The sequence below is a fragment of the Aeromonas sp. 600724 genome, from assembly GCF_049175135.1.
GTDB classification, from domain to species: domain Bacteria; phylum Pseudomonadota; class Gammaproteobacteria; order Enterobacterales; family Aeromonadaceae; genus Aeromonas; species Aeromonas veronii_A.
Genome location: NZ_JAAKUM010000007.1, coordinates 1 through 56,496 on the forward strand (window position 1 = coordinate 1; position 56,496 = coordinate 56,496).

General features: G+C 58.9%; 52 protein-coding genes, 1 tRNA gene and 1 pseudogene (1 of these 54 only partly in view). 23 read left to right on the plus strand and 31 right to left on the minus strand.

The genetic code is table 11. The annotated features are described in order from the left end of the window. A partial coding sequence (locus G5168_RS08025; RefSeq protein ID WP_421252064.1) for a hypothetical protein occupies nt 1-211 on the plus strand: 211 nt, incomplete at its 5' end. Nucleotides 212-347: 136 nt separating this feature from the next. Here G5168_RS08025 and G5168_RS08030 read toward each other — a convergent pair. From G5168_RS08030 to G5168_RS08045, 4 genes are all read right to left on the minus strand, one after another. Next, entirely contained in the window at nt 348-2,279 is a 1,932-nt protein-coding gene (locus G5168_RS08030) for a putative bifunctional diguanylate cyclase/phosphodiesterase (RefSeq protein ID WP_227341942.1), read from the minus strand. Between the two features lie 23 nt (nt 2,280-2,302). Continuing rightward, nucleotides 2,303-2,803, minus strand: a complete 501-nt coding sequence (locus G5168_RS08035) for a molybdopterin-binding oxidoreductase (RefSeq protein WP_216952894.1) — start codon at nt 2,801-2,803, stop codon at nt 2,303-2,305. Between the two features lie 104 nt (nt 2,804-2,907). Continuing rightward, nucleotides 2,908-4,542: a chaperonin GroEL gene (groL, locus tag G5168_RS08040; protein ID WP_005341224.1), complete on the minus strand. Its 1,635-nt coding sequence runs from the start codon at nt 4,540-4,542 to the stop codon at nt 2,908-2,910. A 43-nt stretch (nt 4,543-4,585) separates the two neighbouring features. Further along, nucleotides 4,586-4,879: a co-chaperone GroES gene (locus G5168_RS08045; protein ID WP_005340573.1), complete on the minus strand. Its 294-nt coding sequence runs from the start codon at nt 4,877-4,879 to the stop codon at nt 4,586-4,588. Nucleotides 4,880-5,139: 260 nt separating this feature from the next. Between G5168_RS08045 and G5168_RS08050 the strand changes: the two genes are divergently transcribed. Continuing rightward, nucleotides 5,140-6,474: an MATE family efflux transporter gene (locus G5168_RS08050; RefSeq protein ID WP_227342984.1), complete on the plus strand. Its 1,335-nt coding sequence runs from the start codon at nt 5,140-5,142 to the stop codon at nt 6,472-6,474. A 47-nt stretch (nt 6,475-6,521) separates the two neighbouring features. On the opposite strand, the gene G5168_RS08055 is transcribed toward G5168_RS08050, so the two are convergent. Then, on the minus strand, nt 6,522-6,998 hold the full coding sequence (locus G5168_RS08055; protein ID WP_005340570.1) for an FxsA family protein: 477 nt from the start codon (nt 6,996-6,998) through the stop codon (nt 6,522-6,524). Between the two features lie 442 nt (nt 6,999-7,440). On the opposite strand from G5168_RS08055, the gene aspA reads away from it, so the two are divergent. Both aspA and G5168_RS08065 read left to right on the plus strand, forming a co-directional pair. Beyond that, entirely contained in the window at nt 7,441-8,883 is a 1,443-nt protein-coding gene (gene aspA / locus G5168_RS08060; RefSeq protein ID WP_005341227.1) for an aspartate ammonia-lyase, read from the plus strand. Nucleotides 8,884-9,008: 125 nt separating this feature from the next. Further along, complete coding sequence (locus G5168_RS08065; protein WP_021229055.1) at nt 9,009-10,328, plus strand: anaerobic C4-dicarboxylate transporter; 1,320 nt, start codon at nt 9,009-9,011, stop codon at nt 10,326-10,328. A gap of 241 nt (nt 10,329-10,569) precedes the next feature. On the opposite strand, the gene tsaD is transcribed toward G5168_RS08065, so the two are convergent. After that, a complete protein-coding gene (gene tsaD, locus G5168_RS08070; RefSeq protein ID WP_042052807.1) occupies nt 10,570-11,583 on the minus strand; it encodes a tRNA (adenosine(37)-N6)-threonylcarbamoyltransferase complex transferase subunit TsaD in 1,014 nt (337 codons plus the stop codon). 180 nt (nt 11,584-11,763) lie between these two features. Between tsaD and rpsU the strand changes: the two genes are divergently transcribed. The 5 genes from rpsU to G5168_RS08095 all read left to right on the plus strand — a co-directional run bounded on the left by rpsU (nt 11,764) and on the right by G5168_RS08095 (nt 16,657). Beyond that, a complete protein-coding gene (gene rpsU, locus G5168_RS08075; protein WP_005309452.1) occupies nt 11,764-11,979 on the plus strand; it encodes a 30S ribosomal protein S21 in 216 nt (71 codons plus the stop codon). 15 nt (nt 11,980-11,994) lie between these two features. Beyond that, nucleotides 11,995-12,438 (plus strand): GatB/YqeY domain-containing protein, encoded by a 444-nt coding sequence (locus G5168_RS08080; RefSeq protein WP_227341941.1) that lies wholly within the window; start codon nt 11,995-11,997, stop codon nt 12,436-12,438. Between the two features lie 88 nt (nt 12,439-12,526). Beyond that, nucleotides 12,527-14,314 carry a DNA primase gene (gene dnaG / locus G5168_RS08085; RefSeq protein ID WP_216952892.1) on the plus strand — a complete coding sequence of 596 codons (1,788 nt, stop codon included), beginning with the start codon at nt 12,527-12,529 and terminating at the stop codon, nt 14,312-14,314. A 183-nt stretch (nt 14,315-14,497) separates the two neighbouring features. Continuing rightward, nucleotides 14,498-16,393 (plus strand): RNA polymerase sigma factor RpoD, encoded by a 1,896-nt coding sequence (rpoD, locus tag G5168_RS08090; RefSeq protein WP_263718854.1) that lies wholly within the window; start codon nt 14,498-14,500, stop codon nt 16,391-16,393. Nucleotides 16,394-16,580: 187 nt separating this feature from the next. Next, a tRNA-Ile gene (locus tag G5168_RS08095) sits at nt 16,581-16,657 on the plus strand. Between the two features lie 164 nt (nt 16,658-16,821). Here the strand turns inward: G5168_RS08095 and G5168_RS08100 are convergent. The 4 genes from G5168_RS08100 to purH form a co-directional block, all read right to left on the minus strand. Continuing rightward, entirely contained in the window at nt 16,822-17,379 is a 558-nt protein-coding gene (locus G5168_RS08100) for a cytochrome b/b6 domain-containing protein (protein ID WP_101531414.1), read from the minus strand. Next, nucleotides 17,360-17,734 carry a cytochrome b562 gene (locus G5168_RS08105; protein WP_005349056.1) on the minus strand — a complete coding sequence of 125 codons (375 nt, stop codon included), beginning with the start codon at nt 17,732-17,734 and terminating at the stop codon, nt 17,360-17,362. The genes G5168_RS08100 and G5168_RS08105 overlap by 20 nt, the downstream gene beginning before the upstream one ends. A 277-nt stretch (nt 17,735-18,011) precedes the next feature. Further along, nucleotides 18,012-19,298, minus strand: a complete 1,287-nt coding sequence (gene purD, locus G5168_RS08110) for a phosphoribosylamine--glycine ligase (protein ID WP_227341940.1) — start codon at nt 19,296-19,298, stop codon at nt 18,012-18,014. Between the two features lie 114 nt (nt 19,299-19,412). Continuing rightward, complete coding sequence (purH, locus tag G5168_RS08115; RefSeq protein WP_421252065.1) at nt 19,413-21,005, minus strand: bifunctional phosphoribosylaminoimidazolecarboxamide formyltransferase/IMP cyclohydrolase; 1,593 nt, start codon at nt 21,003-21,005, stop codon at nt 19,413-19,415. 415 nt (nt 21,006-21,420) lie between these two features. Between purH and zntR the strand changes: the two genes are divergently transcribed. Both zntR and G5168_RS08125 read left to right on the plus strand, forming a co-directional pair. After that, on the plus strand, nt 21,421-21,876 hold the full coding sequence (gene zntR / locus G5168_RS08120) for a Zn(2+)-responsive transcriptional regulator (protein WP_042053396.1): 456 nt from the start codon (nt 21,421-21,423) through the stop codon (nt 21,874-21,876). Between the two features lie 214 nt (nt 21,877-22,090). Beyond that, nucleotides 22,091-22,330 carry an alternative ribosome-rescue factor A gene (locus G5168_RS08125; protein ID WP_071913645.1) on the plus strand — a complete coding sequence of 80 codons (240 nt, stop codon included), beginning with the start codon at nt 22,091-22,093 and terminating at the stop codon, nt 22,328-22,330. 103 nt (nt 22,331-22,433) lie between these two features. On the opposite strand, the gene hemW is transcribed toward G5168_RS08125, so the two are convergent. Then, nucleotides 22,434-23,579 carry a radical SAM family heme chaperone HemW gene (gene hemW / locus G5168_RS08130; RefSeq protein ID WP_421252066.1) on the minus strand — a complete coding sequence of 382 codons (1,146 nt, stop codon included), beginning with the start codon at nt 23,577-23,579 and terminating at the stop codon, nt 22,434-22,436. A gap of 90 nt (nt 23,580-23,669) precedes the next feature. Beyond that, the gene (gene rdgB, locus G5168_RS08135; protein WP_362786350.1) at nt 23,670-24,266 is read right to left on the minus strand and encodes an RdgB/HAM1 family non-canonical purine NTP pyrophosphatase; all 597 of its coding nucleotides are present in this window, start codon (nt 24,264-24,266) and stop codon (nt 23,670-23,672) included. A gap of 238 nt (nt 24,267-24,504) precedes the next feature. On the opposite strand from rdgB, the gene G5168_RS08140 reads away from it, so the two are divergent. The 3 genes from G5168_RS08140 (at nt 24,505) to G5168_RS08150 (ending at nt 27,411) form a co-directional block, all read left to right on the plus strand. Then, a complete protein-coding gene (locus G5168_RS08140) occupies nt 24,505-25,668 on the plus strand; it encodes a multidrug effflux MFS transporter (RefSeq protein ID WP_185900075.1) in 1,164 nt (387 codons plus the stop codon). Between the two features lie 135 nt (nt 25,669-25,803). Then, nucleotides 25,804-26,853: an oxidoreductase gene (locus G5168_RS08145; RefSeq protein ID WP_421252067.1), complete on the plus strand. Its 1,050-nt coding sequence runs from the start codon at nt 25,804-25,806 to the stop codon at nt 26,851-26,853. A gap of 309 nt (nt 26,854-27,162) precedes the next feature. Continuing rightward, entirely contained in the window at nt 27,163-27,411 is a 249-nt protein-coding gene (locus G5168_RS08150; RefSeq protein WP_005340533.1) for a hypothetical protein, read from the plus strand. A gap of 62 nt (nt 27,412-27,473) precedes the next feature. On the opposite strand, the gene rimJ is transcribed toward G5168_RS08150, so the two are convergent. Continuing rightward, entirely contained in the window at nt 27,474-28,025 is a 552-nt protein-coding gene (rimJ, locus tag G5168_RS08155) for a ribosomal protein S5-alanine N-acetyltransferase (protein WP_139436559.1), read from the minus strand. Next, entirely contained in the window at nt 28,025-28,579 is a 555-nt protein-coding gene (locus G5168_RS08160; protein WP_421252068.1) for a GNAT family N-acetyltransferase, read from the minus strand. Before G5168_RS08160 ends, rimJ begins: the two co-directional genes overlap by 1 nt. Before the next feature lie 345 nt (nt 28,580-28,924). Here G5168_RS08160 and G5168_RS08165 point away from each other — a divergent pair, with 345 nt between their 5' ends. After that, nucleotides 28,925-30,700, plus strand: coding sequence for a M4 family metallopeptidase (locus G5168_RS08165; RefSeq protein WP_204384234.1), 1,776 nt, complete (start codon nt 28,925-28,927; stop codon nt 30,698-30,700). A 32-nt stretch (nt 30,701-30,732) separates the two neighbouring features. Here G5168_RS08165 and G5168_RS08170 read toward each other — a convergent pair whose 3' ends face one another. After that, a complete protein-coding gene (locus G5168_RS08170) occupies nt 30,733-31,626 on the minus strand; it encodes a LysR family transcriptional regulator (RefSeq protein WP_005340524.1) in 894 nt (297 codons plus the stop codon). A gap of 92 nt (nt 31,627-31,718) precedes the next feature. Here G5168_RS08170 and mdtH point away from each other — a divergent pair, with 92 nt between their 5' ends. Then, the gene (gene mdtH / locus G5168_RS08175; protein WP_421172242.1) at nt 31,719-32,915 is read left to right on the plus strand and encodes a multidrug efflux MFS transporter MdtH; all 1,197 of its coding nucleotides are present in this window, start codon (nt 31,719-31,721) and stop codon (nt 32,913-32,915) included. Nucleotides 32,916-33,055: 140 nt separating this feature from the next. Beyond that, nucleotides 33,056-33,970, plus strand: coding sequence for a bifunctional helix-turn-helix transcriptional regulator/GNAT family N-acetyltransferase (locus tag G5168_RS08180; RefSeq protein ID WP_081042924.1), 915 nt, complete (start codon nt 33,056-33,058; stop codon nt 33,968-33,970). 43 nt (nt 33,971-34,013) lie between these two features. Here G5168_RS08180 and G5168_RS08185 read toward each other — a convergent pair whose 3' ends face one another. From G5168_RS08185 to G5168_RS08205, 5 genes are all read right to left on the minus strand, one after another. Beyond that, nucleotides 34,014-34,490, minus strand: coding sequence for an ASCH domain-containing protein (locus tag G5168_RS08185; RefSeq protein WP_266134772.1), 477 nt, complete (start codon nt 34,488-34,490; stop codon nt 34,014-34,016). A gap of 57 nt (nt 34,491-34,547) precedes the next feature. Continuing rightward, entirely contained in the window at nt 34,548-36,134 is a 1,587-nt protein-coding gene (prfC, locus tag G5168_RS08190; protein ID WP_005349018.1) for a peptide chain release factor 3, read from the minus strand. A 219-nt stretch (nt 36,135-36,353) separates the two neighbouring features. After that, nucleotides 36,354-38,201: a diguanylate cyclase gene (locus G5168_RS08195; protein ID WP_151286234.1), complete on the minus strand. Its 1,848-nt coding sequence runs from the start codon at nt 38,199-38,201 to the stop codon at nt 36,354-36,356. A 195-nt stretch (nt 38,202-38,396) separates the two neighbouring features. Beyond that, a complete protein-coding gene (gene viaA, locus G5168_RS08200) occupies nt 38,397-39,851 on the minus strand; it encodes an ATPase RavA stimulator ViaA (protein ID WP_421172245.1) in 1,455 nt (484 codons plus the stop codon). Between the two features lie 9 nt (nt 39,852-39,860). Further along, on the minus strand, nt 39,861-41,474 hold the full coding sequence (locus G5168_RS08205; protein ID WP_421252069.1) for an ATPase RavA domain-containing protein: 1,614 nt from the start codon (nt 41,472-41,474) through the stop codon (nt 39,861-39,863). Between the two features lie 313 nt (nt 41,475-41,787). Here G5168_RS08205 and G5168_RS08210 point away from each other — a divergent pair, with 313 nt between their 5' ends. Beyond that, a complete protein-coding gene (locus G5168_RS08210; RefSeq protein WP_227341928.1) occupies nt 41,788-42,222 on the plus strand; it encodes a DNA polymerase III subunit psi in 435 nt (144 codons plus the stop codon). Between the two features lie 109 nt (nt 42,223-42,331). After that, complete coding sequence (gene rimI, locus G5168_RS08215) at nt 42,332-42,781, plus strand: ribosomal protein S18-alanine N-acetyltransferase (RefSeq protein ID WP_216952883.1); 450 nt, start codon at nt 42,332-42,334, stop codon at nt 42,779-42,781. Nucleotides 42,782-42,788: 7 nt separating this feature from the next. Here rimI and G5168_RS08220 read toward each other — a convergent pair whose 3' ends face one another. Next, on the minus strand, nt 42,789-43,289 hold the full coding sequence (locus G5168_RS08220) for a hypothetical protein (protein WP_406596058.1): 501 nt from the start codon (nt 43,287-43,289) through the stop codon (nt 42,789-42,791). Nucleotides 43,290-43,516: 227 nt separating this feature from the next. Between G5168_RS08220 and G5168_RS08225 the strand changes: the two genes are divergently transcribed. Then, nucleotides 43,517-45,307, plus strand: coding sequence for an AMP-dependent synthetase/ligase (locus G5168_RS08225; RefSeq protein ID WP_216952881.1), 1,791 nt, complete (start codon nt 43,517-43,519; stop codon nt 45,305-45,307). A 66-nt stretch (nt 45,308-45,373) separates the two neighbouring features. On the opposite strand, the pseudogene G5168_RS08230 reads toward G5168_RS08225, so the two are convergent. The 5 genes and pseudogenes from G5168_RS08230 to G5168_RS08250 all read right to left on the minus strand — a co-directional run bounded on the left by G5168_RS08230 (nt 45,374) and on the right by G5168_RS08250 (nt 52,626). After that, nucleotides 45,374-46,593: pseudogene (locus G5168_RS08230) on the minus strand (IS3 family transposase). A gap of 120 nt (nt 46,594-46,713) precedes the next feature. Further along, a complete protein-coding gene (gene gshA / locus G5168_RS08235; protein ID WP_227341926.1) occupies nt 46,714-48,312 on the minus strand; it encodes a glutamate--cysteine ligase in 1,599 nt (532 codons plus the stop codon). A 61-nt stretch (nt 48,313-48,373) separates the two neighbouring features. Next, nucleotides 48,374-51,187: a M16 family metallopeptidase gene (locus G5168_RS08240; RefSeq protein WP_107683770.1), complete on the minus strand. Its 2,814-nt coding sequence runs from the start codon at nt 51,185-51,187 to the stop codon at nt 48,374-48,376. Nucleotides 51,188-51,214: 27 nt separating this feature from the next. Then, nucleotides 51,215-51,652, minus strand: a complete 438-nt coding sequence (locus tag G5168_RS08245; RefSeq protein ID WP_005348990.1) for a YqaA family protein — start codon at nt 51,650-51,652, stop codon at nt 51,215-51,217. Continuing rightward, nucleotides 51,649-52,626 carry an NADP-dependent oxidoreductase gene (locus G5168_RS08250; protein WP_421231211.1) on the minus strand — a complete coding sequence of 326 codons (978 nt, stop codon included), beginning with the start codon at nt 52,624-52,626 and terminating at the stop codon, nt 51,649-51,651. The genes G5168_RS08245 and G5168_RS08250 overlap by 4 nt, the downstream gene beginning before the upstream one ends. 56 nt (nt 52,627-52,682) lie before the next feature. Here G5168_RS08250 and G5168_RS08255 point away from each other — a divergent pair, with 56 nt between their 5' ends. Then, the gene (locus tag G5168_RS08255; RefSeq protein ID WP_162484561.1) at nt 52,683-52,850 is read left to right on the plus strand and encodes a hypothetical protein; all 168 of its coding nucleotides are present in this window, start codon (nt 52,683-52,685) and stop codon (nt 52,848-52,850) included. A 54-nt stretch (nt 52,851-52,904) separates the two neighbouring features. Here G5168_RS08255 and G5168_RS08260 read toward each other — a convergent pair whose 3' ends face one another. Beyond that, nucleotides 52,905-53,915, minus strand: a complete 1,011-nt coding sequence (locus G5168_RS08260) for a Preprotein translocase subunit SecY (protein WP_227341923.1) — start codon at nt 53,913-53,915, stop codon at nt 52,905-52,907. A gap of 255 nt (nt 53,916-54,170) precedes the next feature. Between G5168_RS08260 and G5168_RS08265 the strand changes: the two genes are divergently transcribed. Continuing rightward, on the plus strand, nt 54,171-54,467 hold the full coding sequence (locus G5168_RS08265; protein ID WP_040067567.1) for a hypothetical protein: 297 nt from the start codon (nt 54,171-54,173) through the stop codon (nt 54,465-54,467). A 19-nt stretch (nt 54,468-54,486) separates the two neighbouring features. Next, nucleotides 54,487-54,837 (plus strand): hypothetical protein, encoded by a 351-nt coding sequence (locus G5168_RS08270; protein ID WP_227341922.1) that lies wholly within the window; start codon nt 54,487-54,489, stop codon nt 54,835-54,837. Between the two features lie 50 nt (nt 54,838-54,887). Here the strand turns inward: G5168_RS08270 and G5168_RS08275 are convergent, their stop codons facing one another. From G5168_RS08275 to rpsF, 4 genes are all read right to left on the minus strand, one after another. Beyond that, nucleotides 54,888-55,628 carry a ferredoxin--NADP reductase gene (locus G5168_RS08275; protein WP_421252070.1) on the minus strand — a complete coding sequence of 247 codons (741 nt, stop codon included), beginning with the start codon at nt 55,626-55,628 and terminating at the stop codon, nt 54,888-54,890. Nucleotides 55,629-55,729: 101 nt separating this feature from the next. Continuing rightward, nucleotides 55,730-56,176, minus strand: a complete 447-nt coding sequence (gene rplI / locus G5168_RS08280) for a 50S ribosomal protein L9 (protein ID WP_005340490.1) — start codon at nt 56,174-56,176, stop codon at nt 55,730-55,732. A gap of 52 nt (nt 56,177-56,228) precedes the next feature. Continuing rightward, nucleotides 56,229-56,459, minus strand: coding sequence for a 30S ribosomal protein S18 (gene rpsR, locus G5168_RS08285; protein WP_005308890.1), 231 nt, complete (start codon nt 56,457-56,459; stop codon nt 56,229-56,231). Nucleotides 56,460-56,489: 30 nt separating this feature from the next. Beyond that, nucleotides 56,490-56,496 carry the 3' portion of a 30S ribosomal protein S6 gene (gene rpsF / locus G5168_RS08290; RefSeq protein ID WP_005308887.1) on the minus strand. It continues 380 nt past the right edge of the window, so 7 of the gene's 387 nt are visible here — the last part of the coding sequence; its start codon lies beyond the right edge, outside the window; its stop codon occupies nt 56,490-56,492.

Sequence of the window (56,496 nt, forward strand, 5' to 3'; positions counted from 1 at the left end):
TCAAAAATTGTTTTTGATGTTCGATGCTGTGAGTGCCCACACAGATTGCTTGATTCAAATTGTTAAAGAGCGACGCAACAGTGTGTTGCTGCGGGAGTGGAATTCTACTCAACCGCCCTCTCGAGTCAAGCCTTATTTTCAAAGGCTTTTCGAGGTTATCGACGAGGTTGTTTGCGTTGCCGCTTGCCCTGTCGATGGAGGCGCATTATAGGGAGCCGATTCTTTCTGGCAAGGGTAATTTGCATATTTTTTTGATAAGACCGCACAACCGTTCAAACAACAAACAACAAGAAGAAAATTCGAGCTAAATCACACATTATGGAGGCAGATGACAGGCAAGCCTCTTCTTAACTCATATAAGCCATTTCCGATTGTTGACGCGCCAGCCAAAGCTCCTCCATCTCCAGCAAAGTTTGATAGATTTTCTCCGCCTGTTCTGGCCGGCTGAACAGATAGCCCTGTCCATACAAGTGGATATCGGTCAGGGATCGCAGTACATCAAGCTGGGCCTGAGTCTCAATCCCTTCACAAACCAGACTCTTGCCCAACATGGATCCCATCCGGCAAATATTGGCGACCAGCTCGGATGCCTCCATGGAAGTATCAATGCCCTGTATGAAGGAGCGGTCAATCTTCACCTTGCTCACAGGTAGCTTTTGCAGATAACTCAAAGATGAATAACCAGTCCCAAAATCGTCTAATGCCAGCAACACACCCTGTTGATTGAGATCCTGCATCAGTTGCAGCGAATTCTTCACTTCGCGCATGGTGGTATCTTCAGTGACCTCCAAAACCAGACTGCTGGCTGGCAGGTGGTGCTCCATCAATGCCTTGGCCACCAATTTGAGCAAATTGCGCTGGTACATGCCCGGCGAGACATTCACGCACATCTGCAGGTCGACCATACCCAACTGATGCCACTGATAAAGCTGCTCGCAAGCGGTGTTCAACACCCAGCCACCCAGACGCTCTGCAAGCTGGAACTCCTCAGCCACCATGATCACTTCGTTTGGCGGAATAAAGCCCAGCTCCGGATGCCGCCAGCGCAGCAGTGCCTCGACAGCTTCACAACGACCACTCTCGAGATTGACGATGGGTTGGTAATAGAGTTCCAACGCATTGTGTTCCAGCGCCATGATCATGTCCGAGGCCAAATGCTTGCGCCGCGCCGTCTCGTTGAGCAAGGAGTTATCGTAAATCACATAGGGGACATGGGTCTTGCGGCTATGGAACAGAGCCTGTTCCGCACGACTCAATAACTCCTGTGTTTTATCGCTGTCCATCGGATAGAAGGCAATCCCGATCCCCACCTCGAGCCGGAAGGGATAGTTATCATAGACGATATCTTGCTTCAGAACGTGCAGCAGTCGCGCTACCAGCTCCCTGACCTGACGCAGATCGCTGCTACCACGCTGGATAATGGCAAATTGATCGCCACCCAACCGACCACTCCACTCCCCTTCTTCACAGAGCAATCTGATCCGTCTGGCCAATTCACTGAGCAAAAAATCGCCCGCGTCATAACCAAACTTGCTGTTGATATCTCTGAAGTCGTTGATATCGACCAATACCAATCCGAAAGGCACCTCCTGAGTGGCACAGAGCTCCATCCGTTCCAGCAATGCCACCCGATTGGAGAGACCCGTCAACGGGTCACGCCTTGCTGCCCTAAAGTGACGTCGAGCTTCATATACAAGAAGCGAGCTAAGGAGTAAAACCGAGATAACCAACCCAGACACCATCAACAGCAGAGCATTACGCAATTGACCAAAATGGCGATCATTCTCTGAGTAGATGTTGATGTTCTTCTGCATAACGGAAGCTAGTGCATAGGATAAAGGCTCCTGCAAGGGGGCTAGGCGCATCATTATTTGCTGGTAGACAGAGTCTCCGCTCTGCAGCTTGGTAATGACAGGCTCTATATCGCGAATGTTGTTTTCAATCAGTTGCACCAAGCGCAAGGTTTTCTGCTTATCCTGCATGCTTTTACGCAACTGACCGCTCAACAGGATGGGGGTTCTGCTCCAAAGAATGTCATAGCGCAACATCAGGTCATTGTGCTCTATTCCACCATAATGGTAGACCTCTACAGCACTGAGGAAACGCCCCAACTCGAGCTGCAGCTGCATCAGCGCCCAGGAGACATCATAGGTATATTTCTCCATCGCTCTGGTCGCATTCTGGAGCTGAACCAGACAATAAAGGGTGCTCCCGGTAAACGACAGGATGGATACATACAGAATGACGAGCAGTGGCCACGCCCTAGTCTTTCCTTTCACCCCGTGCTCCCGTGACTCTTTTATCAGTGTTGAATATCTATCAGATCCAGCTGCCAAATCATCATGTCGGTATATTCAGAGCGCTTCAGCTCCGGATATTGATCAAGAGGCAACATAAACCAGAGCGGCCCCTTGTCACGGACCCTCATGGCTACCCCGTCATCTTCCCAAGCAAGAATAGGGTTATACTTGGCAACTTTGTCCCAATTGATGCGGATCTGGAAACTGTTCAATGCTGTCAGGGTTATGCTCTTGCCATTAGCCCCCACTGCGGCCAGCACATCCGCCACCTTGGGCCCTCTGTACTTGTGAGGTTTATCAACCCAAGGGTTGCTGGTGACTATCTCATATTGCGGCAACGCCTGCAGCGTGGCCAAGTCAAAAAGCACTTTGCCGTCCACCTCATCTGGGGAGCTGATATTGCCGCTTACTTTCAAGATCACAGGCCCCTTGAGGGCCTCGGCAGCCACAAGCGGCATGGCAATCAATGCAAACAGCAGAGTTATCCATCCAAGCACCTTCATCTTTCCCCCTTACACTTTTCTGCTATCAACAGACTCAGTTTAGTCAGATATAAAAAAACGGCCCGCCAAGGCGAGCCGTTTCTCAAACAGAGCCGGGATGATGATTACATCATGCCCATGCCACCCATGCCACCCATATCAGGCATGGCTGGAGCATCTTTCTTCGGCAGCTCGGTCACCATGCACTCGGTGGTGATCATAAGGCCGGCGATAGAAGAGGCGAACTGCAGGGCAGAGCGGGTGACCTTGGTCGGATCCAGGATACCCATGGTCAGCATGTCGCCATACTGCTCGGTGTAAGCGTTGTAACCGAAGTTGCCTTCACCATTCTTCACCGCGTTGGCGATGACGGAGGCTTCTTCACCGGCGTTGATGACGATTTGACGCAGCGGGGCTTCCATGGCTCGCAGGGCAACCTTGATACCGACGTTCTGGTCTTCGTTGTCACCGCGCAGACCCGCCAGTTTGGCAGCAACGCGAACCAGCGCAACACCACCACCGGCAACCACGCCTTCTTCAACAGCGGCGCGGGTAGCGTGCAGGGCATCTTCAACGCGTGCTTTCTTCTCTTTCATCTCGACTTCGGTGGCTGCGCCAACCTTGATCACGGCAACACCGCCAGCCAGCTTGGCTACGCGCTCTTGCAGCTTCTCACGATCGTAGTCGGAAGAGGTCTCTTCGATCTGCTGACGGATCTGGGCAACACGGCCTTCGATCACACCGGCATCACCCACGCCATCGATGATGGTGGTGTTCTCTTTGGTGATGACGATGCGCTTGGCACGACCCAGATCTTCCAGAGTCGCTTTTTCCAACTCCATGCCAACTTCTTCGGAGATGACGGTACCGCCAGTCAGTACAGCGATATCCTGCAGCATGGCCTTGCGACGGTCACCGAAGCCAGGCGCCTTGACGGCAGCCACTTTGACGATACCGCGCATGGTGTTAACCACCAGAGTCGCCAGGGCTTCGCCTTCTACGTCTTCAGCAACAATCAGCAGCGGCTTGCCAGCTTTGGCAACGCCTTCCAGCACCGGCAGCATTTCGCGGATGTTGGAGACTTTCTTGTCAACCAGCAGGATGAACGGGTCGTCCAGTTCAACAGAACCGGTCTCTTGCTTGTTGATGAAGTAGGGGGACAGGTAGCCGCGGTCGAACTGCATACCTTCAACAACTGCCAGCTCATCTTCCAGACCCTGACCATCTTCAACGGTGATGACGCCATCGCGACCCACTTTGTCCATGGCTTCGGCAATCAGCTTGCCCACTTTCTCGTCGGAGTTGGCGGAGATGGTGCCCACCTGAGCAATGGCATTGCTGTCAGCGCACGGCTGGGACAGCGCTTGCAGCTCGGCAACAGCAGCCACAACGGCCTTGTCGATACCGCGCTTCAGATCCATCGGGTTCATACCGGCGGCAACGGCTTTCAGACCTTCGTTGACGATAGCCTGAGCCAGAACGGTTGCAGTAGTGGTACCGTCACCGGCGGCATCGTTCGCCTTGGAAGCCACTTCCTTGACCATCTGGGCGCCCATGTTCTGGAACTTGTCTTCCAGCTCAATTTCGCGCGCAACAGAAACACCATCTTTAGTGATGGTCGGGGCGCCGAAGGACTTGTCCAGCACCACGTTGCGGCCTTTCGGGCCCAGAGTCACCTTGACGGCATCAGCCAGGATGTTTACGCCTTCCAGCATCTTGATGCGGGCTTCGTTACCAAACTTAACGTCTTTAGCTGCCATTTTTCTTCAATCCTTAAATCAATTCGGGGAAAAGGAGGATGGATTACTCTTCGACAATCGCCAGGATGTCGGTTTCGGAAAGGATCAGGACGTCCTGACCATCCAGCTTCTCGGTTTTCACACCGTAGCCTTCGTTGAAGATAACCTTGTCACCAACCTTCACGGCCAGCGCTTTGACTTCGCCATTATCCAGAATGCGACCAGTCCCCACGGCAAGCACTTCACCACGGGTGGACTTCTGGGCCGCAGTACCAGTCAAGACGATACCGCCGGCAGATTTGGCTTCAGCTTCGATGCGCTTGATGATGACGCGGTCGTGCAGTGGACGAATTTTCATCGATAACTCTCCCAAAATGAGTCTCATTGTTGCTTTGAGGAATGGCCGTTCCAGGCCAAATTAGATATGTCCCTGATGTGGGGCAGAGTTGCTAACCCTTCAAGGGCAAATACAAAAAAAATTTTTTCACGTACTATAAACATCTTCGATGGTTCAGCCATGTCCGCACTCTGGAGCAAGGTCGGTTCAAGCCGCCCGGTTTCCATGCCAGAACCTTCAAAGCCAGCTGTAGAGACGAGCCCTTGACCCGCACCAACCCCATGCTGACAGCCCCTATTCCGGTCGTACTGCGCCAGATGACGGGCCCCATGATCTTCGGCATCATCGCCATTCTGGCCTTCAATCTGGTCGATACCTTTTTTATCGGTATGCTGGGCACCGAAGCTCTGGCCGCCATCAGTTTTACCTTTCCTGTCACTTTTGTGGTTACCTCGCTGGCGATGGGATTGGGCGCCGGATTGTCAGCGGTGATCGGTCATACCCTGGGGCAGGGCAAACACGATGAGGCGGCCCATCTCGCCACCGACAGCCTGTTTCTGGCGGTGATCATGGTAGCCCTGCTCTCCGCGGGGGGGGCTCTCACCATCAAACCCCTGTTTACTCTGCTGGGGGCCAGTGCCGAGCTTATCTCCCTCATCCATGACTACATGCTGACCTGGTATCTCACCGTCCCCATGCTGGTGCTGCCCATGGTGGGCAATGCCGCTATCCGGGCGACCGGCGATACCAAAACCCCCAGTCTGGTGATGGCCATAGCCGGGCTGGTCAACGGGGTACTGGATCCTCTGTTGATCTTCGGTATCGGCCCCTTTCCCGAATGGGGGATCCGCGGGGCAGCCATCGCCACCTCTATCTCCTGGTTGATGGCGATGCTGGTCAGCCTCTATATCCTGCGTCATCGGGAGGGCTTGCTGCTGTGGCGCCTCTCGCCGCGGGCCCGGTTGCTAACCCACTGGCGGGCGCTGCTCCATGTCGCCGTCCCCGCCTCTTTTACCAATATGCTCAACCCCCTGGCCAATGCAGTGCTGATGACGATCTTTGCAGGACTGGGTACCGAGGTGGTGGCCGCTTACGGCGCCGCATCGCGGGTCGAGGCGCTGCTGCTGATTGTGATGATGGCCCTCGCCTCCGTACTGGCCCCCTTCATCTCGCAAAACTGTGGCGCCGGCAATCCGGCCCGCGCCAAAGCTGCACTGCAGAGCTGCATGAGTTTTGCGTTGCTTTTCCAGCTCGCCATCTATGGCCTGACCTGGCTACTGGCGCCACTCATCGCCAATCTGTTCAGCGATCATCCACAGGTCATCCGCCTGATTATTCTCTATCTGCATCTAGTGCCGATCGGTTACGGATTTCAGGGCATGGTGATGCTGCTGGCCTCGGCACTCAATGGCGTGCGGGCATCCAGTATTTCGTTCTTGTTCAACGGATTGCGACTGTTTGGTTTTCTGTTGCCAGGATCCTGGCTGGGGGCAAAGCTGGGGGGAGAACAGGGGATATATCTGGGGATCTTGCTGGCCAATCTGGCGGCGGGCACCCTCGCATGGTGGTATGCCCGACACCGCTTCGAGGCGTTGTGCCATCAGGGTAAACCCTGATTCAGTCACTCACCTCGGGTTTTCGTTTCGTCGATTACTCTTTACGCTCACTCTTTGCGCTCAAATTCGCCTTCGATGGTGGTGCCGCCCTGCTTGGCGTTCCCCAGATGATCATCGGACGGTGCGTTGCCAAACGGCGATTGAGTACGCTGGAAACCGCCCATCTGCATCCGGAACTGGCTGCTGCCGATCAGCTTGTCAGCCAGTTTGTTGCGCAGCCAGGGTTGCAGCAACAGCACACCGAAAATGTCGGTCACGAAACCCGGGATAATCAGCAGCAGGCCCGCCAACGCCAGCATCATGCCCCCCATCACCTCGCGGCCCGGCATCTCGCCCATCTGCATCTTTTGCTGGGCGCTGAACAGGGTCTTGATCCCTTCACTGCGCACCAGCGAGGAGCCCAATACCGCAGTCAGTATGAGCAAGCCGACAGTCGGCAGCGCCCCGATTACCGAGCCGACCTCGATCATCACGGTGAGCTCCAGCACAACCAGACCCACCAACAACAAAAACAACTTGCCCATATCCACTCCAGCACCGGTAAATTGAGAAAAAGTGGCGCCCATCCAACGATGGTCAGAGGCGATTTTGCCGCCCCGTCATCACCACTTTCTGCCCTGAATAAATGGGGGCCGTCCCCCCTTTTTCAAGTTGGTCAACTGACTCCTACGTCATCAGCAATCTAAAAAACCAGCAAAAAGTCACAAAAATATATAAAAATCATCACGATAAAAACTTCATAACATATGTGTACTTTCCTCAAAGTAATTTGAAAATGTCGCAAATTTAGTGATCCACCTCTAATAACCGATACCTCAATTGGAGTAGTATATTGATTAGTTTTTCGGGAGGTCACTCTCCCTACCGCCCCACTCGATGTGTGGTGCTTCAGGATGAGCTGTGCGCAAGGAACTCGCGACCACTCGGTGAGGATTTTTCCATTTATCTGATTTCTGAGGCATTACAATGAGCGACATCAAGAACGTCCGCATTGAAGAAGACCTGCTGGGCACCAAAGAAGTTTCCAATGATCTCTACTACGGTGTGCACACCCTGCGCGCTGTCGAGAACTTCAAGATCAGCTCTCAGAAGATTTCTGACGTTCCGGAATTTGTCCGCGGTATGGTGCTGACCAAGAAAGCTGCTGCACTGGCAAACGGCGAGCTCGGTACCATCCGTCCTGAAATTGCTGACAAGATCGTAGAAGCCTGCGACCTGATGCTGAACACCGGCAAATGCTTCGACCAGTTCCCGGTCGACGTTTACCAGGGAGGTGCCGGCACCTCCGTCAACATGAACACTAACGAAGTACTGGCCAACATCGCCTTGGAAATCATGGGTCTGGAGAAAGGCCGTTACGACGTCATCAACCCGAACGACCACGTCAACAAGTGCCAGTCCACCAACGATGCCTACCCGACCGGTTTCCGCGTTGCTGTGGTCAACAGCACTGACGTGACTCTGCATGCTCTGGAAGCACTGATTGCCGCTTTTGATGCCAAAGCAGAAGAATTCAAGAAGATCCTGAAGATGGGCCGTACCCAACTGCAAGATGCGGTTCCGATGACCCTGGGTCAGGAGTTCCACGCATTCGCCGTGACCCTGCGTGAAGAGATCAAGTCCATCAAGCGTTGCCAGGAGCTGCTGCTGGAAGTGAACCTGGGCGCGACCGCCATCGGTACCGGTCTGAACACTCCGCCCGAGTACTCTGCACTGGCCATCAAGCGTCTGGCCGAGATCACCGGTCGTGCCTATGTACCGGCAGAAGATCTGATCGAAGCGACCTCCGACTGTGGCGCCTACGTCATGCTGCACGGCGCCATCAAGCGTCTGGCCATGAAGCTGTCCAAGATCTGTAATGACCTGCGTCTGCTCTCCTCCGGCCCGCGCACCGCACTGAAAGAGATCAACCTGCCGGAAATGCAGGCGGGCTCCTCCATCATGCCGGCCAAGGTCAACCCGGTTATCCCGGAAGTGGTCAACCAATCCTGCTTCAAGGTATTCGGTAACGACATCACCATCACCTTCGCCGCCGAAGCCGGTCAGCTGCAGCTGAACGTCATGGAGCCGGTGATTGGTCAGGCGATGTTCGAATCACTGAGCCTGATGGAAAAAGCCTGTATTTCCCTGCGCGAGAAGTGCGTGGAAGGTATCACCGCCAACCCGGAAATCTGCATGAATCACGTGCTGAACTCCATCGGTATCGTGACCTACCTGAACCCCTTCATCGGCCACCACGAAGGGGATATCGTCGGCAAGATCTGTGCCCAGACCGGCAAGAACGTCCGCGAAGTCGTTCTTGAGCGCGGCCTGCTGAGCGCCGAGCAGCTGGACGAGATCCTCTCCATCGAGAACCTGATGAACCCGCAATACAAAGCCAAGCGTTTCACCCGCGAAGCTGCCGTATAAGCGAGTGTGGGCCGGGATCTTCCCGGCCCATAAAGTCAGTTCCCGATTGGTCTTTATCCCCAGCCCGATCGGGAATTGGCTTTTTGCCAAATAAAAACCAAAAACTAAAAAATGGAGTTATCGCTATGATTGGAATCGAGTTACTTGTCGTGCTCGCCGCTATCTATCTGGGGGCCCGGATAGGCAGCATCGGCATCGGCTTTGCCGGTGGTTTGGGGGTACTGGTATTGACGTGGGGTCTGGGCATGCCCATCCCGAGCGATCAACTGGTCAGCTACATCCCCTGGGATGTGATCATGATCATCGCGTCCGTCATCTGCGCCATCGCCTGTATGCAACTGGCTGGCGGGATGGACTATCTGGTCTTCCTAGCAGAAAAAGCGCTGCGCAAGAACCCCAAATACATCACCTTCGCCGCCCCGGTGGTCACCTACCTGATGACCATGCTGGCCGGTACCGGTCATACCGCCTTCTCCACCCTGCCGGTGATCGCTGAAGTGGCCAAAGAGCAAGGGATCCGCCCATCCCGTCCGCTCTCCATCGCGGTTGTCGCCTCCCAGATCGCCATCACAGCTTCCCCGATCTCTGCCGCTGTGGTTGCCTTCTCCGGCATGCTCGAGCCGTTTGGTGTTGATTATCTGACCCTGCTGGCCATCTGCATCCCCTCTACCTTCCTGGCCTGTATCCTGGGCGCCTTCATTGCCAACATGATGGGCAAGCCGCTGGAGCAGGACGAAGTCTATCTGGAGCGTAAAGCCAAGGGGCTGATCAAACTGCGTGGTACTACCAAGCTCGAGATCAAACCGTACGCCAAGCTGTCGGTCTGGATCTTCATCGCCGCCATCGTTGCTGTCATGGCTTATGCCACTGCCATCTCCGGTAAAGTGGGCCTGATCACCAACCCGCCGATCCCCCGTGACGGCGCCATCATGGGCATCATGCTGGCCGCGGCCACCATCATGACCCTGGTGTGCAAACTGGACGCCACCCAGGTCACCAACATGCCGACCTTCAAGTCCGGTATGTCCGCCTGTATCTGCGTACTGGGTGTGGCCTGGCTGGGTAACGTCTTCGTTAAAGGCAACATGGACACCATCCAGCTGATCGCTGGCGACCTGCTGAACCAGTACTCCTGGCTGCTGGCTGTGGTGCTGTTCTTCGCTGCCATGCTGCTCTATTCACAAGGCGCCACCACCAAAGCGTTGATGCCTGCCGCACTGGCACTGGGTGTCAGCCCGCTGACTGCGATTGCCTCTTTCGCAGCCGTGAGCGCCCTGTTCGTACTGCCGACCTACCCGACTCTGCTGGCCGCGGTAGAGATGGACGACACCGGCTCCACCCGTATCGGTAAGGCGGTCTTCAACCATCCCTTCTTCGTACCGGGCACCGCCACCATCGCCATCGCCGTGGCACTGGGCTTCTTCTTCGGCGGCATCCTGCTGTAATCCATCGCCTGCCGATCACCAAACAAAAATCCCCGCCAGTTGGCGGGGATTTTTTATCTCTTTACTCTGTGCTTGGCTGTCTGCCAGCACGAGAGCTGACCTCTTATCCGGATGGCTCAACCACGGCGACAGCAGACACCACCACGGCGTGCCAGCGGCGCTATAACCACCGCTGCCGGATTGCAGGAGCAGTAGGCCACCATGGTACTCAGCACCATGCCAGAAGGCGGGATCCTTTGGATCAGACCGGATCCAGGGTATCCAGCGGCCAACGCGGCACGGCTTTGACCGCCAGCGGTTCGAACACGCCCGCTTTCAGGCGCTGCATACCGGCGTAAGCGATCATGGCGCCGTTATCGGTGCAATATTCAGTGCGCGGATAGAACACCTCGCCCTTGAGGCTCTCCATCAGCTCGGCCAGCTGGGCACGCAGATGACGGTTGGCACTGACGCCACCGGCGACCACCAGACGCGTGAGACCTGTCTCTTTCAAGGCACGACGGCACTTGATGGCCAAGGTATCGACCACCGCATCTTCAAACGCTCGAGCGATATCGGCGCGGGTCTGCTCATCATCACCATTGGCGGCGATGGTGTTGGCGGTGAAGGTCTTGAGGCCGGAGAAGCTCATGTCGAGCCCGGGACGGTCAGTCATGGGACGGGGGAAATGGAAACGTCCGGTGGTGCCCTTCTCGGCCAGACGGGAGAGCAACGGGCCACCCGGATAGTCCAGCCCCATCAGCTTGGCGGTCTTGTCGAACGCTTCGCCAGCGGCATCATCGATGGATTCCCCCAGCAGCTGGTAGCTGCCGATGCCGTCAACCCGCACCAGCATGGAGTGACCACCGGAGACCAGCAGCGCCACGAAGGGGAACTCGGGGGCCTTTTCTTCCAGCATGGGAGCCAGCAGGTGGCCTTCCATATGGTGGACGGCGATAGCAGGCTTGTTCCATGCCATCGCCAGTGAACGACCAATAGTGGCGCCCACCAGAATGGCGCCAACCAGACCCGGACCCGCGGTATACGCGATGCCGTCGATGTCATCTTTGCCCAGTCCCGCCTCTTGCAATGCGGCCTGGATCAACGGGATCGTCTTGCGAACATGATCCCGGCTGGCGAGTTCGGGGACGACGCCACCGTAGTCCGCATGCAGCTTGACCTGGCTGTATAACTGATGGGAAAGGATCCCTTTTTGATCGTCGAAGATCGCGATCCCGGTTTCGTCACAGGATGTCTCTATGCCCAATACACGCATTGCTAAAAAATTTCACTGCTAAAATGAGACGGCTATGGTAACCTTCGCGGGTTTTTTAAACCAGAGCGATCTCTGCGGGTTTACTTTCATTCCCTGTCCAGAGTATAATTTCGCACCATTTTAAGTCATGCTGATCGATTGAAGGTCAGCTAACAATTTTATCACTGAGGTGAAAGGCACATGCCAGTAATCAAAGTCCGTGAAAATGAGCCGTTTGACGTTGCTCTGCGTCGCTTCAAGCGTTCTTGCGAAAAAGCCGGTATCCTGTCCGAAGTTCGTAGCCGTGAGTTCTACGAGAAGCCGACTACCATTCGTAAGCGCGCCAAAGCGTCTGCTGTCAAGCGTCACGCCAAGAAGCTGTCTCGCGAAAACGCACGTCGTATCCGCCTGTACTAATCGGGAGATATTGCCGTGTCTCTGAAGGATCAACTCAAGGATCAGCAAAAACTCGCCATGCTTGCCAAAGATAAGGCACGTCTGGGAGCGATCCGCTTGTTGATGGCAGAAATCAAGCAACGTGAAGTCGATACCCGTATCGAGCTGAATGATGAGGATATCCTCGCTGTCGTGACCAAAATGGTCAAACAGCGCCGCGATTCCATCAGCCAATTTGAAGCTGCCGGTCGCCAGGATCTCGCCAACAAAGAGTCCGCCGAGATCGTTGTGTTGCAGGAATTCCTGCCGCAACAGCTGACCGCAGATGAAATTGCCGCCCTGATCGAGCAAGCCATCACTGAAAGTGGTGCTGCCGTTATGGCTGATATGGGCAAGGTCATGGCTGTTTTGAAGCCGAAAATTCAGGGGCGTGCCGATGTCGGCGCCGTCAGTGCTCAGGTGAAAACCCGCTTGGCGTAACAGGCAATTCTCTTGTTTGGTCGAAGAAGCCGTGCTTCCCTTGGAATGCGCGGCTTTTTTATTTTCTCCGCAATGAAACAGGACGGTTATGGCAGGCAGGATCCCCCAATCCTTTATCGACGATCTGCTCGTACGCACAGACATAGTCGAGCTGATCGACTCGCGAGTGCGGCTGAAAAAAGCCGGTAAGAACTACCAGGCTTGCTGCCCTTTTCATAACGAAAAAAGCCCCTCTTTTACCGTCAGCCAGGAGAAGCAGTTCTACCACTGTTTCGGTTGTGGCGCCCACGGCAACGCCATCGGCTTTGTCATGGAGTACGACGGTCTCGAATTTCCCGATGCCATCGAAGAGCTCGCCAGCATGCAGGGCATGCCGGTACCTCGCGAGCAGAGCATCGGCGGCTCGGCCAATAGCCAGCCCGCTGTCAGCAAGGATCTGTTCGAGCTGATGAACCAGATTGCCCGCTTCTACGAGAGCAACCTCAAGAGCGCTCCCCATGCGGTGGAGTACCTCAAAGGCCGCGGCCTGACCGGTGAAGTAGTCAAACGCTTCAATATTGGCTATGCACCCGGCGATTGGGATCAGGTGCGTCGCCGCTTCGGCGCCAGCCGGGATCACGAGCAGTTGCTTATCTCGGGCGGCATGCTGATCACCCGTGACAATGGCCCGGGCAGTTATGATCGTTTCCGCGATCGCATCATGTTCCCGATCCGTGACAAGCGTGGCCGGGTCATCGGTTTCGGTGGCCGGGTGCTGGGTGATGGCACCCCCAAATACCTGAACTCGCCGGAGACCCCCATCTTCCATAAAGGGCGGGAGCTGTTCGGTCTCTACGAAGTAAAGCAGGCACACAAGGATCCACGCCGGATCCTGGTGGTGGAAGGCTACATGGATGTGGTGGCACTCGGTCAGTACGACATCGACTATGCGGTGGCGGCGCTGGGTACTGCAACGACCAGCGACCATATCCACACCCTGTTTCGCACCACCGCCGAGGTAGTCTGCTGCTACGACGGTGACAACGCCGGTCGTGAAGCCGCCTGGCGCGCGCTGGATAATGCCCTCCCTCATCTGCAGGATGGCCGCGAGCTGAAGTTCGTGTTCCTGCCCGATGGCGAGGATCCCGACTCGCTGGTACGCCAGATCGGCAAGGAGGGTTTTGAAGCCCTGCTCGATGAAGCCCAACCGTTCGCCGACTTCATGTTCGAGCGTCTCGGCCGGGATGCCGCACTTTCGGGTGAGGCAGGCAAGTTCGAAGTGGCCAACAAGGCCGCCGAGCTTATTCGTCGCGTTCCGGAAGGGTTTACCCGCGAAGGGCTGATCACTCGTCTCTCCAGCATGATGCGTTGGGGCGAGAACAAGCAGCGCATCGCCGAGCTCTTTGCTCGCAACAGTCAGCCCAAGGCCGAGGTCAACAAACCCAAGGCAGCCAAGCTGACACCACTGCGGCGTGCACTGGCACTGATGGTGCAATATCCGGCAGTAACGGCTGAGCTTCCCCCCATGCCGGAATTGGCCGGACTACGCGTACAGGGCATCAAGTTCCTGCTGCAACTGCACCAGCAAATCCAGGCACAGCCTGGTATCACAACCGGTATCCTGCTGGAACACTGGCGTGGTACCAAGGAAGGAGAGATCCTTGCTCAGCTGGCCATGCACGACCTGTTCGAGGAGATCAAACTCGATCAGGAGCCGGATATTCTGGGAGAATTGCAGGACACCTTCGTCGGCTTCATCAACCAGTTTCTGAAGCAGCGGATCGAAGAATTGCAGGCCAAAGTGGCTCAGGAAGGACTAAGCTCCGAAGAAACCCAAGAGCTGATGATGCTGATAAGAGAGGTGCAAATTGAGAAAAGAAATGAGAGTGGGGCTTGATATTTGAGTGATTAGTCCCAATATGGATAGCGTTGCCCGAATCGACGGGATGAAAAGCAAAATTTTTATAACCGCCTGGCCCCGACAATACTGCGGGCAGGGGTTTCTCATGACCGACGCCGCAACCAGACATAGCATGTCTGGCGGTTTTCTATTAGAATTGGCTATTTGCGCAGCAGCGCACTGTACGCGCAACCTAGCAACACCAACCGGATGAGTTCTATGGAGCAAACCCCGCAGTCTCAGCTTAAACTCCTCGTTGCCAAAGGTAAAGAACAGGGCTACCTGACCTATGCCGAGGTGAACGATCACCTCCCGCAAGACATTGTCGATTCAGACCAGATCGAAGACATCATTCAGATGATCAACGATATGGGCATTCAAGTGGTTGAAAACGCTCCGGATGCCGATGACCTTATCATGGCTGAAGGTGGTACCGCCGATGAGGACGCTGCCGAAGCAGCGGCCCAGGCTCTGGCATCTGTTGAATCTGAGATTGGTCGCACGACCGATCCCGTCCGCATGTACATGCGGGAAATGGGTACCGTCGAACTGCTGACCCGTGAAGGCGAAATCGACATCGCCAAGCGGATCGAAGACGGTATCAACCAGGTACAAAGCTCCGTAGCCGAGTACCCTGAAGCAATTACTTACCTGCTCGAACAGTACGACAAGTACGAAGCCGAGCAGCTGCGTCTCTCTGACATCATCTCTGGCTTTATTGACCCGAACGAAACTGAAGATATGGCGCCTACCGCCACGCATATCGGTTCCGAACTCGGCGAAGACGATCTGGCCGACGAAGATGAAGAAGACGAAGAAGACGAAGACGAAGATGGCGACAGCTCTGACGACGACGGTGACGGTGGTCCGGATCCGGAAGTCGCTCGCGAGAAGTTTGGCGAACTGCGTGCCCAGTATGAAGTGACCCGTCTCTCCATTCAGAAGAATGGTCGCGCGCACGAAGATACCCAGGCCGCCATCGCCCAGCTGGCCGATGTATTCCGCCAATTCCGCCTGATGCCCAAGCAGTTCGATCGCCTGGTCAACAACATGCGTGAAATGATGGAGCGCGTCCGCGTGCAGGAACGCATCATCATGAAGCTCTGCGTTGAGCAGGCCAAGATGCCGAAGAAAACCTTCGTCGCGGCCTTCACCAACAACGAGTGTGAAACTGCCTGGTTCGAATACCAGAAGCAGGCTGGCAAAGCCTGGTCTCCCCGTCTGGTTGAAATGGACGAAGATATTCAGCGCGCCATCGGCAAGCTGCAGCAGATTGAAGAAGAGACCGGCCTGTCGATTGCCCAGATCAAGGATATCAACCGTCGCATGAGCATCGGTGAGGCCAAGGCCCGCCGCGCGAAGAAAGAGATGGTTGAGGCCAACTTGCGTCTGGTTATCTCTATCGCCAAGAAGTACACCAACCGCGGTCTGCAGTTCCTGGACCTGATCCAGGAGGGCAACATCGGTCTGATGAAGGCGGTAGACAAGTTTGAATACCGTCGTGGCTATAAGTTCTCGACCTATGCAACCTGGTGGATCCGTCAGGCCATTACCCGCTCCATCGCGGATCAAGCCCGTACCATCCGTATCCCGGTACACATGATCGAGACCATCAACAAGCTCAACCGAATCTCCCGTCAGATGCTGCAGGAGATGGGTCGTGAACCGAACCCGGAAGAGCTGGCCATGCGCATGGGCATGCCGGAAGACAAGATCCGCAAGGTACTGAAAATCGCCAAAGAGCCTATCTCCATGGAGACGCCCATCGGTGATGATGAAGATTCCCACTTGGGCGACTTTATCGAAGATACCACCCTGGCTCTGCCAGCGGATGCGGCGACCAGCGAAAGCCTGCGCAACGCCACCCGCGAAGTGCTGGCTGGCCTGACCGCCCGCGAAGCCAAGGTACTGCGGATGCGTTTCGGTATCGACATGAACACTGACCACACCCTCGAGGAAGTGGGCAAACAGTTCGACGTTACCCGTGAGCGTATTCGTCAGATCGAAGCCAAGGCACTGCGTAAACTGCGCCACCCGAGCCGCTCGGAAGTGCTGCGCAGCTTCCTGGACGAATAGTCCTGACCCTGTGTCAAACTGCTCTGCCAAAGCCCCGCCATGCGGGGCTTTGTTTTGTCTGGCATTTACCCTTGCAACCCTCTTTTCGCCCTCAATCAAGCTGGACAATTAGTCGCCAAGTGGTTGATATGCCTATAGACTGCCCTTTCCTCTTCCCCTATAATCCACGCCGCTAAACGCACAATTTGGCCCCTTAGCTCAGTTGGTCAGAGCAGTCGACTCATAATCGATTGGTCGTGGGTTCAAGTCCCCCAGGGGCCACCAAATTAGAAAAGGCCGCTCATCATGAGCGGCCTTTTTGCATCTACGTATCGGGCAATGTCCAGTGATAAGCTCGATGAGGTCATAGAAAAGACCCGCCATGGGCGGGTCTGGGCAGGGTCCGGATCAGGCGCCTCACTCAGAGACAAGGAGCCTAATGCTGAGCCTCAGGTTTGCTCGTTGCTGCCGCTCTGGATGGATGAGCGACGCCCGATGGCAGGCAGCATCCGGGTAACCAGATTGCTGCGCTGGCGCCAGGAGGTGAAGACGATGGCCAGCAGGTGCAGACCAATCAGCCCCTGCAGCGCCACCACGCACCACTCATGCCACTCGTCAGCCCCCAGTTCAAATCCCGTCTCGGTATTTTGAAACCAGCCGCTGCCAGCGGTGGCCAGCACGACCAGCCAGAGCGCCCACACGGCCAGTTTGCCGCTGCCGTGATGACCCGGTGCCGGAGGCTGCCGCTCACGCATCTCGCGCGCTTGCTGGCGAAAATCCTCACCGCTGGGGATGAGGGCACCAAGGCGAGCGTAGCCACGGGCAAAAGTAAGCCCCCAGAGCAGACGCAAGGAGACCAGCCCAATGGCGCCGTAACCCAGCCACTCGTGCCACTCCTCGCCCGCTTCGTTAACCCAGAGGTTGCCGATGCAGACCGCCACCAAGCCCCAGTGGGTCAGGCGAACCAGCGGATCCCAGCGAAAGGGCTCACCCTTTTTGCTTGGCATATTTGTGGTACTCCTTCTTCAGGTCGTTGACCTTGGCCAGATGTTCGCGCGCCTTGGCCTCATCACCCGCCTTGAGTGCGGCCAGGCTGGCGTCCAGCTCGGTCTGTACCTCGTTCATCCCTTCAAGAAATTTCTCTTTCTTGGCGGCCGGCATGTTCTTCTGCTTGGCCACGTCCAGCTGGGCCTTCATCTCGTTGATGTGCTTCTCCATGGTGGCTGCATCATCAGCCTTGACGGCCTGCTTGTAGTTGAAGCCAATCTTCTTCATCGGCTGTTCCAGATCACCCGCCACGGCAGGCAGGGTCATCAGGCCAAACATCAGGGGCAGCAGCAGGGGGCGGACGGTTTTCAACATGGGATTTCCTTATATAACGACATGCTCGAATTGTTAGGGGTACTTATGAATCCAAACAAGAATTCATCACCAGCATGATGCCATGACTCATGGTGAAACGTTTGTGAAAAATGCTGTTTTTTGTGGCAAATAGTGACAGATATGCCGCGCTTGTTTGCGCTTGGTAACTGATTGAACGCAGGTGACACGCACCATGGGGATGGTTGAAAGCGGTAAACAGGGACAAAAAACCCCGCCGTAGCGGGGTCTGAATCAGCTGGCCATTTGCTGGCGTCAGTTACTCCTGTTCGCGAACAATGGCGCGCCAGCCGATATCCTTGCGATAGAAAACGCCATCCCACTTGATGCGGCCAGCGAGCTGATAGGCACGCTGCTGGGCTTCTGCCACAGTGTGACCGAGGGCGGTGGCGCACAACACGCGGCCGCCAGCGGTCAGGCTGGTATCGCCCTCCAGACGGGTACCGGCATGGAACACCTTCTCACCCGCCACTTCATCCACCGGCAAGCCGCTGATGGGGTGGTTGGTGCTGTAATCGCCGGGATAGCCTCCCGCCGCCAACACCACGCCGATAGCGGCGCGGGGATCATAGATGGCCTCTTTCTGATCCAGCTTGCCTGCGCAAGCGGCCAGGCAGAGCTCCACCAGATCGGACTGCATCCGCAGCATGATGGGCTGGGTCTCGGGATCGCCAAAGCGGCAGTTGAACTCGATCACCTTGGGATTGCCTGCGCCGTCGATCATCAGACCGGCGTAAAGAAAACCGGTGTAGACGTTGCCCTCGGCCGCCATGCCGCGCACAGTCGGCATGATCACCTGCTCCATCACGCGTCGATGTACCTCGGCGGTCACTACAGGCGCCGGGGAGTAAGCCCCCATACCGCCGGTGTTGAGGCCGGTATCACCGTCGCCAACCCGCTTGTGATCCTGACTGGTGGCCATCGGCAGCACGTGCTCGCCATCGACCATGACGATGAAGCTCGCCTCTTCCCCCTCCAGAAACTCCTCAATCACCACCCGGGAGCCCGCTTCGCCAAAGGCATTGCCGGAGAGCATGTCGCGCACCGCGTCTTCCGCCTCCGGCAAGGTCATGGCGACAATCACCCCCTTGCCCGCCGCCAGACCATCGGCCTTGATGACGATGGGGGCGCCCTTCTCGCGCAGATAAGCGAGCGCAGGCTCCACTTCGGTGAAGTTCTGGTACTCGGCGGTCGGGATGGCGTGACGGGCCAGGAAATCCTTGGTGAAAGCCTTGGAGCCTTCCAGCTGGGCAGCGGCAGCAGTCGGGCCAAAGATCGGCTGACCGGCGGCGCGGAAGGCATCCACCACCCCTTTCACCAGCGGCGCTTCCGGCCCGACGATGGTGAGGCCGACCTGTTTCTCTTTGGCAAACGCCAGCAACCCTTCGATATCGGTCGCCTCGATGGCGACGTTCTCGACACCCGGCTCAAGCTGGGTGCCCGCATTGCCCGGCGCCACAAAAACGTGACGTACCAGTGGGGAGTGTTTGGCCTTCCAGGCCAGGGCGTGTTCGCGGCCACCGTTGCCAATGATCAGTACTTTCATCGTATCGCTCGCTTCTATTTGTGGTCACCGGACGGCCACCCGGGCCGTCAGTCAGTGGAAATAGTCAGTTGAAAAGAGACAACAAAAGGGCCGCCATCGGCAGCCCCTGACCCATCAATGACGGAAATGGCGCATGTTGGTGAAGACCATGCACATACCGTGTTCGTCGGCGGCGTCGATCACCTCCTGATCGCGCATCGAGCCACCCGGCTGGATCACACAGGAGATACCGGCCTGCGCGGCAGCATCGATACCGTCGCGGAACGGGAAGAAGGCATCGGAGGCCATCACGGAGCCCGCCACGGTCAGTCCTTCATCCGCCGCCTTGATACCGGCGATTTTGGCCGAATAAACACGGCTCATCTGGCCTGCGCCGACGCCGATGGTCTGGCCATCTTTGGCGTAGACGATGGCGTTGGATTTGACGAACTTGGCCACTTTCCAGCAGAACAGCAGATCCTGCAGCTCGGCCTCGGTCGGCTGACGCTTGCTGACCACGGTCAGGTCACCCAGCGTCACCATGCCGAGATCCCGCTCCTGTACCAGCAGGCCGCCGTTGACGCGTTTGAGGTCAAACCCTTGCGCCGGAGCCGTCCACTGCCCGCATTCGAGCAGACGCACGTTCTGCTTGGCGGCGACCGCATCGCGGGCCTCCTGGCTGACGGTCGGGGCGATGATCACTTCGACAAACTGGCGGGCCACGATGGCTGCCGCAGTGGCGCCATCCAGCTCACGGTTGAAGGCGATGATGCCGCCGAAGGCAGAGGTGGGGTCGGTCTGGTAAGCGCGATCGTAGGCACTCAGCAGGTTATCACCAATGGCCACGCCGCAGGGGTTGGCATGCTTGACGATGACGCAGGCCGGCTCGTCGAACTCCTTCACACACTCCAGCGCCGCATCGGTATCGGCGATGTTGTTGTAGGAGAGCGCCTTGCCCTGCAGCTGGACAGCGCTGGAGACGGAACCCGGTGCGGCATGCTCTTCAGCATAGAAAGCAGCAGCCTGATGGCTGTTCTCGCCGTAACGCATGTCCTGCTTCTTGATGAACTGGCTGTTGAAGGTGCGCGGGAAGCGGGACTCCTCGTCACCCTCCTTGTTGTCACCATAAGAGGGCACCATGGTGCCGAAGTAGTTGGCGATCATGCCATCGTAGGCGGCAGTGTGCTCGAAGGCTGCGATGGCCAGATCGAAACGGGTCGCCAGTTTCAGGCTGTTGCCGTTGGCATCCATCTCGCGAATAACCCGATCATAGTCGGCAGCTTTGACGACGATAGCGACATCTTTATGGTTTTTTGCGGCAGAACGCACCATGGTCGGACCGCCGATGTCGATGTTCTCGACCGCATCGGCCAGAGTGCAGCCCGCTTTGGCCACGGTTGCAGCAAAGGGGTAAAGGTTGACGACAACCATGTCGATGGGGGAGATAGCGTGCTGGGCCATGATGGCGTCATCCTGATCCCGACGGCCGAGGATGCCGCCATGAACCTTGGGATGCAGGGTCTTGACCCGGCCATCCATCATTTCAGGGAAACCCGTGTAGTCGGAGACCTCGGTCACCGGCAGACCCGCCTCGCCAAGCAGCTTGGCGGTACCGCCCGTGGAGAGCAGGGCAACACCACGCTCGTTGAGTGCCTTGGCAAATTCCAGAATGCCAGTTTTGTCAGACACACTCAGCAGTGCACGGCGAATGGGTCGAGCTTGTTCCATCACACTATCGTCCTCAACATAACGGGGACCGTTCCATGGGAGGCGAGGCTCAACACAGAGAGTCCCCAAATAAATGGAAGTGGGGGATTTCGCAAACCACTCTCGCCCCGACATCCGGCAAAAGCGTTTTAGGAAATGCCCGCTTGGTGCGGCGCTCTGTTATGGGCGCGTATTCTACACAAAAAATGTGACCTGTGGTGGATTTTTTGAAACAGCAAAGCCTTATTTGGCGCGGCGTTAAACGTTTTCCACTTGATTTTCTCGAAACGTTTGCACTTTCAGTGTTTTATGGGAAAAAGGGTCGCCAGGAGATGTTTATCTGCCCCTTTTATGCCCTTGGCTGGCAATCCATGGGCAAAGGGGTGATAGTGGATTCCGGTTTTTGTGGCGGCATACATTCAAGGGGAGATAGAGCATGTATCGGATCGGTGAACTGGCCAAGGCGTGCGGGGTCAAGGCAGATACCCTGCGTTTTTACGAGAAGAACGGGCTTATCTCACCGGGGATCCGCAACGAATCCGGCTACCGCCTCTACAGTGAACAGGACAGGCGGCGGCTGGAGTTCATCATTCGCGCCAAGTCGGTGGGATTCTCGCTGGCCGATATCGGCGAGCTGCTCGACCTCGATACCAACAAGGCCAAAGTCACCTGTCAGGAGGTGAAAGCAGTGGCCGACACCAAGCTGGCCCAGGTGGAGCAGAAGATTATCGAACTGACCCGCTTTCGCGACAACCTGCGAGAGCTCTCCAATATCTGCTGCGGCGGCCCCCGCTCGGCGGAGCACTGCGCCATCCTCGAGACGCTGGAATCTGGCGCCCCGGCCCATCACGAGCATCACAGCCACGACCAGCATGACCCGGTTCACGGCTGACATGGAATGCCTGACTGAGCGTGCCTGGCTCAGTGTGACTGACTCGGCGCCGCCGACGCATTGCTCCGGCGGCGATTTGGTGACAAAATCGCCGCGTTTTTAACCGGTGCCAGTGCATCCGGTTGCCGGGCGCTCAGCTGAACAGGCGCTCGCAGCGAAAACCACCATCCAGACACAAGAATCAACACACCAAGAGAAAAGAAGAGGAGCCATCATGGCCAAGATCCGGGTCGACCAACCCGCCCTCCCCCGTGAGGAGCATGCGCAAGGGGGCCACTATGCCCACCAGCGCGGCGAGATAAAGGATAACCATCTGCATGCCCTGCTCTCCGATCCCCTGTTTCGCAGCCGAGTCGAGCGCAACAAGAAGGGCAAGGGGAGTTACCAGCGCAAGGCCAAATTCGGCAAGCGGTGGGAGCCCGGCCAACAGCAGATGATCCGCGTCTGCTGCTGAGCGGGTTTCTACCGACCAAAACAATCAGGGCGCCATTGGCGCCCTGATTGTTTTGACAGAAGAAGCGATTTGGCAACGCCAACTCACAGCCTCAACAGACCGCTCACTCATCCATAAAGAGTTCGAGCAACACGTTGAGATAGCGATGGCCGAGAGAAGTGAGCTGCCAGCTCTCTCCCAAATCCTCGATCAGCTCCTTGCTTTGGGCGATGGCGAGCACCGTCTCCACCCGCTCCAGCGGCAAGCCGGTATAGGCCTCGAACTCCGCCTTGGGGGCCGGTTCAAACAGGCGGAAGCGGTTCATAAAGTATTCGAGCGGCAGATCGTCTGCCGTCACCTGCCACTGCTCGTCCAGATAGGGGCGACTCTTGTCCAGATACCCTTTCGGATGCTTCACCTTGGCGGTGCGCAGGATCTGCTGAGCCGCGAGATCAGTCACCTTGCCGTGAGCACCACAGCCGATCCCCAGATAGTCGCCAAAGCGCCAGTAGTTGAGGTTGTGATGGCACTGGTAGCCCTCTTTGGCATAAGCCGAGATCTCGTACTGGCGATAACCGCTGGCGGTGAGCATGGCGTGGCCCTGCTCGTAGATGTCCCACAGGGTGTCATCTTCCGGCAGCTTGGGCGGTTTGGAGGCAAAGGCCGTGTTCGGCTCTATGGTGAGCTGATACCAGGAGAGGTGCGGCGGGGCGCAGTCGATAGTCTGCTGCAGGTCATAAAGGGCATCGTCCAGACTCTGATCCGGCAGACCGTGCATCAGATCCAGATTGAAGGTGGGCAACTTGATGGCGTGGGCCAGTGCGGCGGCCTTGCGCGCCTCTTCCGGGCCGTGAATGCGGCCGAGGCGGGTCAGCTTCTCCTGCTGAAAGCTCTGCACCCCGATGGAGATACGGTTGATGCCGGCGCGCTGGAAACCGGCGAACTTGTCCGCTTCCACCGTGCCCGGGTTGGCCTCCATGGTAATCTCGCAATCTGCAGTGAGCGGAATGCGGGCTCGCACCCCGTCTAGCAAGGCTTGCATCGCCTCCACCGTCAACAGGCTGGGGGTGCCGCCGCCGATAAAGATCGAGGAGAGTGGCCGCCCCTGTGCCCACTTCAGATCCTGATCCAGATCTTCCAGCAGGGCGGCGACATATTCGAGGTGAGGCAACTCCCCCTTCTGGGCATGGGAGTTGAAGTCACAGTAAGGGCACTTCTGGACGCACCAGGGCACATGAATATAGAGAGAGAGCGGCGGCAGTTGCAGCATGGGGCTTCCAATAAAACGGGGGCTCAAGGCCCCCATTGTAGATGACTATGTGTAATTGACCGTGTGTAACCGACAAGGTGGCGAAGTGACTCAGTGCGCCGCAGCCAGCGCCGCTTTGAGCTTGGCCAGCGCCTGACCGCGATGGCTCAGCTGGTTTTTCAGCTCGGCGGGCATCTGGGCGGCGGTGCAGTCTTGATCCGGCACGAAGAATACCGGGTCATAGCCAAAGCCATGTTGACCGCGCGGCTCGTCGATGATCATCCCTTCCCAGCTCGCCTGACAGATGATGGGGGTGGGATCGTCAGCGTGGCGCATATAGACCAGCACACACCAGAAGCGGGCGCTCTTCAGGTACTCGGGGGCACCTTGCAGCTCACCGAGCAGCTTCTCGATGTTGGCCTTGTCGCCGGCACCCACACCGGCAAAGCGGGCGGAGTAAACGCCGGGGCGCCCTTGCAGCAGATCAACTTCCAGACCGGAATCATCGGCCACGGCGGGCAGACCGGTAATGCGGGCGGCGTGGCGGGCCTTGATGATGGCATTCTCGACGAAGGTGGTACCGGTCTCATCGGCATCGGAGACCGCAAACTCGCTCTGTGGGATCACCTGGATCTTCATATCGGCCAGCATAGCGGCCAATTCCTTCACCTTTTTCTGGTTACCTGTTGCCAGGACAAGCTTGTTCATCGAGCACCTCCGCAAAAATAATCTGCGCATTCTATGCGGCGCAAGCGTTTAGTAAAAGCGTCAATTACACCCGCTGTGATGGGGTTGCGGGGGATTTGCCGCCATCGAATAACCAGCTTTTTAATACATGTTTCCATAATGGAATAACCAAAGTGATTAAATACCATTTCTATTCATTACTGTGAGTCAGTAGACTCGCGCCCCAATTCATTAACCTGGCTGACTAAAGAGGTGACAGATGCCATTGATACTTTTACTCGTACTACTGGTGCTGTTCAGTCCGCTGGCTATCGACATCTACCTGCCCGCCATTCCGCAGATGGCCGAGCAGCTGGGCGCCGAAGTAACCCTGATGCAGGGCACCATCACCTGGTTCCTGTTCAGCATGGGACTGGGGCAACTGCTTGTTGGCCCGCTGGCCGATCGCTACGGTCGCAAGCCCATCGCGCTGGGCGGCGTGCTGCTCTATGGCCTGAGCGCGCTGGGGGCCGGTTTTGCCGCCAGCCTCGGCGAATTGATGCTGGCGCGGGTGCTGCAGGGCTTTGGCGCCTGCGCCACCTCGGTCGCCGCCTTCTCGGTGGTTCGTGACAGCTACGGCCCGAAAAAGAGCGGCCAGATGATCTCCTACCTCAATGGCGCCATCTGCTTTATTCCGGCGCTGGCCCCCCTGCTCGGTGGCTGGCTCACCGCCAAGGCAGGCTGGTCTGCCAACTTCTGGTTTATGGCCGGTTATGCGCTCATCGTCGGCAGCTGGCTGCTGTGGCGGATGCCGGAGACCCGCCCGGAGGAGACCCGCAGTGAAGGGGCCCTCATCAGCTGGTCGCGCTACAGCCCGGTACTACGCTCCCCCAGCTTCCTGTTCAACGCGGCGCTGTGCATGCTGGCGATGGCGGTGATCCTCGCTTATGTCACCGCCGCACCGGTGCAGCTGATGGTGAAACTGGGGCTGGATATGAGCGGCTTTAGCTACTGGTTTACCGCCAACGCCGCGCTCAACATTCTGGCCTGCTTCATGGCGCCGCGCTTTATCGCCAAGGTGGGGCCAAGACGCACCCTTCGCATCGGGCTGCTGGTGTTGATGCTCTCGGCCATCACCCTGACTTTGGCCATGCACATCGAACATCCGCTGGCGATGATGGGGCCGGTATTCCTCTCCAGCATCGGCTTTGCCATGATTCTGGGCTCTGCCGCCGGGATGGCGCTGGCACCGTTCGGCCACTGCGCCGGTACCGCCGCCGCCCTGCTCGGCCTGTTCCAGATGAGCGGCTCCGGCGCGTTGGTTGGCCTGACCGGCGCCCTGATGCACGACCCGCTGAGCCAGTTGGCGCTGCATATGTGGCTGCTGCTGCCGCCTCTGGTGATGCTGATGACCCGGCGCGGCCGCCGCTTGTGTTTGCAATAAATCCTGTGCTCTGATGGGCACACTCAGGGGGCCATCGGCCCCCTTCTCGTTTGTATCGCCTTTACAACGAATGGCCATCCGGCAGAGAGCCTGCGATGGCAACCCCACTCACTCGATGTCAGCGGAGAACTCCCGATGAGCCACACTCTCAACGCAGCCCTGGTGGGCTATGGCTTTGCAGGCAAGACCTTCCACGCCCCCTTCCTCTCCACCACCCCGGGCTTGTCCCTGAGTTGGGTGGTAAGCCGCGATGCCGCCAAGGTGCAGGCCGATCTGCCCGGCTGCCGGGTCGGTTCACTGGAGGAGGTGCTAAGCGATGAGACCGTCGATCTGGTGGTGATCGCCACCCCCAACGACACCCACGCCCCCCTCGCCCGCCAGGCGCTGCTGGCAGGCAAACATGTGGTGATCGACAAGCCCTTTGCACTGGATCTGGCAGAAGCGAAAGCACTGGTCGAACTGGCCGAAAAGCAGCAGCGACTGCTCAGCATCTTCCACAACCGCCGCTGGGACGGGGATTTTCTCACCGTGCGCCGTTTGATTGCCGAGGGGACACTGGGGCAGATCGCCCAGTTCGAGTCGCACTTCGATCGCTATCGCCCCGAAGTGCGCCAGCGCTGGCGCGAAGCGGGTGGCCCGGGTTCCGGACTCTGGTTCGATCTCGGCCCCCATGTGCTGGATCAGGCGCTGCAGCTCTTCGGCCAACCGGACTGGCTACAGGCAGACCTTGCCGGGCAGCGCCCCGGCGCACTGGCGGACGACTACTTCCATGTGGTGCTGGGTTACGGTGCTCTGCGGGTTATTCTGCATGGCAGCTGTCTGGTATCGGCCACCATGCCCCGCTTTGTCATTCACGGCAGTCAGGGCTCGTTCGTCAAATTCGGTATGGATGTGCAGGAAGATCAGCTCAAGCAGGGCTTGCGGCCACCGGCGGCGGATTGGGGCATGGATAGCGAACCCGGTCAGCTCAGCCGCATTGTCGATGGTCAGTTACAGCAGCAGAGCGTGGTGGGTGAGCCGGGAGATTATGGCGCCTACTATCGCGGTGTCTGCGCCGCCATCAAGGGTGAGGGAAGCAACCCGGTGCCAGCAAGTGAAGCGCTGGCGGTGATGGCGCTGCTGGATCTGGCCCGTCAGAGCCACCTTGAGGGAAAACGGCTGCCCTGTCAGAAGCTGTCTGACTAAGGTGCGGGTCTTCGGCCGCTATTGATCAACCTTGACCTTGTTAAACCGCCATAAGATGGCAGCAAAGTGGTGTTTTATTGTGCAATTAGCACCATTTGACGGCATCTTGTATTGATATCAGTCGTTGCAGTGGAGCTTTTTATCCACGGCACGAAAAAATGTCATTGTGATATCCGTTTTCATCGGTAACTAATGGGGCTATATTGCGCCCGCCTGCTGCCTCTCGGCTTCTTGTTTCAATACCGGGCAACGGTGGGCGCTGTGATGGTTGCACAGACCATCTCTCCATATTTATTTGAGGGAATGCACATGAACAAAGTACTGGTAGCCGGTATCCTGGGTCTGATGTTGACTGCTTGCGGTCAGAAAGAAGAAAAAGCTGCCGCTCCTGCTGCTGCTCCGGCCGCCGAAGTTGCTGCCACTGTAGAAAAAGCCGCTAGCGAAGCCACCTCTACCGTAGAGAAGGCCACCTCCGAAGCGACTGCAACCGTAGAAAAAGCTGCTACCGAAGCCGCTACCAAGGTTGAAGCTGCAGTGAGCGATGCCAAGGCCAACTAAGCCTGCACCTCATTCGAAGACGGGTCCGAAGGCAACTTCGGGCCCGTTTTTTTATCTGTCGCTCAGGGGGCCGGATTAATCAGCGAGGTGAGGATGTGATCCTCCCAGCGGCCATTGATCATCAGATACGCCCTCGCGAATCCCTCCCGCTCGAAGCCAAGCCGCTCCAGCAGGGCGCCGCTGCGCTGATTGGCTGGCATGTAGCAAGCCATGATGCGATGCAGATCGTGCTCCCGAAACAGGTAGTCGATGGCGGCTGACAGCACCTCTCTCATCACCCCCTGCCCCTGATGCTGCTGGTCGATGGCATAGCCCAGATGACACGCCTTGAAGACCCCCATCAGGATATTGCTGAAGTTGCAAGTGGCGATCACCCGCTCGCCAGCCGGATCGAGGGCCACCAGATTGACGCCGGTGCCGTTGAAAAACTGGCTGTAGCTGTCCTGCAGCCGGGCATGCCAGTAAGAGAGGGTGTAAAAGTGCTCGTCCCGCAGCGGCTCCCAGGGGGCGAGATGGGCGCGGTTGCGCCGGTAGAAGTCGAGCATCATGGGGGCCTGATCCGGCGACAGTATGGTCAGGTGGGTGCGGGCCGTCTTGATATGTGGCAGCGCCATCAGGACTCCCGCTGTCTTAGCCACTCATCGCGCAGCAAGCTGTAGTGGGCGTGATCCACAATCCGGTTGCCCAACCGCTCTGCGCGCCGGGTCACCCCCTCCTGCTGCATCCCGAGCCGCTCACAGACGGCTCTGCTGGGCTCGTTATCGGTGGCGGCGCTGATCTCCACCTTCTCCATCCCCATCTCCTCGAAGGCGTGGTGGATCAGGGCCTGACAGGCCCGGGTGATGATGCCGTTACCCTGCCAGCGCTCCGCCAGCCAGTAACCGATGACCACCTTGCCAAGATCATGATCGATGCTGTTGTAACCTATGACCCCCACCACCTCCCCCTGATACTCGATGGCAGTGGTGAGCCCCTCACCCCGGGCGAACTTCTCGATGGCACTGCGAATGAAGAGGGCGCTGTCGACGGGGCGCTGGAGCAGTGGCGGCCAGGGTAGCCACTGGGAGAGGTACTCCCGGTTGTCATTGCAGAGGGCAAACAGTTCGCTCGCCATATCGGGCTGCAAGAAGAGCAGCGCAAGCTCGTCGTCCAACTGCCATGAAAACATGGGATTCTCCTTTCAAATCAGTGATCAAATCGCGAACCAGCACCCAATGTAGCCAATCGCCACTGGCCGCGCCAGCCACTTTTACGGCCCCCTCCGGCAGGCTTCGCAGAGGGTGACTGCGCACGATCTCTCCTCCCTCAAAAGAGGAGGGTGGGTGTCTGAAACCGGATAATGCTCTCCACATGACGCCGATAAATGCCCCCAAACGGCACTTTGGCAGATCCTGCTACCCCTTTGTGCTGCGCTGTCACTTTTGACAGGGGGCACTTTCCCCCACCGGCACTAGCTTCAAAACGCCCGACCTTCGGTCGGTTTATCAACCTCATCGATTTAAGGAAAGAAGAGATGAATAAAATTTATCTGGCCGTTGCGCTGGCCTGCTGGGGAAGCGCCGCACTGGCGGCGCAAGAGGTAGAGATCAACGTAACGGCAAACGGCATCCGGGCCATGACAGGCCTCAGTGCCGCGAGTGGTACCTTGCAGCTGGAAGATGGCGAGTTTCGTCAGGTGCGGGTGGTCAAGCTGCCCAACGGCCAGCAGCGGATCCGCTACGAGCAGGTCTGGAACGGCATCCCGGTAATGGGTCAGGTGGTGGTGGCTGACAAGAGCCTGAACGGCCAGCTGCAACAGGCCAGCGGGCGCATGCTGCGCCAGATCGATCAGGATGTGGCAAGCCCGGTCGCCACCCTCTCGCCACAGGATGCCGCCAGCAAGGCCAAGGCGGGCAGCAAGGGGAGCAACGAGCAGGTCAAACTCTACGTGATGCAGGATGAAAACGGGCTGGCCCGGCTGGTTTATCAGGTCTCCTTCATCGCTGAAGGTGACAAGCCAAGCCGCCCCTTCGTCATTCTTGATGCCCAGAGCGGTGAGGAGCTCAAACGCTGGGAGGGGATCAACCACAAGGACGCCACCGGCCCGGGGGGCAACATCAAGACCGGCAAATACGTCTACGGTACCGACTTTGGCCCGCTCATCGTCGATGACAACTGCCGGATGACCAGCCCCAACGTCGATACCATCAACCTCAACCACGCCACCTCTGGCGGTGCCATCCACCAGTTCACCTGCCCGGAGAACCGGGTCAAGGAGATCAACGGCGCTTACTCACCCCTCAACGACGCCCACTACTTCGGCAACGTGGTGTTCGACATGTACCGCAACTGGTACAACACGGCGCCCCTCACCTTCAAACTGAAGATGCGGGTTCACTACAGCAAGAATTACGAGAACGCCTTCTGGGATGGCAGCCAGATGACCTTCGGTGACGGCGCCACCACCTTCCACCCGCTGGTGAGCCTCGATGTGGCGGCCCACGAGGTGAGCCACGGCTTTACCGAGCAGAACTCCGGGCTGATCTATTCAGGACAATCCGGCGGCATCAACGAGGCCTTCTCCGATATGGCGGGGGAAGCGGCCGAGTTCTACATGAAGGGGAGCAACGACTGGCTGGTCGGCGCGCAGATATTCAAGGGAAACGGCTCCCTGCGCTACTTCGAGGATCCGACCCGGGATGGCAGATCCATCGGCCATGCGGCGGATTATCGGGAGGGGATGGATGTACACCACAGCTCAGGGGTCTATAACCGCGCTTTCTACCTGCTCGCCACCAGCAGCGGCTGGAACACCCGCAAGGCATTTGAAGTGTTCTTGCTGGCCAACCGCCTCTACTGGGGCGCCAACACCAACTACCAGCAAGGGGCCTGCGGCGTCAGCCGGGCGACCGCCGATCTGGGTTACAGTCAGGCGGATGTAGCACGGGCCTTCCAGACCGTCGGGGTCGATGCCAGCTGCGGAACCACACCGCCACCGAGTGACAACGTGCTGCAAAACGGCGTGCCGGTGAGCAACCTCGCCGCCAGCAAGGGTGGCAAGCTCAACTACACCCTGAACGTACCGGCGGGCACCAGATCGCTGCAGATCAGCAGCAGTGGCGGCACCGGTGATGCCGACCTCTACGTCCGCTTTGGCAGCGCCCCCACCAGCAGCAGTTACGACTGCCGTCCCTACAAGGGGGGCAATAACGAAAGCTGCTCGTTCACCAATCCCAAGGCGGGCACCTGGCATGTGCAGCTGTCAGGGTTTTCCGCGTTCAGTGGCGTGACCCTCAAGGCCAGCTACTGATCCACCCGATGCGGGCCTTGTCCCGCATCGTTCTACTCATTGCGCCACCGTTTCGCCAGCGTGCGGGCGGTGGCCAACACGGTTTCCCGGGCCGGGTTGGGCCGCTTGCCACCGCGCCACGCCATCATCACATCCCAATGTTCCTGCGGCAGATTGCGCACATCGAGCCTGACCAGCCGCCCCACCTCCAGATCCCGCTTGATGGCCAGCTCCGGCATCAGGGTGATAAACCCGTGTTCCAGCGCCAGATCCCGCGCCGCGCTGGCGGGCTGCACCGCATGCAGGGGGCTGGCCGCCCGTCGCAGCCGCCGCAACTGCTGGATAAAGACGTCACACCCCGGCCCCCATACCTGAGGCGCCAGCCGCTGGTCGGCAATATCCTCCAGGGTGAGGCCGTGACAACCGGCCAGCGGATGCAATGGCGAGGCGATAGCGATAATGGGGGAGCAGCAGAGCAGCTCCATCTGCAGGCCCGCAACCGGCGGACGCTTGAGTACAAAGCCGATATCGGCCTCCCCGGTCAGCAGCGACTGCATGATCTCGCCGGAGTGATCCGTGGTGCAGCGGATCTCGAACGGCTCATCCACCAGCTCCATCAACAGCGAGCCAAACACCACCGAGGTGAGCGAAGGGAGGCTGGAGAGACGGATACAGGGCAGTGCAGGTGCCCCCTGCAGTGCCAACCGTCCTTCACTCAGAGTGGCCAGCGCCGAGCGGGCGGCAGGGAGAAACTCCTCGCAGGCACGGGTCGGCGTCACCCCGCGCCGATGACGCTGAAACAGCGGTGCCCCGAGGCTCTCCTCCAGCTGGGCAATCCGCTGGCTCACCAGCGGCTGTGACCAGCCACGAATGGCCGCCGCCTGACTGAAGCTGCCCAGCTCGGCCACATCCAGCAGCAGTTGCAGATCGTCCAGATCCATAGACATAAATAATCCTGATATGAAATATAGGTAGTTGTCGTCTACCACTATATCTAAACCCTCTCCAGAATGAAGGTATCTGTGAATGAGAGGGCGTTATGGTCGATAGGGCGAGGTTTTGGGGACGCTGGTTTCTGGCGCTGGATACCACACTGGTGATCCTGGGTTTCTTTGTGGTGATGCCGATGATCAGCCTGCGCTTCGTCGATCAACTCGGCTGGGCCGCCGGTCTGGTGGGGCTGGCCCTCGGCCTGCGCCAGCTGACCCAGCAGGGACTGGGGATCTTCGGCGGCTCCCTCGCCGACCGCTTCGGCGCCCGCCCGCTCATCGTCACCGGCATGTTGCTGCGCGCCGTCGGCTTTGCCACCCTGGCCTGGGCCGACAGCGGCGCCATGCTGATCTTCTCCTGCTTCCTCTCCGGACTGGGCGGTTGCCTGTTCGATCCGCCACGGGCCGCACTGGTGATCAAATTTACCCGTCCCCATGAGCGGGGCCGCTTTATCTCCCTGCTGATGATGCTGGAGAGCGCGGGAGCCGTCACCGGTGCCCTGCTAGGCAGCTGGCTGCTGCGCTTTGACTTCACCTATGTCTGCCTGCTGGGTGCCGGGCTCTTCACCCTGGCGGCTCTCTGCAACTGGACCCTGCTGCCCGCCTACCGCCTCTCGGTCAAACCGACTCCGATGCGGGAAGGGTTGGGGCAGGTGCTGGCGGATCGCGCCTTCTGCCGACTGGTGCTGATCCTGAGCGGCTACTACATGCTGTGGGTACAGGTGATGCTTATTTTCCCCATTCTGGTCAAGCAGCTCTCCGGCACCACCACGGCGGTGGGCTGGATGTACAGCCTGGAAACGGCGCTGTCGCTGGCGCTGCTCTACCCTATCGCCCGTTTTAGCGAGCGGCGCTATCGGCTGGAGAGCCGGCTGATGGCGGGTATCCTGCTGATGACGGTGGGGATCGGGCTGGTCGCCTTTGTCAGCACCCTCTCCGGCATCTTCGTGCTGCTGGCCTGCTTCTATCTGGGGATTATCATCTGTGAACCGGCCCGGGAGACCCTGATGACCCGGCTGGCCAACCCCACAGCCCGCGGCAGCTACATGGGCTTCAGCCGCCTCGGACTGGCGCTGGGGGGCATGACCGGCTATGTGGGCGGTGGCTCCCTCTATGACTTCTCGCTGCAACAGGGACAACCGGCCCTCCCCTGGCTGGTGCTGGGCACCATAGGCGTCGCCACCATGTTGCTGCTCTCCCGCTGCTTCTCCCGCCGCCCGGAGCTGGCTATCAGAGCCGCCGCCTGACGCTCCCCCCTGCCTACGGCAGCCCCGCCAACGGTGCTGCCGCTTACCCTATATTCTGCAAGCCATCACAGCAAAAGGTTGCGAATTACAACTTTTACGCTATTTTAGTTGTCATGCACAACTAAAAAGGAAACCACGATATGGATCCCCGTCCCCTGCGCGCCCTGTCGCGCGATCTGGTTCGCGAACTCGGCATGCTCTCCCAGCAGTGCGGCAATCTGGCACTCACCCCCATCGAGGCTCACCTGCTGATCGAGCTGGAAAACGCCCCGGCCACCAATCAGCAGCTGGCAGAAAAGCTGCACATCGACAAATCCAACGCCAGCCGTCCGCTGGCACGCCTCGCCGAGCGGGAGCTTATCAGCTGGCACCCGCACCCCTCCGACGGCCGCAGCAAGGAGGCCCGCCTCACCGTCAACGGTCAGGGGATGCTGCTGGAGTTGCACCGGGAGATGGACGGGGCGATGGAAGAGATGCTGGCGCAGTTGAGCTTGCCCGAGCGGGAGCAGTTGTGGCAAGGGTTACGTCTCTATCGCAGCGCCCTCTCCCGCGCCCGTCGCCAGCGGGGTTACCAGATCCGCCCCATCACGGCGGCGGACAATGCCCAGATCGCCTTGGTGATCCGCGCCGTCTCGGCCGAATATGGCCTCACCGCCGACAAAGGGTATGGGGTCTCGGATCCCAATCTCGACACCCTCTCCCAGAGCTATCAGGGGGAGAAGAGCCGCTACTGGGTTATCGAAGGGCCGGACGGTTCCATCCTCGGCGGTGGTGGTATCGCGCCATTGGCGGGAGAAGAGGGAGTCTGCGAGCTGCAGAAGATGTACTTTATGCCCGCCCTGCGCGGACTGGGCCTTGGCAAGCGGCTGGTGTTGCAGGCACTGGATGCCGCTCGTGGTTTGGGCTATCGCCGCTGCTATCTGGAGACCACTGAGGTACTGCGCGAAGCCACCAGCCTCTATGAATCACTGGGCTTTGAACACCTGCCCGGCCCCCTTGGCTGCACCGGCCACGGGGATTGTGAGATCTGCATGGTGTTAGACCTAGCGCTCTAAAGTGATAGCGGCAAGCAGGAGTCTCCCCTGCTTGCCGCTTCGTTTACTGCGGCAGCGCCACTACCCGGAATCGCTCCAGCACCAGCGTGGCGTGCTCATCAAATTCTCTCCCTTCCGCCTTCATCTCGCGTTCGAAGAAAGCCTTGTGCGCCTCGTGCCACCAAGCCAAAGAGCCATCTCCCTCCCCTTCCTCGGCGGCAAACGCAGCATCAATCTCATCGAATGGACACAAGGTGACTGACACCAGTTCAACCAGAGCCTTGGGCAGACCACTCCAGTCGGTTACCACCAGTAGGTCCCCCTGTTCCGGCATCCGCTCGCCCTTCTCCAGATACCAGTAAGCGAGGCTACAGGTTGCTCGCTTGCGGCCTGCTGCTACCAGCGCGGCACAGAGGTTGGCATTGTGTGCATCAGCACAGAAGTAGTCCGCTGAGACATGACGAGCCCGTGCTGCCACCGGCAGGGATAACAGATAACTCTCAGCCAGAGCCGAGCAGGCAGGATTCATCGATTCAACCATCACCTCTCCTTGATGCATAAAAAAATCCCGCCATCTGGCGGGATTTGGTAAGCAGTATCAGTGCTCGCGAGTCTGGCGGAACTCCACGTCGGGGTGACGCTCCTGTGCCAGGCGCAGGTTGACCATGGTCGGCGCGATATAGGTGAGGTTGTCACCGCCATCGAGGGCCAGGTTGACCTCGTTCTTGCGCTTGAACTCTTCGAACTTCTTGACGTCGGTCCCTTCCACCCAGCGGGCGGTGGAGACGTTGACCGCCTCGTAGATGGCCTCGACGTTGTACTCGCTCTTCAGACGAGAAACCACCACGTCAAACTGCAGCACACCGACCGCACCGACGATGAGATCGTTGCTGATCAGCGGACGGAACACCTGTACCGCACCCTCTTCGGAGAGCTGGACCAGCCCCTTGAGCAGCTGCTTCTGCTTGAGCGGATCGCGCAGGCGGATGCGGCGGAACAGTTCCGGTGCAAAGTTCGGGATACCGGTGAACTTGAGATCCTCACCCTGGGTGAAGGTGTCGCCGATCTGGATGGTACCGTGGTTGTGCAGACCGATGATGTCACCGGCGAAGGCGTCTTCCGCCTGCTCACGGTCACCGGCCATAAAGGTCACGGCATCGGAGATGTTCACATCCTTGCCGATACGCACGTGGCGCATCTTCATGCCCTTGCTGTAAGTACCTGACACGATACGCATAAAAGCGATACGGTCACGGTGCTTCGGATCCATGTTTGCCTGGATCTTGAATACGAAACCGGAGAACTTCTCCTCGGTCGCCACCACTTCGCGGCTCTCGGCCTTGCGCGGCATAGGAGACGGCGCCCAGTCAGTCAGGCCATCCAGCATGTGGTCAACACCGAAGTTACCCAGTGCGGTACCGAAGAAGACCGGGGTCATCTCGCCAGCGATAAAGGCATCGTGATCGAACTCGGGAGAGGCGCCCTGCACCAGCTCCAGCTCGTCACGCAGTTGCCGGGCCAGATCTTCGCCGACGGCGGCATCCAGATCCGGGTTGTTCAGCCCCTTGACTACACGCTTCTCCTGAATGGTGTGGCCCTGACCGCTCTGGTAGAGATAGGTCTCATCCTTGTAGAGGTGATAGACACCCTTGAAGGATTTGCCACAGCCGATTGGCCAGGTGATCGGGGCGCACATGATCTTCAGCTCGCGCTCCACCTCGTCCATCACTTCCATCGGATCGCGCACTTCGCGGTCCAGCTTGTTCATGAAGGTGAGGATAGGGGTATCACGCAGACGGGTCACTTCCATCAGCTTGCGGGTCCGGTCTTCAACACCCTTGGCGGCATCGATGACCATCAGGCAGCAGTCGACCGCGGTCAGGGTACGGTAGGTATCTTCAGAGAAGTCCTCGTGACCCGGGGTATCGAGCAGGTTGACCAGACAATCGGCATAGGGGAACTGCATCACCGAGGTGGTGATGGAGATACCACGCTGCTTCTCCATCTCCATCCAGTCGGATTTGGCGTGCTGGCCCGAGCCACGGCCCTTGACGGTACCGGCGCGCTGAATGGCCTGTCCGAACAGCAGGACTTTTTCAGTGATGGTGGTTTTACCCGCATCCGGGTGCGAAATGATCGCAAAAGTGCGTCTCTTGGAGACTTCACTCAGAAATTCAGCTGACATAATTCAACGTTCTTCTATTGAGCGGTGGCATCAGCCACCGTGGGAATAAATCCGGAATGCCGCTCACGGCACATGTATACGCAACGAAAGCCACGCCAGCTGGCGTGTTGCCAACCTGGTGGAGAGAGGGAGGAGGGTTGCGTTACATGGGTCTTATCGCCTGAGTCAAAGCAAAATTGCGCGACATTATACCCGCGCGAGTGAAAAATACCCAGTCCGTCAGTCGTCTGTTTCCACCCGGTTGCGCCCGGCCCCCTTTGCCCGGTAGAGAGCCTCATCCGCACGCCGGATCAACGCGGCCAGATCCTGATCATCATCGCGCTGGCAGGCACACCCGATGCTGATGGTCACCGGATGGGACAAACCGGGCAACGCCCGTTGGCCGACCCTGGCGCGGATACGCTCAGCCAAACGGGACGCCTCCTCCAGCCCCGTCTCCGGCAGCAGTGCTAAAAACTCCTCTCCACCGGTACGGCCCAGCAGATCCTGCTGCCGCAACTCTCTTGCCACCATTCTGGATACCCACTGCAGTACCCGATCTCCCTGATGATGACCCAGCGAATCGTTGATCCGCTTGAAGTGATCGATATCAAAAAGCAGCAGAGAAAAGGGCATTTGCTGCCTGCGGGCCAGCTCAAAGTGCTCGCGCCCATCCACCAGCACCCGACGCCGGTTATCGATACCGGTCAGCTCATCGGTAAAGGCCAACCGATGCATCCGACGATTGCGCTCCAGCAACCACCTCATCGTCAGCAGAGCCACTCCACCGCAGAGCACCATCACCACCAGCAACCAGAAGCGACGCTCCTTGATCTGCGCCAGCTCCTGCCGCTGCAACTGCTGCTCGACCCGCAACCGCTTGTTCTCTTCCGCCTGGCGGGTCAGTTCAAACTGGCCGCGCACCCAGGCTGTACTCTGCTCTCGCTGCATCTGGTCGAGGCGCTGCTCTTGCACCAAATGATCCCGCAAGGCCGCCAGCGCAGCCGGATAGTCCCCTTGCAGCTCGAATGCTTCGCTGCGCACTGCGTAGAGATCCATCAGGTAACGAGTGTGCCCCTCAGCCTTCAGGATCGGTTCAATCTTCGCCAGTGCGCTCAAGGCCGGGGCCGGATCCCGCATTTTCACCTGCAGTTTGGCCATTACCAGCTCGAGATGGGCGTGGAGGATAGGATCAACTTCAGGGGTGAGCACGCCTGCTGCCTGCGCCAGCAAGCGTCCGGCCTGCTCCAGGCGCGCCAGACCGAGCAGAGCCTCCGCCAGCATCACTTGACGATCCGCATGTTCAATCCGGTACTCGGGTTGTTGCAAAAAGGCGAGACTACGTTCGAGCTCCTGCTGCGCTTCCTGATAGCGCCCCGTCTCCAGATAGACCAGAGCCAGCTGCTCTCTCATCCTGGCCAAACCGAACCCGTCATGGTTGTGGGCAAAGTGTTCATGCAACCGGTTCAGGGTAGTGAGAGCCTCGGCATAGAGACCCATGCGGCGAAACGCGGCGGCAATCTCGAGCTGCGCCCGGTTATACCAGGTGGTCAATCCCAACCGTTCGTAGATGTCGTGCGCCCTAGTGAGATCCACCAGCCCCTGCCCTGACGCCCCCTGAAACGACAACATGGCTCCCCGGTGGGACAGCGCCAGCGCCTCCAGCTTGAGCACAGCGGCCTCCCCTGCCAACCGCAGCCCCTCATCATAATCCCGACGGGCTTGTGCCACCTCGCCGAGCAGCTGATTGAACCAGCCACGACAGATGAGCAACTCGGCAATGGCTGCGTCATCTCCCCGTTGTTGAGCCAGCACCAGTTGGCTGTCGGCATACGCAATCGCACGGCGAGACGCCTGGATGTCATCGGCAGATTGGGCCCAGCAAGCCAGACGACTGATCCGCATCAGCTGGGACGGTGGATAGTCGCTGCCATCCCGCAGCAAGCGAGCAACGCGCTCCCGCAGCAACTCGATAGGCTGATGGACCTGCTCCATCTCCTCCAGTTCATTTTCCAACTGCTCGGGGGACAAGGGTCTGGCTGCCAGCCCGAATACCGCCAGCAACAGCAGCAAGGCAAGTCGGCTCATAAACACTCCGGATGAATGGGGAAAGAGCAGCAGGCGACCCGATACCGGAAAATCACCCTGTAACAACGGCTGTAAAGGCTACCGCAAGGAGAGAGGACTTGAATGGGTTTCATCTCACATTTTACAGCAATATCATAACGTTGGAATGAGGAGGGGGATACAGAGCGAAAGAGGGGGCTGGCTCCCTCCCGGTAACTAATGATGCTGCCAGCGCCGCAGTAGCCGGCCGCGCAGACCGCAATCGAGCAGCCAGCTGTTGTCAAAGACCCGCAACAGTGCCGGTTTGGCGTGCCGGGACATGGCCACTGCGTGAAAGCGGGTCTGGCGCTGGCGATAGCGGTTCATCTGCTCGAGCAGGGCATGGGGCAGACTCTGAGCGATAAAGTCCGAAATAACCAACACATCTGCCTTGGCAAAGGCAGGATCATCGAGTTTGACCAGCGCCTTCTCCAGACAAGGCACCAGATCGGTACCACCGTGAAAGCTCATGGAGAGGAAGCGCTCCGCCTTGTCCAGTCCGGTATCGGCGGTGATCTCAAGGGTCGCCACCTCGGTAGAGAAGAGCATCAGGTAGCAACCGCGCTTCTCATCCATCGCCACCTTGAGCAGCGCAAGAAAGAGTGCCTTGGCACACTCCTCGGGATAGCCCCCCATGGAGCCGGAGGTATCGACACAGACGATAAAGGGGCCCCGCTGCTGCAACTGCTGCCCCCCCTGCTCCGGGGTGCGCAGCATGATGCGCTGGCGCGGCAAGGTGCCGCGTGACTGGTAACTGAGCAGGCGCCGCTCCAGATAGCGGCGGTAGAACTCCAGCTCCAGCTCCGGCAGCCCCAGCATCACCGCCTCGCTTGGCAGTAGCCGCATCAGGTCGCTCGCCTGGTGGATGCCCACCAGGTCGTCCGGCACATCGTCGCTGGGGGCGGGCTCCAGCTCCAGCACCTGAACCGGTGGCACCGGCTGCTCCTGCGCCCGGCGATCCCGCTCGCTACGCCCGAGCAGAGCGGCAATCTCCGCCAGCAAGGGCTCGCGCTGCAACATACGGGCGTATTGCTTGACCAGCACCAGACTGCGTTTGTGCCAGTGCCCCTGCGCCAGATCCCAAAGACCACCGGCTGAGATCTGGTTCGGATCGAGGGCATCGGCCAGGGTGCGGCTCGCCAGCAGCTGATCTTCAATCTCCTGACGCTGCTTCTCCCGCTCCGCCTCGGCGATCTGCTGCTGCAGTTGCAGCAGGCTCCCCACCAGACTGGCGCGCCACTTATCGATAAAGAGCTGGCGCAGCCCCTCGGTGGGGTGAGCCATCAGCTGGCGAACCAGCGAACGGGCCTCACCGGCAAAGGGGCTGTAGTGATCCAGCGACTCCAGCAGGGCGGGCAAACGGCCTATCAGTTCGGTCATCGGCAACTGCCGGTGCGCCTGATAGAGCAGGTACTCCTGCTCCAGCGCCACCGGCACCGGCTTGTGACGGATCTCCTCGCCAAGCTGCTCACCCCAGCTCTGCAGGCGCTTTTTCAGCAGCTTGCCCTGCAGCGGGGAGCGCTTGATGAACTCGGAGATCTTGGGCGACGCAGCAAGCAAAAGAGCCACCTCCCCTGCCAGCTCCCCTTCACCGATCAGGAGCCCCAGATCCAGCATGCCAATCTCAAGCATGAGCGCTCCTTACTCGTCCAGCCTTGGCAACCGCTCGCGCCACTGTGTCAGCTCGCCGCGCAGCAGTTCAAGATCCCGGCTCAGCACGAAGAAGCTGTCTTCCACCTGTTGCAGCCAGCGCTGGGCAATAAAGAGGTGCTGCCGATGACGATCGAACAGAGTGCGCTGCTGTTTAAGCTCCTGCACCACCTTGCCAACCTGGGCAAGCAGCTCATCGAGCGCTTGCAGCCAGGGCTCCAGCACCACCTCAGGGATGGCGTTGCGCTCCATCAATACCAGCGGGATCTGCTGGCGCTGGATATCGAGCACCTGCAGGCGCAGCTCATCGTCAAGTACCAGCTCGTAGTGTCCCTCTTTCGGGTTGCCATATTGATAACCCACCAGCGCCTCACCGGTCGGATGCCAATGGGAAAGCAGGGTACGATCGAACACCAGGGTGCTGGTGAGACGCTCGGGATCGCTGCCATCCAGCGGGGCCGGGGTGAGCAGATGGAAGTGCACCTGCTTGCCAAAGGGTCTGGCGTTGGCGAGGGGGATCTCGATCCCCCTCGCCCGTCGGCCAAACCACTGCTTGCGCTTGCGCGCCTTGCAGCAGAGACGTTGTGCCACGCCCTGTTTGAGCTGTTTGAATTGATCCCGCAGGGCAAGCAGCTGGCGGGTCAAGGCCAGTTGCTGATAACCGTAGAGACGGGAGAACTCGGTCATCATCTCCAGCAGGGCGGTGCGGGACTCCTCGTCATGCCAGAGACAATCCTTGAACAGCAGCAGATCCACCGGTGCGACCTCATCGCGGCCATTGAAGAAGGCGCTCGCCTTGATGAGCCGTACCGCCTTCTTCCAGCGGCGATCCGACACATAACAGCGATGGGCCAGCTGGCTGTCTAGCTGCTGGCGCAGCTGATAGATAAGTTCGAAACAGGCATCCGGCAGGCGCACCTGCTCAATCTGGCTCTGCCACTGCTCGTACTCATCCCCCCGGATCTGCAGGGATTCCGGCAGATTCTGGTGGGCGTGACCGTCGCTGGCCAGCATGGATTGAAAGTTGGCTTTCTCCTGCACCCGGTCCATCCAGATCCGCACCAGCATCCGGTCGTAGAGCGCTTCCAGCCCGCTGTCCGGCGCCGGCAGCTCGTTGGAGGCGGTCACCAGCAGCCGCATGGGGATGGGATGCTGGCTATCACCATTGCGGAACTGCCGTTCGTTGATGGCGGTGAGCAGGGTGTTGAGAATGGCGGGACCCGCCTTCCAGATCTCGTCGAGGAACACCACCTCAGCCTCCGGCAGATAGCCGGCAGTGAGGCGCAGGTATTTGCCATCCTCTTTCAGCGCCTGAATGGAGAGGGGGCCAAATACCTCCTCCGGTGTGCTGAAACGGGTCATCAGATATTCAAAGTGGCGGGCGTCGTGAAAGGCCAGCTTGAGGCGACGGGCAATCAGACTCTTGGCGATACCGGGTGGCCCCAGCAAGAAGACACTCTCACCGCTGAGGGCTGCCAGCAGACCGAGGCGCAGGGCATCCTGCCGTTCATAAAGCCCCTCACCAAGGGCTGCCAGCAGCCGGGGCAGGCGCTCCTGGATGGGAACAAGACGCGCAGGGTTCTGGGCTTGAGCTAAAGACGACATAGAGAGTGTTCCGAAGCTGGGATGATGTTAGCCCCAAGGCGTGATATCCATTTGCTCGACCTTGGGTTTTGTCTTGTTATGATGTTTATTCTGGTATCTCTTGCCGCACAATACCCGCCTCTGGCAGGAAAAAACGCAAAGGCAGTGCGATACCGTATCGGCAGCGTGCTGCGCCCATGCATAGCCAGTGTCGTGATGGCACCATGCCCGCATGCGCCAGATGATGCGTTGCAAAGGGTGCAGCAAAAGCGGTTCGAGTGTACCCTGCGCAACACAATTTTCCCCAACGCAGATCAAGAGTGAGTCGCCCCAGATGCAAGATCCCGTTCGTCAGAGCATGTTGGCCCGCATGGGCATTCAAAGCTGGCAACTGCGTCGTCCGGCATTGCTGGGTGCAGATCTCGTACCCGAGCTTGCGCAAGATGCCGTGCAGCCCGACCAGACAGCACCGGCCACCCGCGCTCCGCTGCCCAGCGGCAAACTCTGGTTGCTGGCGCCTCAGCTGCCTGCCACCACGCTGCTGGCGGATATCTGCCAGCTGCTCGGCATGACCCCCGACGAGGTCTCACTGCTCAGCGAGCTGCCACCTGCCAACCTGCAAACGGCGGATGCCTCACCGCTGCTCTGGCTGACGGAGGCCAACCCGGAACGACCCGATGCGTTGATCTGCCCGCTGGCCCCCAGTGCCGCACAAAAGCGCGCCCTGTGGCAACAACTACGCCGACACCTGGCGAACAGTACGGCATGATCCTGCATCATGCCTTCAACGCCCTCTTGGAAGCCGCTCTTTTTACCTGATTTTACAAAAGTCGTCTTTGCCAACCCCGACATCCTCCACCCAGTCACCCGGAGTCAACATGCCTGAGTTTCGTCCCCTGCTCGAAGCCGATTTCGACCTTGTCTATCCCATAGAGCAGGCCGCCCACAAGGAGCCCTGGAGCCAGGCCAACCTGCTATCCTGCTTCGGTCCTCGCTATCTCAACGGCTTGATGCTGGTCGATGGTCGCCCGGCCGGCTTCTATATCTCGGATCTGGTGGCCGGAGACAGCTCGCTGATGAATATCTGTGTCCACCCCGAATTTCAGGGCAAGGGGTTGGGACGGACACTGCTGCAAGCCTACCTGACTCGCAGCAAACAAGCCGGGGCAGAGGCCTGGTTTCTCGAGGTGCGGGCAGGCAACCAGACCGCCATCAACCTCTACGAGAGCGCCGGCTTTGCCGAGTATTGCCGCCGCGCCGACTACTACGGCACCGGCAATGATCGGGAAGATGCAGTACTGATGTCCCGCCTGTTCGACTTCAGCTGATCCCGCCTCAATCGAGGGGGGCGTTATCCATCGCCGGATCCTGCAAGGAGAGAGTGGTGTGAACCACCGCCTCGAATCCGGCGGCGGAAAGCGGCATATAGAAGCCCCGCAGCCAGGTTTTCCCCGGCATCCAGATCTGCTGTATATCCACCACTATCTTGATCGGTTTGAGGGGTTGACCCGGCTGCTGGATATAGATGCCGGGCGGTGTGGCCACCTTGGGAAAACGGCGCAGGATCTGTTCACTACCATCCCCCTTGCCCGGATTGAGCCGCACCTTGACCAATCGGCTCAACGGCACTCTCATCTCTTCACTGCGCCAGAAGCGTTCGTTCAATGCCTTGCAGCGACGGCACTTGGGGGTCTCCAGCACATAGAGCAGCGGATAGCCCAGCGCCAATGCCTGCTGTTGGGCCTGCTGGTATCCCTCCGCCCCTTCATACCAGGGATTCGCAGGCTGCTGTGTCTTGCCCAGAAAGTACCAGGCCGCCCCGCCCCCCACCATCATGAGCCCGATCACGGCCAATGCCCCTTTCATCCATAGATTCATATCGTTAACTCTCCCTTTGCTCCTTTGCAGTATCGGCCAGTCTGCGCAAAGGGAGAGCTATTTGCGCTCTTTGTGATCCAAGACAAACGGCGAACACTTGTAAGCTGTAATGTTGAAGTTTAAACTCTAGCCCGATTTTTAGTGCCCTCGCGGGCGTACAACTGTAATTAAAGGATGTTTAACTGATGCCGAAGCTTCATCTGGTTCGACTGATGCGTGAACGTATTGCCCAGCTTGGCAACAAGGCTGCCCTGCGGGTTCAGCAAGATGGCCAGTGGCGCGCCATCGGCTGGCGTACTCTGGGCCAGGCCATGGACTACTGCGCACAGGCGCTGATCCGTGCCGGCCACCAGCCAACCGAGATGGTCGGCATCTATGCCCGCAACATGCCGGAATGGACGCAGGCCGATCTCGGCATCTTGGCCGCCCGCGGCGTCAGCGTCCCTATCTACCCCACCAGCACCCTCGATCAGCTGCGCTACATCGTCAAAGATGCCGGCATCAAGGTGCTGTTCGTTGGCGAACAACCTCAGTTCGATCAGGCGCTGCAACTGATTGAAAGCGGCGAGATCCGCCAGCTCATCGCCCTCGACGGCAACGTCAACCTGCGCGGCTGCGAGCAGGCGAGCCACTTCCAGACATTTCTGGTCTCCGGCAACCATCAGCCCAGTGAGCAGGAACTGCGAGTACGGGAAACCCAGTACCGGATGGATGACCTGCTGACCCTGATCTATACCTCCGGCACCACCGGCGAACCCAAGGGGGTCATGCTCGACTTCAGCAACATCGCCGCCTGTTTCGAGATGCACAACAGCCGCCTCGACCTCAATCAGCAGGATGTGTCGCTCTGCATGCTGCCGCTCAGCCACGTGTTCGAGCGGGTATGGAGCTATTACGTGCTCTACTGCGGCGCCGAGAACGTCTATATCCGCGATCCGCAGAAGGTGATGGATGTGATTGGCGAGGTGCAGCCGACCGTGATGTGCGCCGTGCCGCGCCTCTACGAGAAGGCCTATGCCATGATCCAGGCCAAAGTCGCTCAGGCTCCGGCTCTGCGGCGCGCCCTGTTTGGCTGGGCAACCCGTGTCGGCAAGCAGATGGTTGCCACCCGTCAGACGGGCAAGTCCGCTTCCCCGCTGCTCTACGGCCAGCTCTGGCTCGCCGAGCGACTGGTGTTTCGCAAGCTGCGCGCCCGCTTTGGCGGCCGCACCCGCTTCCTGCCGGTGGCGGGCGCCCGTCTGGCCGACGATGTGAACCTCTTCTTCCAGGCGATGGGGCTCAACCTCAAGTACGGCTACGGCATGACCGAGACCACTGCCACCGTCTGCTGCTACGAAGACAGCCAGTTCAAGCTCGGCTCCATCGGCACGGCACTGAACGGCATCGAAGTGAAGCTGGGTGAGAACAACGAGCTGCTGGTGCGCTCCCCCACAGTGATGCGCGGCTACTACAACAAGCCGGACGCCACCGCCGAAGTGATGACCGAGGATGGCTTCCTGCGTACCGGCGATGCCGGTGAGCTCGACAGCCAGGGCAATATCTACTTCACCGAGCGCCTCAAGGAGCTGATGAAGACCTCCAACGGCAAGTACGTGGCCCCGCAACTGGTGGAAGGGACCATCGGCAAGGATCGCTTTATCGAGCAGATCGCCATCGTCGCCGATGCCCGCCACTTCGTCTCGGCGTTGATCGTCCCCTGCTTCGAGTCGCTGGAGGAGTACGCCCGCTCCATCAACCTGCAGTACCAGTGCAAGACCGAGCTGCTGCGCCACTCCCGGGTAATGGAGTTCTTCGAAGCCCGCATCGCCGATCTGCAAAAAGAGCTGGCCAAGTTCGAGCAGGTGAAGAAGTTTACCCTGCTGCCGAGCGCCTTCTCCATGGAGCTGGGTGAACTAACCCCCACCATGAAGCTGCGCCGCAAGATCATCGAAGCCAAGTACCAGAGCGAAATCGAGGCCATGTATAACCACGTCTGATATCGCTCAGGTTCAGATGTCTAGTCCTGAAATAGGTTTACACATTTTCAACTAGCATTTTTCTACTCAGAACCCTCTATGTACCGCATCGGGGGTTCTGTATTTCAACGCATGATGCGGCCGCTCCACGTTGTAAATATCCACCGCTTCACGCACCATTTCCCGCGCTTGCGTCAAATCCTGCGGGCTTTGCAACAATAACTCTCCTTTCAAAATCCCGTTCACCCGCTCCGCCAACGCATTCTGGTAACAGTCATACCCATCCGTCATCGAGCATTTCACCCCGTACCGTTCATGTAATGACTGATACAGTCCCGAGCAATACTGCACGCCGCGGTCTGAGTGATGGATGAGTTCACCGTCGCCACGCCGTTGCTTCAGTGCTTTCTTGAACGCCATCGCCACCGACTCGGCGTGCATCCCTTCGTGCACGTGATGGCCCACTATCTTGCGTGAGTAGGCATCCGTCACCAGGCTCAGGTACAGCGGCCCGCTCCTGGCTGGCAGATAGGTGATATCAGCGACCCAGACCTGCTCCGGGGCCACCGGTGTGACCTGCTCTGGCCCCGCCTTGAGCAAGTTGGGATGACGGTAGAAACGGTGAAAACTGTGGGGGGTCTTGTGATACGCCCGCTTAGGTTGCACTAGCAAGCGGTGCTCGGCCAATATCTGAAACAGCCTGTCCCGCCCGACCTTGAGCCCGCCATCATCCTGACCCTGGAGCAGATAATGCAGCTTGCGAGTGCCCACCCGAGGTTGTCGCAGTCGAACCTGACGCACGAAGCGCACCACCTGCAATCCCTGTGCATGGCGCTCGTCGGCGACCCAATTGCGCTTGTAGTAAGCCTGCCGGCTTATCCCCAGAAACAGGCAAGCCCTGACAATGCTCAGCCTTTCGACTTGCCGCTACGAGAGGACTTGCCGGGTCGCTTTTTTACGATAGAGACGCCGTAGTCATTCTTCAGTACATCGACAACGGCCTCAAAGAACTGGGCCTTCTGACTCATCAGCGCCAGCTGTTGCTCAAGTTCCTTGATACGCTGTTCGGGTGTCTGGTTGTCGGGGTCAGGCATGGTGATGCTCCTGCCGGCACGTACAGAAGCCCCCTGGCTCCAATCTTGCCGACCATGTTTACGCAACCATACCAGAACGGTGGAGCGGCCCTGAATGCCATAACGCACCTGAGCCTGTTTGTAGGTGAGCTCGCCTTTTTCAATCTGCTCGACCAGTGCCAGTTTAAAAGTCAGCGAGTAATCGCGCTGTGTCCGTTTCACACCTTGTCCCATCGGGCTCTCCATTTATTGGGGGGAAAGGTGTAAACCATATTCAGGACGGGACAAGAGAAATAAAAAAGCCGCTCACTCGAGCGGCTTTTTGCTGGCACTTGGGTCGGAACGAACCCGCCTTCAGGCCGTGGTGGTACTGGTACCGAAGTAGTCGGCCAGGAAGTCATCGAATGACAGGCTGTCGCTGCGCTCGCGCTCCCGTTGTTTGGCCAGGGAATCCTTCGCCTCACCGGCAAAGTAGGCCTCATCCCAGTATTGCAGCTCCCCTGCCAGCAGCTCCTCGCGATAGCGGGTCGCCAGCTTGTCGCCGTAACAGCCGTTATCCTTGCCACTCTCCAGCAGCTCCTTGAGCATGCGGGCGGAGTAGGTCAAATCCGGATTGAGCAGCTTCTCACGGTGCATTGCCAGCGTTTTGCGATAGTGGTTACGGCCGCAGCAGCGATCCAGCAATTCGGCCACCTGAGCCAGCTCGTCGAACAGCTTGAGGCCGTACTCTTTGAGGCCAATGGCATGACCCTGCTCGTCCTCCAGCTCGAGGCCGGGACGACGTCCCTCCAGCACCACCTTGTTCTGGTTGCGGCGGTTGCGGGCAATCTCCTCGTCACTCAGCACCGGAGAGGGGCGCAACAAGCACCAGACCAGGAACAGATCGAAGAAGCGGATCTGGTCGGCATCGATACCGAGCGGGGTGAAGGGGTTGACGTCCACGGTGCGCAGCTCGATGTATTCGATGCCGCGCTGATCCAGCGCATCCGAGGGCTTCTCGCCGCTGCGCGGGGTGCGCTTGGGACGGATTGGAGCGTAGAGCTCGTTCTCCAGCTGCAACACGTTGTCATTGAGCTGACGATACTCCCCATCCACCTTGACCCCGATCTTGGCAAAGTCGGGATTGTGGGTGTTGATGGCGCGGCGCAGGCTGCTGACATAGGCTGGCAGGCTGTCGTGGCTGATCTTGAGCCCAGCCTGGGCGCTGTTGGTGTAACCGAGATCGGAGAGACGCAGCGCGGTGGCGTAAGGCAGATAGAGGGTGCCCTTGCCGGTCTTCTCGAACGGCAGGTTGCTCTTGCGCCCTTTGAGGAAGGATTCGCAGATGGCCGGGGAGGCGCCGAACAGATAGGGCACCAGCCAGCCGAAGCGGTAGACGTTGCGAATAAGCCCCATGTACTTGTCGGAGATAAAGCGCTGGCTGCAGCACCCTTCGCACACCAGATCCTGCCACTCGCTCCAGAAGCTGTCGGGCATGGAGAAGTTGAAGTGCACCCCGGCGATCACCTGCATCAGGCTGCCGTAGCGGTTCTTCAATCCCTGACGGTAGAGGGTCTTCATCTTGCCGATATTGGAGCTGCCGTACTGGGCCAGCCGGATGCTCTCTTCCCCACCGACGAAGCATGGCATGGAGAGCGGCCAAATCCGCTCGTCACCCAGATGCTGAATCACATGGTGATGGATGTCGCCGAGCTGCTCCATCAGGCTGTCGATGGAGTCGGTGGCCGGGGTGATGAACTCCAGCAGGCTCTCCGAGTAGTCGGTGGTGATATTGGGATGGGTCAGGGCCGAGCCCAGCGCCCGTGGATGGTCACTCTGGGCGAGTCGGCCATCCGGCGTGATGCGCAGGCATTCACGTTCGATCCCGCGCCGGATCCCCTTGAGCGCGGTGAGGCGCTCCGGTGATCCCAACGCATTCAGCAACTCGGTGAGCGACAAGCTTGTTGTAGTCATATTCACGGCTCATGTGAGGCCGCCCCATCCGGGGCGGCTCTTGATTTTTATAAAGCGTCAGTTACGGCAACTGCAGCGGATAGATGGGAAGATGAAGCTCCTTCAGGGGTTTTTCAAGCTTTTGCTTGTCTCCCACCACCACGATCACCATGTCGGCCGGATTGAGCCAACGGGCGGCACTGGCCTTGAGCGCCTCGGGCGACACCGTTTTGATCAGGTTGTTCTGGGCCTGCACATAGTCCGGTTTCAGGTCATACATCACCATCTGCAGCAGGAAGCCCGCCTTCTGGCCCAAGGTCTCGTAAGAGAGGGCATCCTGCTGGGAAACCGCGCTGCGCATATAGGCCAGCTCGACCGGGGTCGGGCCGCTCTTGCGGTAGTTGTCCATCTCCTTGAGGAACTGGCGGATGGCATCCACAGTCGCATCGGCCCGCACATTGGCGCCTGTGGCGAAGGTGCCCACCTCGCGGTTGGCGGAGAAACCCGAGCTGGCACCATAGGTGTAACCCTTGTCTTCCCGCAGGTTGAGGTTGATGCGGCTGTTGAAGTTGCCACCCAGGTTGAAGTTCATCAGCCCGGCGGTGAAGTAATCCCCCGTGGTATCGAACGGCATGGCGCGACGGCCGATGCGGATCACCGACTGGGGCGCCCCCGGCTTGTCGACCAGATAGATGCCCGGCTTGGCCTGCTCACCCTTGAGCTTGAGATCCCCCAGAGTCGGCGTGGCCCCCTTCCACTCGGTCAGAAAGCCAAGTTGCTCCTCGATCTGCTTCTGGCCCACATCACCGACCACCACCACTTTGGCATTGGTGGGGTTGTAGTAGGCCTGATAGAAGTGCTTCACGTCCGCCAGGGTCAGCTTGGCCACATCAGCCGCTACCCCGTCGGTAGGTTGACCGAGGCGGTTCTGCTTGCCGTAGACCAGCTCGCGGAACGCCTGCCCGGCCAGCCACTCGGGCTGCTGCTGGGCCTGTTGCATTCCTTGCAGCAGCTGCGCCTTGACCCGCTCGAAGTCCGCCTCCCGCATGCCCGGGCGCTCCAGCACCTCGCGCACCAGCGCCAGGGTCTGGGGCAACTTGTCCGCCAGCGAGCTGACGGTGATGAGGTTGTTGTACTGGGCGCTGGAGACATCAATGCTTGAGCCCAGCTTTTGCAGCTCGTCGCTGAGCTGAGCCTCGGTCAGGCGCACCGTGCCCTGCCCCATCATGGCGGCGGTCAGATTGGCCAGTCCAAGCTGCCCCTTATCTTCGGCACGAATGCCGCCCGGCAGGGCGATCATGATGGAGACCGCGGGGATCTCGTCACTCTTGGTGCCGATGATCTCGATGTTCTTGTCGAGCTTGCCGTGCCAGATGGCGGGCACCTTGACGCTCACCGCCTCGCTCGCCTTGGGCTGCACGCTGCGATCGAAATTGTCTTTTACCGGTCGTTCGGCCAGCGCCTCGTCATGCTTGCTGTAATCCGGCAGTTCGCGCTTGGCGGGGGTAAAGTTCGGGGTGGCAACCTGCCACTCAGTCTTGCCCTTGGGCACCACGCTCAGCACCACCGCAGGCTTGCCCGCGATGAACTTGTCGTAGGCGGCCTTCACCTGCTCAGGTGTCACCTTGCCGATGGCATCCAGTGTCTTGAACACATAGTTGGGATCCTGGGCAAACACCTGACCCATGGCGAGCTGGCTCACCTTGCCGGAGACGCTATCCAGACCCCAGATGGCGGAGGCACGGTACTTGGCGATCGCCTTCTCCAGATCTTCCGGTTTGAGGCCGCGCTGGGCGAACTCGCCGATCACCTTGTCCACCTCCCCCTTGAGGGTCTTGAGGCTGCCATCCTGTGACGGATTGGGATAGGCGTAGACGGTCAGGGTACAGGCCAGTTCTTCACAGTAGTGGGACGCCCCCACATCGATCGCCTTGCCGGTTTTCACCAGCGACTGGTAGAGCATGGAGCTGGCGGAACCACCCAGCACGTCGGCAAACATGTCGAGTGCAGGCTCCTGCGGATCGCCAAGAGATACGGTGGGGTAGCTGATATAGAGCAGCGGCAGGTGTACCTTGTCCTGCAACGTCACGTAGCGGGTCTCGGGCAGAGTCACCGGCTTTGGCGTCGGCTCGGCCACGTCCGGGCCGCGCGGGATGGAGCCGAAGTACTTCTCGATCCACTCGAGGGCCTGCTTGCTGTCAAAGTCGCCGCCCAGAGTCAGGGTAGCGTTGTTGGGGCCATACCAGCGCAGGAAGAACTGCTTGAGGTCGTTCACATCGACCCGGTCGAGATCTTCCACGTAACCGATAGGCTGCCAGGAGTAGGGGTGAGTACGCGGATAGAGCGCCTCCCCCACCTTCTCGCTCACCAGCCCGTACGGCTGGTTATCGACCCGCTGGGCCCGCTCGTTCTTGACGGTGGCGCGCTGGATCTCGAACTTCTTCTGGCTCACCGCATCGAGCAGGAAGCCCATCCGATCCGCCTCCAGCCAGAGCACTTTTTCCAGCTGGTTGGCCGGCACTGTTTCGTAGTAGTTGGTGCGGTCCTTGTTGGTGGTGCCATTCATGTCGCCACCGGCTTCGTTGATGATCCGCATATGCTCCTGATCACCGACGTGTTTCGAGCCTTGGAACATCATGTGCTCGAAGAAGTGAGCGAAACCGGACTTACCGACCGTCTCGCGGGATGAACCGACGTGATAGGTCACATCGAGGTGCACCAGCGGATCGGAGCGGTCGGGAGCCAGGATCACGGTCAGGCCATTGTCCAGCTTGTACATCTGGTAGGGGATGGCGAGCTTGCCCTCCTCCTTGCCCTGTTCGGCGATCAGGGTCGGTGCCGCCAGCACCGGCAGGGTGAAGCCCAGCAGAATCGTTAAAGGTATGACTTTGTTCACGGTAACCTCGTGAGTGACAAAAACAGGCTAGAAAATGTGACTGGCCAGCAGAAAAACCAGGGCATAACGGAACAATTTGCCGAGCCCGATCAAAATGAGAGAGCGCCAGAAGGAGAGGCGCAGCCAACCGGCCAACAGACAGAGACCATCACCGACCACCGGCGTCCAGGCAAGCAGCAGACACCAGTGACCATGTTGTTTGAGCCAGCCTAAGGCTTTTTGTTCCCCACGGCCTTGAAAATCTTCCGGTTTTTTCTTGAAGGTGGCGAGCCAGCCGAGCCACCAGGTAGTCATGGAACCGAGGGTATTGCCCAGCGTCGCCCACAGCAGCAGGCTAGCCATGCTCCACTCCCCCTTGGCCGCCATGGCCCCCAGCAGCACTTCCGAGCTGCCGGGCAGCAGGGTGGCGGAGGTGAATGCACTTAAAAAGAGCCACCCCAGCCCCATCTCCATCATCTCGCTCATCCGGGATAGCCATCGGCCGCAGGCATGCGCAGCAGCAGCTTGCCGCGTACATGGCCCCCTTCGATGGCCTGATGGGCCAGCGCCCCCTCAGCCAGAGCGAACTCACCGGCGAGGGTGACCTTCACCTCCCCCTGACGCAGCAGCATCAACATCTGACCCAGCTGCTTCTGGTCGGGGTGAACCAGCATGCCGACCACCTCGATACCCGCCGCAGCCCCAGCATCCTTGATCTGCTGGGCGGTAATGGTAGGCACAGTCACCAGGCGGCCACCCGGTTTGACACAGGCGAGCGCCGCCTTGCCGCTCTCGCCGCCTACCAGATCCAGCACCAGATCGACCTGACCGGCCTCTGCCACCACCTGTGCGGGCCAGTTCGCATCATGGTAATCCACCATCCAGCGCGCCCCCAAAGCATGGAGGAAGCCATGGTTGTCGGGGCTGGCGGTAGCCACCACCTCGGCGCCATAGGCGCTGGCAAACTGCACCGCCAGATGGCCAACCCCACCGGCACCGGCGAGGATCAATACCCGCTGACCGCTCTTGAGGCCGCCGTGCTCAAGCAGCCCCTGCCAGGCGGTGAGACCGGCCAGTGGCAGCGCCGCTCCCTGCTGCAGGCTCACTCCGTCGAGCTTGACCAGCTCGCCTTCGCTTGCCACCACAGACTCCCCGTAGCCACCAGCGGTAAGAGGAAAACCGACCATGCCGCACACCCGATCCCCCTCGACCAGCGAGGTTACGCCGGGGCCTACCTTCTCCACCACGCCGGAGATGTCATAACCCGGCGTCCAGGGCAGCTTGTCCTTGTTCTGGGCCGCCGCCCAGCCAAGACCGGCGCGGGTTTTGGCATCGATGGGGTTAACCCCCGCAAAGCAGATGCTCACCCGCACTTCGCCATCGGCTGGCACCTTATCGAGGGAAGGGTTGAGCTTGAGTACCGAGGGGTCACCGAATGCGGTAATCTGTAGTTGCGTCATTGCACAATCCATCCTGTTGATTGATCAAGGGTCAACAGAATAACAGCGAGGACACCATGGCTCGAATGTTTCTTATTCCTCTGTTGCTGGCACTGGGGTGGTGGGCGTTTCTGCTCTACTTCCACATCCCGCTCAAACAGGGGGCCAAGGGGTTTTACTGGATCATCGGCATCGGTGGCGGACTGGCCGCCTTCCTCAGCCTGATGATGGTGCTGACTCACTGAGTGCCACAGCCACTCGATAACGAAAAAGGCCACCGAGTTCCGGTGGCCTTCTCACTATCCGGGTTGCTGCTCCAGCGCCGGATTGAGGTAGTAGTGGCGATTGCTCCCCTGCCCCAGCACCCCTTGCGACAGCAGATGGTGGAACACCCGATCCACCTCCTCCAGCGAGAGTGACAACGCCTGTGCCACCGAGCGCTTGCTGCACTTGAGCTCACCGCTCACCAGCGCACCGCGCACCTGTGCCAGCACTTCGGGGGCTGGCTCGGGGGGCATGATGGGCTCGGGCTGGGCTGCCATCGCCAACTCTGCCTGCGCCTCTCTGCGAGCTTGCTCCTGCTGCCAGCGCCACATCCGGCGAAAGCGGTTCTCCTCGCCGATCAGGCTGACGAAGAAGGCGCCGAACACGTCGAGCAGCACCGAGAGGAAGCAGACCAGCAGGAACTGCACCTGGCTGATGCTCATCCCGACCCCGTCCGCCAGACTGCTCATCAGCCCCAACATAGAGGATTGTTCGTTGACCGGCTTGGCATCGCGCTGCTGGCGCAGCTCATCCTGCTGCAAGCGCAGCTTGGTGTTGGCGTGCTGCAACGAGGAGACGCCACTGGAGATGCGCTCCAGCTCGATGTATTTGCGGGCCGCCTCTTCGTTGAGCTGGATCTGCCGCTCGATGCTGGCGATCTGCTCGTCGAAACGGGCCAGCTCCCGCTCGTGGCGCGCCTGCTGGCTCAACACCGTATTGGTGGCGCTGTTGATGCCACCGATACTGCCGCCGATGGAGATGGCCGCCAGCACGCTGTAAAACAGCAGCGACCAGAGAGCACCACTCAGATCCCGCCGCGCCTTGCGCTCGCCGTACTCGTACCAGACGTAAAACTTGCCCAGCTCGAAGATGATGGCCAAGCCGCCGAACAGCCACTTCATCAGCGGGTTGTCATCGATGGAGAGGAACAGCAGCAGGGAGAAGATAATGGAGGCCAGAATGGCCAATCCGGTGAAACTGTATACCGTCGTCAGAGCGAACCACCCCTTGGGGTAGCGCTGTGTGGAGGAGTCCTGTGTGGTCATGATGAAGGGGTGTGCTGTGCAGGAAAAGTTGGCTGCCGATTATAGTCGCCAGACTCGCACAGAGAAGGGCAAATGACTGAATTCCTTCAGATTGGCAACCAGCTGCCCAGAGTGCGACCAAAACGGACAAATCGGCAGCAGAAAAGCGATACAATTCCTCCCTGACTTGATCATGTGGTGAGATGAGGTGCGATTCCGCCCGGGTTCAGCCCAGATCCGTACACTCATCCACCGTTGCAATTATCCGAGGCCATCATGAACAGTACGACCACCTTGCTACTCTCCCTTCTTCTGGTTACCGGCGGCGCCGCTGCGACACAGCAATATCCAGAGAGCGGTGGCACCGAATTTTCCGTCGATGAGCTTAAATTCAATCTGGACTGGGATGACAAACAGTTCGGCTGGACCCAGAACGACTGCCTCACTCTGGATATCGGGGAGACCTCCTCCGTCGACTGCAAGGCGGTCAAATTCAATCTGGAAGATGAAGAGAATCGCAACCAGCCACCGAAAACCAACCAGGTCCCTGCCAACTCGCAGAGCGACCAGTAACAACAGGAGTACCCTTGCGATGACCCAAGCTAAACACAACCCCGTTATCCGGCGCGGCGCCCTGCTGCTTTCCCTGCTGATGGCGCACGGCATCGCGGTTGCGGCACCGCCAAGCAAAAATAGCGATGGCATCAAGATCTCCGGTGATGACATCAAGATCAATCTCGACTGGGATGACAAGGAGTACGACTGGTGGCAGGACAACTGTCTGGATCTTGGCATTGGCGACAGCCGGATCAAACTCAACTGCGACAAGATGGATGGCAAGTACCGGGATCACTACAACCGCAGCATCCACGGCGGCAATAACCCGGGACAGGGTCACGACAAACAGAAGGATAAAAACAAGGGTAACGGCAAGAAAAACTGACCCCCCCTTTCCTTATCCAGCAGGGGCCTGGCGCCCCTGTGCTGATTGTTTTACCAATAATTCTCCGCACTGATATTGCCCGGTGCCCGCCGCAGATTCTTGACCAACCCCAGCGCCAGCAAGGTTTGCTGGGTCTCTTTCACCATCTCCGGATTGCCGCAGATCAGCACTTGGCTCAGCTCGGGTGAGAACTCCAACCCCACTCTAGCCTGCAGCTGACCATTGGCAATCGCCGCCGGGATCCGCCCTGCCATTGCATCGGGCCAAGGCTCGCGGCTGACAAAGGGGACATAGCAAAAACGCGCGCCATATTGCTCGGCAAAGCTGGCGATCAAATCCTGATAGCTCAGCTCTTCGCCTTTGCGCACCCCGTGCACCAGCACCAGATTCTCGAAACGGTTGAAGGCTTCCCCATCTGCCAGCATGGAGAGGAAGGGGCCGATGGCAGTGCCGGTCGAGAGCAGCCAGAGATCGCGCCCGGCGGGCACCTCATCCAGCGTCAGAAAGCCGGTCGCCTGGGATTGCACCAGCAGGGTATCGCCTGCTTGCAGCGAGCCGAGCGAGGGAGTCAGCTCACCGCTCGGGATCTCGACCAGATAGAACTCGTGGTATGGCGCAGAGGGGGGATTGACGAAGGAGTAGGCGCGCTGAATGCGGCGATCACCCTGCTCGAGGGCCAGCTTGGTGAATTGGCCTGCCTTGTAGGGGGCCAGCTCGGCCGCTACCCGCAGGGAGAACAGGGTGGGTGTCCATTCGATGCGTTCGATGACGCGGCCTTCTACCCAAGCCATAAGGATCTCCTCCAGTGGAACAGACCTTCACTCTACCCCCGGGCCGGAAAATAAAAAACCCGCGCAAGAGCGCGGGTTTTCTCTGCAAAAGCGAATCGCTATTACAGGGCAACAACCTGGATCTGTACGGTTGCTTTAACGTCAGCGTGCAGCTGAACAGCAACTTCGTAGTCACCGGTGTTACGCAGAACGTTGCCCATGCGGACTTCGCTCTTGGCAACGGCTACGCCGGCAGCAGTGATGGCTTCAGCCACGTCACGGGTACCGATGGAACCGAACAGCTTGCCTTCGTCGCCAGACTTGGAAGCGATAACCACGGTAGCCAGTTCGGCCAGCTTGGCAGCACGCTCTTCAGCAGCAGCTTTGTTGGCAGCCAGTTTGGCTTCCAGCTCAGCGCGACGAGCACCGAAAGCTTCGATGTTGGCCTTGGTGGCCATAACAGCTTTGCCTTGCGGGATCAGGTAGTTACGGGCATAACCAGATTTCACGGAAACTTGGTCACCCAGACCGCCCAGTTTGGCGATTTTGTCGAGCAGGATAACTTGCATTACCTTTCCTCTATAAATTTCGTTGAGTTAGGCTTAAGTGCCGGGCCGATTCTTACTTGTTGTGCAGATCGGTGTACGGCAGCAGAGCCAGGTAACGAGCACGCTTGATGGCGCGTGCCAGCTGACGCTGATACTTGGCGCGGGTACCGGTGATACGGCTCGGTACGATCTTGCCAGATTCAGTGATGTAGTTTTTCAGAGTAACGATATCTTTGTAGTCGATCTCGGTAACGTTCTCGGCGGTGAAGCGGCAGAACTTACGACGACGGAAATAACGTGCCATGGCCTTTATCCTCTAGTCAGTGATCCAGAATTACTCT

What these genes read in the sequence shown, in the direction of transcription:
- G5168_RS08035 (WP_216952894.1), bottom strand. Translation starts at nt 2,803, where the DNA reads ATGAAGGTGCTTGGATGGATAACTCTGCTGTTTGCATTGATTGCCATG.
- groL (WP_005341224.1), bottom strand. Translation starts at nt 4,542, where the DNA reads ATGGCAGCTAAAGACGTTAAGTTTGGTAACGAAGCCCGCATCAAGATG.
- G5168_RS08045 (WP_005340573.1), bottom strand. Translation starts at nt 4,879, where the DNA reads ATGAAAATTCGTCCACTGCACGACCGCGTCATCATCAAGCGCATCGAA.
- G5168_RS08050 (WP_227342984.1), top strand. Translation starts at nt 5,140, where the DNA reads ATGCTGACAGCCCCTATTCCGGTCGTACTGCGCCAGATGACGGGCCCC.
- G5168_RS08055 (WP_005340570.1), bottom strand. Translation starts at nt 6,998, where the DNA reads ATGGGCAAGTTGTTTTTGTTGTTGGTGGGTCTGGTTGTGCTGGAGCTC.
- aspA (WP_005341227.1), top strand. Translation starts at nt 7,441, where the DNA reads ATGAGCGACATCAAGAACGTCCGCATTGAAGAAGACCTGCTGGGCACC.
- G5168_RS08065 (WP_021229055.1), top strand. Translation starts at nt 9,009, where the DNA reads ATGATTGGAATCGAGTTACTTGTCGTGCTCGCCGCTATCTATCTGGGG.
- tsaD (WP_042052807.1), bottom strand. Translation starts at nt 11,583, where the DNA reads ATGCGTGTATTGGGCATAGAGACATCCTGTGACGAAACCGGGATCGCG.
- rpsU (WP_005309452.1), top strand. Translation starts at nt 11,764, where the DNA reads ATGCCAGTAATCAAAGTCCGTGAAAATGAGCCGTTTGACGTTGCTCTG.
- dnaG (WP_216952892.1), top strand. Translation starts at nt 12,527, where the DNA reads ATGGCAGGCAGGATCCCCCAATCCTTTATCGACGATCTGCTCGTACGC.
- G5168_RS08100 (WP_101531414.1), bottom strand. Translation starts at nt 17,379, where the DNA reads ATGCCAAGCAAAAAGGGTGAGCCCTTTCGCTGGGATCCGCTGGTTCGC.
- G5168_RS08105 (WP_005349056.1), bottom strand. Translation starts at nt 17,734, where the DNA reads ATGTTGAAAACCGTCCGCCCCCTGCTGCTGCCCCTGATGTTTGGCCTG.
- purD (WP_227341940.1), bottom strand. Translation starts at nt 19,298, where the DNA reads ATGAAAGTACTGATCATTGGCAACGGTGGCCGCGAACACGCCCTGGCC.
- purH (WP_421252065.1), bottom strand. Translation starts at nt 21,005, where the DNA reads ATGGAACAAGCTCGACCCATTCGCCGTGCACTGCTGAGTGTGTCTGAC.
- zntR (WP_042053396.1), top strand. Translation starts at nt 21,421, where the DNA reads ATGTATCGGATCGGTGAACTGGCCAAGGCGTGCGGGGTCAAGGCAGAT.
- G5168_RS08125 (WP_071913645.1), top strand. Translation starts at nt 22,091, where the DNA reads ATGGCCAAGATCCGGGTCGACCAACCCGCCCTCCCCCGTGAGGAGCAT.
- hemW (WP_421252066.1), bottom strand. Translation starts at nt 23,579, where the DNA reads ATGCTGCAACTGCCGCCGCTCTCTCTCTATATTCATGTGCCCTGGTGC.
- rdgB (WP_362786350.1), bottom strand. Translation starts at nt 24,266, where the DNA reads ATGAACAAGCTTGTCCTGGCAACAGGTAACCAGAAAAAGGTGAAGGAA.
- G5168_RS08140 (WP_185900075.1), top strand. Translation starts at nt 24,505, where the DNA reads ATGCCATTGATACTTTTACTCGTACTACTGGTGCTGTTCAGTCCGCTG.
- G5168_RS08145 (WP_421252067.1), top strand. Translation starts at nt 25,804, where the DNA reads ATGAGCCACACTCTCAACGCAGCCCTGGTGGGCTATGGCTTTGCAGGC.
- G5168_RS08150 (WP_005340533.1), top strand. Translation starts at nt 27,163, where the DNA reads ATGAACAAAGTACTGGTAGCCGGTATCCTGGGTCTGATGTTGACTGCT.
- rimJ (WP_139436559.1), bottom strand. Translation starts at nt 28,025, where the DNA reads ATGGCGCTGCCACATATCAAGACGGCCCGCACCCACCTGACCATACTG.
- G5168_RS08160 (WP_421252068.1), bottom strand. Translation starts at nt 28,579, where the DNA reads ATGTTTTCATGGCAGTTGGACGACGAGCTTGCGCTGCTCTTCTTGCAG.
- G5168_RS08165 (WP_204384234.1), top strand. Translation starts at nt 28,925, where the DNA reads ATGAATAAAATTTATCTGGCCGTTGCGCTGGCCTGCTGGGGAAGCGCC.
- G5168_RS08170 (WP_005340524.1), bottom strand. Translation starts at nt 31,626, where the DNA reads ATGTCTATGGATCTGGACGATCTGCAACTGCTGCTGGATGTGGCCGAG.
- mdtH (WP_421172242.1), top strand. Translation starts at nt 31,719, where the DNA reads ATGGTCGATAGGGCGAGGTTTTGGGGACGCTGGTTTCTGGCGCTGGAT.
- G5168_RS08180 (WP_081042924.1), top strand. Translation starts at nt 33,056, where the DNA reads ATGGATCCCCGTCCCCTGCGCGCCCTGTCGCGCGATCTGGTTCGCGAA.
- G5168_RS08185 (WP_266134772.1), bottom strand. Translation starts at nt 34,490, where the DNA reads ATGGTTGAATCGATGAATCCTGCCTGCTCGGCTCTGGCTGAGAGTTAT.
- prfC (WP_005349018.1), bottom strand. Translation starts at nt 36,134, where the DNA reads ATGTCAGCTGAATTTCTGAGTGAAGTCTCCAAGAGACGCACTTTTGCG.
- G5168_RS08195 (WP_151286234.1), bottom strand. Translation starts at nt 38,201, where the DNA reads ATGAGCCGACTTGCCTTGCTGCTGTTGCTGGCGGTATTCGGGCTGGCA.
- viaA (WP_421172245.1), bottom strand. Translation starts at nt 39,851, where the DNA reads ATGCTTGAGATTGGCATGCTGGATCTGGGGCTCCTGATCGGTGAAGGG.
- G5168_RS08205 (WP_421252069.1), bottom strand. Translation starts at nt 41,474, where the DNA reads ATGTCGTCTTTAGCTCAAGCCCAGAACCCTGCGCGTCTTGTTCCCATC.
- G5168_RS08210 (WP_227341928.1), top strand. Translation starts at nt 41,788, where the DNA reads ATGCAAGATCCCGTTCGTCAGAGCATGTTGGCCCGCATGGGCATTCAA.
- rimI (WP_216952883.1), top strand. Translation starts at nt 42,332, where the DNA reads ATGCCTGAGTTTCGTCCCCTGCTCGAAGCCGATTTCGACCTTGTCTAT.
- G5168_RS08220 (WP_406596058.1), bottom strand. Translation starts at nt 43,289, where the DNA reads ATGATGGTGGGGGGCGGGGCGGCCTGGTACTTTCTGGGCAAGACACAG.
- G5168_RS08225 (WP_216952881.1), top strand. Translation starts at nt 43,517, where the DNA reads ATGCCGAAGCTTCATCTGGTTCGACTGATGCGTGAACGTATTGCCCAG.
- gshA (WP_227341926.1), bottom strand. Translation starts at nt 48,312, where the DNA reads ATGACTACAACAAGCTTGTCGCTCACCGAGTTGCTGAATGCGTTGGGA.
- G5168_RS08245 (WP_005348990.1), bottom strand. Translation starts at nt 51,652, where the DNA reads ATGAGCGAGATGATGGAGATGGGGCTGGGGTGGCTCTTTTTAAGTGCA.
- G5168_RS08250 (WP_421231211.1), bottom strand. Translation starts at nt 52,626, where the DNA reads ATGACGCAACTACAGATTACCGCATTCGGTGACCCCTCGGTACTCAAG.
- G5168_RS08255 (WP_162484561.1), top strand. Translation starts at nt 52,683, where the DNA reads ATGGCTCGAATGTTTCTTATTCCTCTGTTGCTGGCACTGGGGTGGTGG.
- G5168_RS08260 (WP_227341923.1), bottom strand. Translation starts at nt 53,915, where the DNA reads ATGACCACACAGGACTCCTCCACACAGCGCTACCCCAAGGGGTGGTTC.
- G5168_RS08265 (WP_040067567.1), top strand. Translation starts at nt 54,171, where the DNA reads ATGAACAGTACGACCACCTTGCTACTCTCCCTTCTTCTGGTTACCGGC.
- G5168_RS08270 (WP_227341922.1), top strand. Translation starts at nt 54,487, where the DNA reads ATGACCCAAGCTAAACACAACCCCGTTATCCGGCGCGGCGCCCTGCTG.
- G5168_RS08275 (WP_421252070.1), bottom strand. Translation starts at nt 55,628, where the DNA reads ATGGCTTGGGTAGAAGGCCGCGTCATCGAACGCATCGAATGGACACCC.
- rplI (WP_005340490.1), bottom strand. Translation starts at nt 56,176, where the DNA reads ATGCAAGTTATCCTGCTCGACAAAATCGCCAAACTGGGCGGTCTGGGT.
- rpsR (WP_005308890.1), bottom strand. Translation starts at nt 56,459, where the DNA reads ATGGCACGTTATTTCCGTCGTCGTAAGTTCTGCCGCTTCACCGCCGAG.